Origin of the sequence: Gimesia aquarii (genome assembly GCF_007748175.1) — a bacterium.
Classification (GTDB): Bacteria; Planctomycetota; Planctomycetia; order Planctomycetales; family Planctomycetaceae; genus Gimesia; species Gimesia aquarii_A.
This window is the reverse complement of the sequence record NZ_CP037422.1, coordinates 2874631-2919919: the sequence shown is the minus strand read 5'-3', so window position 1 is coordinate 2919919 and position 45289 is coordinate 2874631. Positions and strand designations below refer to the sequence as shown.

35 protein-coding genes (1 of these 35 cut by a window edge) are annotated in these 45289 nt (G+C 45.3%); 22 read left to right on the top strand and 13 right to left on the bottom strand.

The features are described from left to right. Positions 1-355 precede the first annotated feature (355 nt). Both V202x_RS11475 and V202x_RS11470 read left to right on the top strand, forming a co-directional pair. On the top strand, positions 356-700 hold the full coding sequence (locus V202x_RS11475) for an ankyrin repeat domain-containing protein (protein ID WP_145174553.1): 345 nt from the start codon (positions 356-358) through the stop codon (positions 698-700). Between the two features lie 154 nt (positions 701-854). After that, on the top strand, positions 855-1205 hold the full coding sequence (locus tag V202x_RS11470) for a hypothetical protein (protein WP_145174550.1): 351 nt from the start codon (positions 855-857) through the stop codon (positions 1203-1205). A gap of 261 nt (positions 1206-1466) precedes the next feature. On the opposite strand, the gene V202x_RS11465 is transcribed toward V202x_RS11470, so the two are convergent. Both V202x_RS11465 and V202x_RS11460 read right to left on the bottom strand, forming a co-directional pair. Next, positions 1467-2507 (bottom strand): hypothetical protein, encoded by a 1041-nt coding sequence (locus V202x_RS11465; protein WP_145174547.1) that lies wholly within the window; start codon positions 2505-2507, stop codon positions 1467-1469. A gap of 211 nt (positions 2508-2718) precedes the next feature. Beyond that, the gene (locus tag V202x_RS11460) at positions 2719-4737 is read right to left on the bottom strand and encodes a C1 family peptidase (RefSeq protein WP_145174543.1); all 2019 of its coding nucleotides are present in this window, start codon (positions 4735-4737) and stop codon (positions 2719-2721) included. Between the two features lie 318 nt (positions 4738-5055). On the opposite strand from V202x_RS11460, the gene V202x_RS11455 reads away from it, so the two are divergent. Then, positions 5056-5646 carry a 3'-5' exonuclease gene (locus V202x_RS11455; RefSeq protein WP_145174541.1) on the top strand — a complete coding sequence of 197 codons (591 nt, stop codon included), beginning with the start codon at positions 5056-5058 and terminating at the stop codon, positions 5644-5646. 359 nt (positions 5647-6005) lie between these two features. Further along, positions 6006-7022 (top strand): DUF1559 domain-containing protein, encoded by a 1017-nt coding sequence (locus tag V202x_RS11450; RefSeq protein ID WP_197993344.1) that lies wholly within the window; start codon positions 6006-6008, stop codon positions 7020-7022. 67 nt (positions 7023-7089) lie between these two features. Here the strand turns inward: V202x_RS11450 and epmA are convergent, their stop codons facing one another. The 3 genes from epmA to V202x_RS11435 are packed head-to-tail and all read right to left on the bottom strand — an operon-like array spanning position 7090 to position 12613. Further along, positions 7090-8148 (bottom strand): EF-P lysine aminoacylase EpmA, encoded by a 1059-nt coding sequence (gene epmA, locus V202x_RS11445; protein ID WP_145174536.1) that lies wholly within the window; start codon positions 8146-8148, stop codon positions 7090-7092. Between the two features lie 50 nt (positions 8149-8198). After that, the gene (locus V202x_RS11440) at positions 8199-8657 is read right to left on the bottom strand and encodes a DUF1499 domain-containing protein (RefSeq protein ID WP_145174533.1); all 459 of its coding nucleotides are present in this window, start codon (positions 8655-8657) and stop codon (positions 8199-8201) included. 44 nt (positions 8658-8701) lie between these two features. Continuing rightward, on the bottom strand, positions 8702-12613 hold the full coding sequence (locus tag V202x_RS11435; protein ID WP_145174530.1) for an FHA domain-containing protein: 3912 nt from the start codon (positions 12611-12613) through the stop codon (positions 8702-8704). 425 nt (positions 12614-13038) lie between these two features. Between V202x_RS11435 and V202x_RS11430 the strand changes: the two genes are divergently transcribed. From V202x_RS11430 to V202x_RS11385, 10 genes are all read left to right on the top strand, one after another. Further along, positions 13039-14178 (top strand): hypothetical protein, encoded by a 1140-nt coding sequence (locus V202x_RS11430; RefSeq protein ID WP_145174527.1) that lies wholly within the window; start codon positions 13039-13041, stop codon positions 14176-14178. Next, positions 14175-15743, top strand: a complete 1569-nt coding sequence (locus V202x_RS11425) for a hypothetical protein (RefSeq protein ID WP_145174524.1) — start codon at positions 14175-14177, stop codon at positions 15741-15743. Before V202x_RS11430 ends, V202x_RS11425 begins: the two co-directional genes overlap by 4 nt. A 230-nt stretch (positions 15744-15973) precedes the next feature. Then, entirely contained in the window at positions 15974-17311 is a 1338-nt protein-coding gene (locus tag V202x_RS11420; protein WP_232099005.1) for an MFS transporter, read from the top strand. Between the two features lie 94 nt (positions 17312-17405). Further along, positions 17406-18017, top strand: a complete 612-nt coding sequence (locus V202x_RS11415; RefSeq protein ID WP_145174518.1) for a pyridoxamine 5'-phosphate oxidase family protein — start codon at positions 17406-17408, stop codon at positions 18015-18017. Positions 18018-18079: 62 nt separating this feature from the next. Further along, the gene (locus V202x_RS11410) at positions 18080-19138 is read left to right on the top strand and encodes a DUF1559 domain-containing protein (RefSeq protein ID WP_145174514.1); all 1059 of its coding nucleotides are present in this window, start codon (positions 18080-18082) and stop codon (positions 19136-19138) included. A gap of 159 nt (positions 19139-19297) precedes the next feature. Next, the gene (locus tag V202x_RS11405) at positions 19298-20323 is read left to right on the top strand and encodes a DUF1559 domain-containing protein (RefSeq protein ID WP_197993343.1); all 1026 of its coding nucleotides are present in this window, start codon (positions 19298-19300) and stop codon (positions 20321-20323) included. Positions 20324-20435: 112 nt separating this feature from the next. Next, the gene (locus V202x_RS11400) at positions 20436-21116 is read left to right on the top strand and encodes a DUF1559 domain-containing protein (RefSeq protein WP_197993342.1); all 681 of its coding nucleotides are present in this window, start codon (positions 20436-20438) and stop codon (positions 21114-21116) included. 508 nt (positions 21117-21624) lie between these two features. Then, the gene (locus tag V202x_RS11395) at positions 21625-22560 is read left to right on the top strand and encodes a tetratricopeptide repeat protein (RefSeq protein WP_145174505.1); all 936 of its coding nucleotides are present in this window, start codon (positions 21625-21627) and stop codon (positions 22558-22560) included. Beyond that, entirely contained in the window at positions 22557-23585 is a 1029-nt protein-coding gene (locus V202x_RS11390) for an RluA family pseudouridine synthase (protein WP_232098947.1), read from the top strand. The genes V202x_RS11395 and V202x_RS11390 overlap by 4 nt, the downstream gene beginning before the upstream one ends. A 2-nt stretch (positions 23586-23587) precedes the next feature. Continuing rightward, a complete protein-coding gene (locus V202x_RS11385; RefSeq protein ID WP_145174503.1) occupies positions 23588-24460 on the top strand; it encodes a fumarylacetoacetate hydrolase family protein in 873 nt (290 codons plus the stop codon). Here V202x_RS11385 and V202x_RS11380 read toward each other — a convergent pair. Continuing rightward, on the bottom strand, positions 24429-25349 hold the full coding sequence (locus V202x_RS11380) for a carbohydrate kinase family protein (protein WP_145174500.1): 921 nt from the start codon (positions 25347-25349) through the stop codon (positions 24429-24431). The two genes, V202x_RS11385 and V202x_RS11380, sit on opposite strands and share 32 nt — an antisense overlap. 39 nt (positions 25350-25388) lie before the next feature. Further along, on the bottom strand, positions 25389-25868 hold the full coding sequence (locus V202x_RS11375) for a GNAT family N-acetyltransferase (RefSeq protein WP_145174497.1): 480 nt from the start codon (positions 25866-25868) through the stop codon (positions 25389-25391). 181 nt (positions 25869-26049) lie between these two features. On the opposite strand from V202x_RS11375, the gene V202x_RS11370 reads away from it, so the two are divergent. After that, positions 26050-26793 carry a HisA/HisF-related TIM barrel protein gene (locus V202x_RS11370; protein ID WP_145174494.1) on the top strand — a complete coding sequence of 248 codons (744 nt, stop codon included), beginning with the start codon at positions 26050-26052 and terminating at the stop codon, positions 26791-26793. 7 nt (positions 26794-26800) lie between these two features. Here V202x_RS11370 and V202x_RS11365 read toward each other — a convergent pair whose 3' ends face one another. Together V202x_RS11365 and amrS are read right to left on the bottom strand one after the other, a co-directional pair. Further along, positions 26801-28714, bottom strand: coding sequence for a redoxin domain-containing protein (locus V202x_RS11365; protein ID WP_145174491.1), 1914 nt, complete (start codon positions 28712-28714; stop codon positions 26801-26803). 147 nt (positions 28715-28861) lie between these two features. Then, positions 28862-32044 (bottom strand): AmmeMemoRadiSam system radical SAM enzyme, encoded by a 3183-nt coding sequence (amrS, locus tag V202x_RS11360; RefSeq protein ID WP_145174488.1) that lies wholly within the window; start codon positions 32042-32044, stop codon positions 28862-28864. Positions 32045-32324: 280 nt separating this feature from the next. Between amrS and plsY the strand changes: the two genes are divergently transcribed. Next, positions 32325-33017 (top strand): glycerol-3-phosphate 1-O-acyltransferase PlsY, encoded by a 693-nt coding sequence (gene plsY, locus V202x_RS11355; protein ID WP_145174485.1) that lies wholly within the window; start codon positions 32325-32327, stop codon positions 33015-33017. Positions 33018-33180: 163 nt separating this feature from the next. Here plsY and V202x_RS11350 read toward each other — a convergent pair whose 3' ends face one another. Next, on the bottom strand, positions 33181-33414 hold the full coding sequence (locus V202x_RS11350) for a BON domain-containing protein (RefSeq protein ID WP_144989109.1): 234 nt from the start codon (positions 33412-33414) through the stop codon (positions 33181-33183). 393 nt (positions 33415-33807) lie between these two features. Beyond that, the gene (locus V202x_RS11345; RefSeq protein ID WP_145174482.1) at positions 33808-35139 is read right to left on the bottom strand and encodes an alpha/beta hydrolase; all 1332 of its coding nucleotides are present in this window, start codon (positions 35137-35139) and stop codon (positions 33808-33810) included. 258 nt (positions 35140-35397) lie between these two features. Here V202x_RS11345 and coaD point away from each other — a divergent pair, with 258 nt between their 5' ends. From coaD to V202x_RS11330, 3 genes are all read left to right on the top strand, one after another. After that, complete coding sequence (coaD, locus tag V202x_RS11340; protein WP_232099004.1) at positions 35398-35907, top strand: pantetheine-phosphate adenylyltransferase; 510 nt, start codon at positions 35398-35400, stop codon at positions 35905-35907. Positions 35908-35958: 51 nt separating this feature from the next. Continuing rightward, complete coding sequence (locus V202x_RS11335; RefSeq protein ID WP_145174476.1) at positions 35959-36552, top strand: thioredoxin family protein; 594 nt, start codon at positions 35959-35961, stop codon at positions 36550-36552. A 234-nt stretch (positions 36553-36786) separates the two neighbouring features. Then, positions 36787-39858, top strand: a complete 3072-nt coding sequence (locus V202x_RS11330; protein WP_145174473.1) for a PVC-type heme-binding CxxCH protein — start codon at positions 36787-36789, stop codon at positions 39856-39858. An 83-nt stretch (positions 39859-39941) separates the two neighbouring features. Here the strand turns inward: V202x_RS11330 and V202x_RS11325 are convergent, their stop codons facing one another. Both V202x_RS11325 and V202x_RS11320 read right to left on the bottom strand, forming a co-directional pair. After that, a complete protein-coding gene (locus tag V202x_RS11325; RefSeq protein WP_145174470.1) occupies positions 39942-40376 on the bottom strand; it encodes a carboxypeptidase regulatory-like domain-containing protein in 435 nt (144 codons plus the stop codon). Between the two features lie 200 nt (positions 40377-40576). Continuing rightward, the gene (locus V202x_RS11320; RefSeq protein WP_145174467.1) at positions 40577-41581 is read right to left on the bottom strand and encodes a DUF1559 domain-containing protein; all 1005 of its coding nucleotides are present in this window, start codon (positions 41579-41581) and stop codon (positions 40577-40579) included. Between the two features lie 376 nt (positions 41582-41957). On the opposite strand from V202x_RS11320, the gene V202x_RS11315 reads away from it, so the two are divergent. From V202x_RS11315 to V202x_RS11305, 3 genes are all read left to right on the top strand, one after another. Further along, entirely contained in the window at positions 41958-42515 is a 558-nt protein-coding gene (locus V202x_RS11315) for a sigma-70 family RNA polymerase sigma factor (RefSeq protein ID WP_145174465.1), read from the top strand. Continuing rightward, positions 42512-44209, top strand: a complete 1698-nt coding sequence (locus tag V202x_RS11310) for a FecR domain-containing protein (protein ID WP_145174462.1) — start codon at positions 42512-42514, stop codon at positions 44207-44209. The genes V202x_RS11315 and V202x_RS11310 overlap by 4 nt, the downstream gene beginning before the upstream one ends. 82 nt (positions 44210-44291) lie before the next feature. Next, on the top strand, positions 44292-45289 hold the 5' portion of the coding sequence (locus tag V202x_RS11305; RefSeq protein WP_145174459.1) for a DUF1549 domain-containing protein. 2233 nt of this gene lie beyond the right edge of the window; 998 of the gene's 3231 nt are visible here — the first part of the coding sequence; the start codon lies at positions 44292-44294; its stop codon lies beyond the right edge, outside the window.

The following is a 45289-nucleotide window of genomic DNA, read 5'->3' as shown; positions in this document are numbered from 1 at the left end:
CCTAAGATGAACTCCGTGATTGGGACTAAGTCGTAACAAGGTAGCCGTAGGGGAACCTGCGGCTGGATCACCTCCTTTCTAAGGATAATTGAGGGCTGTTTTCAATAGCAGCCTCTTCAACAACCTTTTAGGACCAAGCTCTTAAAAATTGACCACCAACCTTTTGCTATAACAAAAGCCTCACTCAGACGTAATGTTTGAGTGAGGCTTTTTTTGTGTATATTGTGATAGATCAAATCTTTCAAAATCATTCTTAGATAAAAGTAATCTCGTGAAATATGAGGACCTGTTATTTTCAATTGATGACAAGAATGGCGTCCATGAATTCCAACAGTATCTAGCCGAAGGAGGAAATGTGAATCGATCACAACCAGATTCATTATGGTCGTTGATGCACATTGCTTGTGAGAATCAAAATGAATCTTTAATTCGTGCTCTTTTTACAGCAGACAGCGGCTTGCTGAATACGAGAGCTGCCTGTGGTTATCCACCAATTTTTCAGGCGTTAGACATCGACATAGACGGTGCAATACAATCAGGGCATCCTATGACATTTGAAACAACTAGGCTAATGCTGGAATTGGGCGCTGATCCGAATTTAAAAGATCAGAAACAACGGACGCTGAGAGAATTGGCTCAAGTATATGGTGAGTTAGTCGTTAACGAATTCGATAACTGGATTGCATCACTTTTAGATTAAGAAAGATAAAGCTTTAGTGCTAGTGATAGTGGTCGATTATAAATTTGCTGCATAGGTTAGTTGTTTGATATATTTGAGCAGATTCAATGAGCGCTTAGAGGTTAGATCACGATACAAATTGAATCGATTGAATCCAAAGTGAAAAGAGTTCCAGATGGCATTGAGTAGGAAAAACAGCAGCCGGATCGTCGTTGATGGAGACACTTTCCGCTACAAAGTTTCTGCTACGAGCCCCGACGAAGACAGGAACTTTCGTCTGAATGTAACTTTGCAGAGAGAGGCTGGTGGTTCGCGACTGGAAGTCCTGGGGCTGGTAACTCGCGATTTCTGGCTGGATATTTCCAAACCGGGAGTCAAGGTAAGTAAAAAATATCCGACCATCACACCACGACACATTCGGACCATCATTGGCCGGGCGATAAACGCGGGTTGGCAGCCTCAGACGACGGGGCCTGCATTTGTGCTCGAACTCGGCAATGAGACGCTCTTTTCCAGTTCAGAATAAAATTTCTGTATTACTTTTTATCGGCATTGGTGCCTTGGCATGGTGATGCTCAATTTTGTTATCTCGCGTTAGCATCCTGTTTTCTCTTGAATCTGACGTTATTGAATACGCTGGTCGCGAGCTATCCGATTCGAAAACTCAATAAAAAGAGGACGCTACTGCTTTATTTTCTGCTTACGCCGGGTTCTCAATCTAACGGGCCAGTTGTGATTCTGCTTTACTACTTTTAGTGTCATGCGATTGGCGCGTTTCTTGTCAAAGTTAGAATTGTGTTGCAAAGTTTCTCAAATCCGAAATTGGTGCTGGCGTGCGTCTCATGCGAGGACGCGCACCGCCTTGTGAGGTGGGGATGTGATTGGCAGTGCCACTTTTAAATTTGACTACATTCACGCCGGCAGGGACCGCGAGATGAAACCGTTCCGGACTGATTTCAGGATTGACTTTGATCTGACTCAGAATAGTCAGATTTATCGAACTGATGGACGAGCTGCCTCGAGAAGAATTGGCTACGGCAATCAGACGCGGTATCGGAACTCCTGTTTTTGAGACAATTTCGTTTGTCTGAATTCGTTTCCGGATCAGCTTGTTTTTTCGAGAACGGACCTGGAAGTGTTTGATCATTCCAGATTGTTTGTCATACTCAATCAACATAGTGTTGAGTTTCAGTTGACATGTCTTATCGTCGCTACAACTGAGATCCCATTGATCGTTTTGAAATGTATGGTACGGCCGATAGAGATATTCTGAGACACGCAATGATTTAAGACCTGTAAAAGTTCCATACACATTTGCCTGTCTGGATGTTTCAAAATAGCTGAATTCCTGATCGTCAATACGCACCACCGAAAAGGTTTTTCCACCAATGGTATCGTCCAAACGAGTTGCATCTTTTGAGATAGTAAAGGTAAACGGTCGCCAATATCCCTTAAGGGAAGGCGAGGCATCCAGCGTTGCTTGCAGTTTTTTCTGTGTGATTTTGTCGCTTTCAATTAGGGGGATAATGTGGTCGTATATCCGTTTTTCAAAGTCAGTATAGGAGAACCAGTTCTGATCCTGGCTAAATGATTCATAACATCGAAATCCCTTGAGTTCCAGAGATGTCACTGATTTGTCCCAGGATTTCCAGAGGGATTGCAAACGCTTGATCTCTGCTTTTGTTGCAGGATTGATCGTTTTGTCTTCGGCAGCCAAAGTTGACTGCATTAGAACTACAGCCAGCAACATAAGTGGTACTGAGATCAATCTGAGATGCACACCTAACAGATTTTGGAATGAGATATGTTTTAGGCTATGACCATACATGCTGGAACTTCCTGCTGAGGATCAAAGAGAGTTTGTTTTATTTGAGTGTAAAACAAGATCTCTTTTTCTCGGGAATTGTATTTTGGTTTTCAGAAAGACTCGGATCATTTAGCTCTATCCATACATTTGTTTTAGCAGATCAAAACCGTTTTGCCAGAACAATTTTGATTCCTTGATTAATTTATCCAAACGGCTGAGAAAGTGAGTGTTATCAGACTTCCCACTTGGTAGACTCTATGCCCATGCGTGTGGCGCGGAGGGCGCTTTGTGAGGCCTGCATTGGCATTTCGGTTTTCGCCATCTGCTGGAATTTGGTCTGCAGGATACGGGCGAAGGTCGCGGCCAAGGTTGCTTCGTCGTCATCAAAGCCGCCGTGACTGCGGGACGTGGAAAACGATTTCGGGTCGGCGTCATCCGTATTGGGCGCGCGGACCCAATCTGCGGATTTTCGCTTGAAGAATTTTTGCAGGTCTGGATCGCGATCAATAAATTTCTGCATGCCGAGAATTGGGACACCGTCGCGGAGCAGGGGGACGCGGGCTTCGTCTTCAAACGCGTTCGAAACGAGATACAAGAGCGATTTATGATAGATGTTCGCGCAGTGATCGTCCTGCTCGGCTTTATCCGTTAGTGTAAATAGCGCGAATTGTGCCAGACTTCCGGCTTCGACCGCAGGTTGATAGGTGTCTTTAAAGAGATCGACGGTGCAGGCCGGCGCCCATAACGTGCAGGTTGAGACGGGTTGCCCCAGGCCGGTTTTATTCTTCATGGGGCCACTTTTAATTTTCCCTTTGGTGCAGAGCAGCTGCACCAGCGGTGCCATGAAGATGGAGCCGGCACTATGGCCGGCGATGTGCAGTTCAATGGAACTGTCGTCTTTGATCAGTTTTTGTAGATGACGCGACATTTTTCGCACACCCCCTTGCGCGCTGGTGGAAGCTGCCAGCGCATTTTCTTTCATTTCATCCCACTGTGCTTTGCCGGTGAGGAGCCGCGCCAAAGGTTCCAGCGCGTCATCCAGACGGTTCAGCATGAAATCTTTCGTTATATCCAGCAGACCTTCCGTGCGACGCTGTTTCAAGGCATCTTTCAGAATGTTGACCAGCGTGGTCCAGTAATCGGTTTTCCAGATGAAGGCCAGCGGATAAATTTCCGCATCAAGTAGTACCTGCCGATAGTCGGCGACGCGCTGAATCGCCGATTTTTCATCGGTCAAACCGCCGTGTGCGTAAAGCAGGATGCGTTTCTTTTTCCAGCCGGAGGTTACGCGGGGGATATCCTGCTCGAAGATATCCTTTACGGCGGCTTCAGAAGTTCCATACGTACCAGTATCGCGGAGTCGGCCGTCGTTGCCGATGCTGATAATATGCGGCCTGATGTCGTGGAATGTATAACCCACGCTCGAAGTGCCGACTTCCGCATTGGCGCGGGCAATGGCGCCGGCGGTCTGCAGTTCAATGGGCACACCAAGCCGCGCAACCCAGACGTCGGTGCCATTCTCCAGCCAGTCGGCATAGGTGATTTTGGCGAAGCCGCCCCGACCCCAGTTTGCTGACCAGGAGTTCTGAATCCAGAATCCCTCGCTATCGTAGGCGACGATGGCAAACGCATGTCCTCCCAGTGTTTTGGTTTTATGGGGGATGGTTCCATCAGCGCCGATCCTGTTCCAGCCTTCATGTACGATGGCAGTGGCATACAGAACTTCGGCTTCCTGAATCGCACAGTGCATGGCGACAAGGTCACGATGATTCACGCGAAAATACGCGCCAAGCGGACGGTGTTTGGAATCATCCGCGCGCTCGGGCGTCAGGTTTTCATCCGCGCGTCCTGCTTTGTAAGGCCAGAGTTCTTCCGTACAGACACCATGTTTGTGCCAGCCTTTCATAGCTCCGCGTGCGCTGGAACCGGAATATCCTTCGCCGGGCCATTCATCATAGCGTTTCGCCATTTCATACAACATGCGGGAGCTGACGGGAATGGCATCGGGAACGACCCTGCGTGACAGAAGCAGGTAGTTGACGACCGTGGCCAGGCCAAAACCGGTGCAAGCACCTTCGACACCTTGATCAAGCACGGGGACATTCCGTTGCTGATAGTCCTCCAACGGGCGATAAGTGGGAACTTCCGTCAGTGTGGGGACGAACATCTGGTCGCGAAAGTCAAGTGTGTCAGGCCGGGCATCCAGTGTTCGCTCTGAGAGAGTGACGGGCTTTGTTTTTTTTCGGGCCATGAGCGCGATTCCCTTTTCTACAGGAATAAGGCTTTGATTACATTTATTGAAATGAACCTGTCCAACTCAACGTACAGACATGCTGATCTGTAATCGTGTCGCCCAGTTGAATGTATGTCTATTTATGTTCGCTTTTATCTTACAAGATGGCAGGTACGGATCAAGCAGGATTTCTAAGAAATGTGATCTATGGTTCACGCGGGAGTGGACGAGGTGAACCAGGTCCCGTTTTACGTTGTCGTTACGGGAATTAACTAATAACGAGTATGAAATCATCTCAGAAGCGATGCAGGTCTTCTTAAACAGAAAGAGTCAAACATGAGTCAGGTCGAGGAAGAGTTTTGCAGGTACCCACATTTTTTGATTATCGATTTGGAAGCGACATGCTGTAATCAGAAAACAGTTCCCCGTCATGAGATGGAAATTATTGAAATTGGGGCGGTGATCATCGCTCAAGAATCACTTAACATCGTTGATGAATTTCAAACGTTTATTCAACCTGTCAGGCATCCTCAATTAACGCCGTTTTGTACGGAGCTAACGTCGATCAGGCAATCTGATCTCACTGACTCCCCCTGTTTTTCTGAAGCACTTTCCCTGTTGCAACAATGGCTGATGCCCTTTGATCAGTATCTCTTCTGTTCCTGGGGCGATTATGATAAAAGCCAGTTTGAGCAAGATTGCCGCTTCCATCAAATCGCTTATCCCTTTCGCTCGGGCCATCTGAATCTCAAAAAACAGTTCTCAAAGTCTCAAGGTTTGACAAAAAAACATGGCATGGCAGGAGCTTTAGAGCTGGCGAGTATCACATTAGAGGGAACGCATCATCGTGGAATTGATGATGCCAGAAACATGGCAAAGCTCATGCCTTATATTGTCGGGACAGAAAAAGTCGCTTCTGTAAAATAAAATCAAATTGAAGCGAATTTCATTCGATCAGATCTAAAAATATCCCGCAAATTACCGTTTTAAAGCGTAAGAAATAAGATTATCTGGAGCGTACGGTGATATTGTCTCTCATTAAAAAAACATTCAGTAATTCCGAATTGCTGTTTGCTTTGAAATTCTAAACCCACTATAATTGCCTGTTCATTAGTTCTAGATTAATCTGTCAGGTTCACAGGAACTATAGAATTGACTTCATTACGATTACGGTAGAAAATATATATTACGCAGTAGTAGTCTGCTAAACCATCACGTTACAGATATCAACTCATCATTAAAAGTATTAGTTTGGGGAAATGATGATCACTTCAAGGGAGTTATCGATGCGCAAATATGTACCAAGTTCAAAGCAATCTACTCGCCGTGGATTTACTCTCATTGAACTCTTGGTCGTGATGGCAATTATTGCCATTCTCGCTGCTCTACTTTTGCCAGCGATTCAAAGGGCTCGCGAAAGTGCACGACGCACTCAGTGTATTAACAACCTGAAGCAAATCAGTCTGGCAGCACATAATTACGAGAGTTCGTTTCGTAGTTTTCCCTCTGGTTGGATTGAAGCGATGCCCGTGGATCCGACCTCTGGTCAACAACTGGATGGCCCTGCGAATGCCAATGTTGCTTTCAGTGAAGACATTCTCATTCCATATGATGGAGTCGATAGTACTAACAACCGGGTTTCTCAATATCGCTTAGTCGAGTGGGAACTTTCTCCCTGGTGGGGTTGGCAGGCGCTGCTATTGGGTGAAATGAATCAGGCCAACGTGAATATCGACTATGATCTCCCCAAATTTTCCCCTGACAGTAAAGCTGCCAGCCTGGTGGCGATCGAAAGTTACATCTGCCCTAGCGCATCTTATCCTTCAGACCGCCCACGTGGTTTAGGACTCTCCAGCTATCGTGGAGTAGGGGGAGCCTTAACAGGCTATTCAAATTTAAGCCCTTATAGCGGTGTTTTCCAAGGCGGTATTTTTCGGGCCAACAGTGGAACTAAATTTCGTGATGTCCCAGATGGAGAATCAAATACACTCTTATTTGGTGAGTCTTCCTTTGGTTTCTGGGCAGATAGCCATAGTGCTGTTGCAGGTTGTGTGAGAGCTGCTGACGGTAGTTCGTCATTTCATGATGGCAATAATTTCGATGGTACACCGTATCATGATACGACCGTTTCACAACAAGGGGGAGCTCCTTATCATCTTACGTTCGGTTCCTGGCATGGTGACGTCATTCACTTTGCAGTCGCCGATGGTTCTGCAAAGGCAATGGCAAAAAATATCGACTTTAATCTCTTCCGCCAGTTATGTATCCGAAATGACGGAGAACGCATGACCGGCGAATGGTAAGCCTTGATGAGTCTCAGTTCTCCTGTCTTATCACGACTTCGCATTTTTGTTTTAGCAGTTACAGCTTTCAAGCGCGTTCAAAACTGAACGCCATGACTTCCTGTAGTGTCTGTTTTCCCAGTGCGAGCATGATTAATCGATCAATGCCCAGCGCGGTGCCCGCACAAGCGGGTAAACCGGCTTCCATTGCCTGCAGAAGATAGCTTTCCGCTGGTAATGCAGGTCGCTTTTCTTTTAACCTCAGTTCCGCTTGTTGTGCGATGCGCGTTTGTAGCTCATGCGCGTCAGTCAATTCATGATATCCGTTGCAGATCTCGATACCCTGTAAGTAAAGTTCAAATCGTTCTGCGACATGGTGACCACTCTTCTTTCTATCATCACGAATACGAGCCAGGGCCGCTTGCTGTTGTGGGTAGTCGTAGACGAACACAGCTCCTAACTGGCAGAGGGCAGGTTCTATCAATTCCACCAGCAATAAGTTCTGCCAACTCAAACGATCTGTCTCATCAAATCCGGACGGGACCGAAATTTGATGTTGTAAGGCTGCCTGTTGAAATTCCTCTACACTCGAATTTAATGCGGAGAGACCAGCATATTTTCGAAATACATCCTCAAAGCTAAAACGTTCAAATTGCTCAGCAGGCAGTGAATCTCTCGTATTCTGATCAAAAAATGACTCCGCTACCTGGTAGACATGTCGCACCAGCGACTCCACAAACGTCATTTGCTCATGATGAGATTCCCCCAGTCGATACCATTCCAACATCGTAAACTCGGGATTGTGTAGCGGGCCTTGCTCCGCCTGTCGAAAAGCGTGAGTGATCTGATAAATCTGGTCCGCGCCTGCCGCCAGTAGCCGTTTCATGGCGAATTCAGGTGAGGTCTGCAAAAAACGTGTTGCCTGTTCTGTATTTGCTTCAGGTTTTTCGAGTCCCTCGGCAGAATGCCATAAGGTGGTGAAGGGGTCGATAAAAGCGTCGACTACCGAATCACGGGAAAGAATGGGGGTTTCCACTTCCCAGTAACCAGAAGCTTCAAAGAACATGCGGACTGCGTGTAAGAGTTTGCTGCGGAATTTCAGCGTTTCGATTGATGCTGTGGGAAGGTATTCAAGTTTCTCTTGCATGTGCTGATTCATGGTCAGGGGAATTGTTGAAAGAAGAAAGTAGCCGGAAATTACTGGTCTCTGTTAGCGAATAACTGACGCAGCTTATCGATTCGTTTGCGATTGGTTCCCATGTCAGAATAACCGACACGAGAAGCCGATCGAACTTGAATCACATTCTCACTGGAATCAACCCAGAATTCAACATCATCCACAAAACGAAAAAAGAACGAGCAAAACTCGGCATAGAGATAGTCTCCTTCGTGGTTGATAATCCGACATCCTTGTTGCTGACTGAGAATCTCTGCTAATCGCTTTAAGGCCTTCTCACCTGAACCTGAAAATTTAATAGGTTCAATAAAATGTATTGGAGACTCACATTGTGAGCATACACAGTTCGGTGAATCAGGACAGGGGCTCAATCGCTGATTTTTCACTCCCAGGTCTGACGGGGGAGGCAGCAGGTAATTCGTAAGCACAATCACGCAATAAACAGTTAATAAAAAAGAGACGCACCAGAAAAGAATCATCTTCCTAATACGCCTCCCGTTCCATATTTTTTTTGAATGACTGGTTATTTCTCTTGATCCATTTCAAAATCTTGAACTCGGCTATCATTGTCTTCTTCAGACGACGGTGCAGAATGTTTTGCCTTTGCGCGGGCCGTTTTCAGTAGTTGTTCTTCAAGAGATTGTAGTTCTTCTTCATCTGAAAGCAACTGTTCTGGTTGTCCATAGATTTCGTCTGTGTCTTCCAAAGATTCATTGAGTGAATCTACTTTTTGGCCTAATTGCTCTTCAGAACGTTTTTGTTCATTAGGCTCAGGTAAATCTGATTCTGATTGTCCCTGATCGGGAAATAACTTTTTAACTGAACTATAAGCACGAACAAACAATGTCGTTGCTGCGATGCTAATTACTAATGCCGCCCATTTTGTCACGCCTAGACCATTTTGCCCCCAGATAGATTCGGCGAAAATAACAAGTGTCGTCACGACACAGACTAAAGCTAAAGCGCCTTTAAAGATCAGATCAGTTCGTTGGTTTTTCATGGAGTGTCGCGCAATTGCCATCCTTGCCGAATAGTTGGCAACATCACGGAATGAGTTCATAGCGTCTCGCACTGCATCCTTATCTTGTAAATGTGCGGGAGCCTCCTTCAATGCTTCCAGTTTTTCTTCCATTGAGAGTTGCTCTGATGTCAGTTGCGATTCCAGAAAACTACTCGTAGAAAGAGTTACTTGATTATCTACCTCAGACTCTGGTTCCTGATTCTCTTTTTCTTTTGGGGAAGTGATATTTTGAGTTTCTATGTTTGAAGAGTCTAAAGCGCCAGAACTATTCCCGCGTGAGCGGGCAAGCAATCTTTCCATATAGGCAGAAACAGAATTGGGATCTTCTGCATCATCGAGGACATAAGAATCTTCCTGATCTGCTGACTCTTCTGGTTTTTCTTCGGCAGCAGAGTTCTGCTCTGTGATCTGTTCTGAATCTGTTGTTTCAGCTTCTTCCTTTTTTGTGAATAAATTGAGTAAGCTCCCTGTCTTTGGCTGTACTTCTTCTGACGATAGATTTTCAGAATCTGGCTCTGCTGTTTCACTTGTTGAATCATTCATGAACGACTGTAGCAGAGAACCTGGCTCTTGTAGAATCTGTTTTGAAGGTTCATCAGAAGAGTCTACTTCTTCATGATTGAATATGGGAGTATCTTCAACTTCTGAGCCACCAGTGACATCCGCATCACAATCAACCGGTTTTAACCCGATTTCAGCAATAAATTGTTCCCGCTCATCCAATTGTTGTTCGCGGATCTGAACAATTCGCTCACGATCTTCCAATTCTCCCTGACTTTTTTGGATTTGTAATCGCTGTGATTCCAGATGCTCTCTTTGTCGATTGATCTCTTCCCGATCAATCAGCAGTTGATCATGATCCAGAGACAACTTCTCTTGTTCTCTAGTCAATTCATCAATCTTCTCTTGCTGATCTGCACCCGCTGGTGTTGCCTCAGTTAATTCTCGCTCGCGGATCGTTAGAGTTTCTTCGCGGTTTTTCAGGTCTGTTTCCTGTTGCTCCAACTCCGCTTTGAGCCGCTCCAGTGCTTCCCGTTCTCCAGATAAACCTGCTTGATCACTGTTTACCGAATCGTGATCAGTGTTTAACTCATCTGTCTCGCTCTCTCTGGCTGCCAATTGTTCTTCGCGTGCAGTAAGTGCTTGCTCGCGTTCTTCAAGTTTTTCGCGATCAGCCTCTAACAATGCATGAGCACGGTCAAGTTCTTCCTGTGCAGCCGCATTGGATGTCTGATCTGTTTGAGACTGTGCCTGTTGTTCTTTGAATTCTTCGCGTAACGATTCCAATTCTTGTTCGCATGCAGTAAATGCTTGCTCGCGTTCTTCAAGTTTTTCGCGATCTGCTTCTAACGATTCAAGAGCACGGTCAAGTTCTTCTTGTGCAGCTGCATTGGATGTCTGATCCGTTTGAGACTTTACCTGTTGTTCTTCCAATTCTTCGAGTAGTGTTTCCAGTTCTTGTTCGCGTGCAGTAAGAGCATGCTCGCGTTCTTCAAGTTTTTCGTGATCAGCCTCTAACAATGCATGAGCACGGTCAAGTTCTTCCTGTGCAGCCGCATTGGATGTCTGATCTGTCTGAGACTGTGCCTGTTGTTCTTTGAATTCTTCGAGCGATGTTTCCAGTTCTTGTTCACGTGCAGTAAGTGCTTGTTCGCGTTCTTCGAGTTTTTCACGATCAGCCTCTAATAATGCATGAGCGCGGTCAAGCTCGTTTTGTTCGTCATTTAAAGTAGACGGTTCGGCTTGAGTGGCAGTTTCTCGTTCGTTCAACTCCTGTTCTTTGGTTGTCAGTTGCTCTTCGCGTTCTAAAAGCGATTTCTGCCGTTCTTCGATCTCCTGTTTCTGCCGATCTAATTCAATTTGATCTTGTTCGAAAGTGGTGCGTGAAAGGTTCCACTCTGACTTCTCTGTTTCGAAAGCACTTTTTTGTTCTTCGAGTTGAGCAATTTGGGCCACATACTCTTCACGTTTTGTTTCGAGTGTCTGGTGCTCTGCTTTCAGATTAGATTGTTTTATTTCAAGATTTTCTTGCTGTTCATCGAGAATGGTCTGCTGTTTTTCCAGCTTATCTTGCCGTTGAGAGAGTTCATTTTCCAGGCCGATCAAAGTGGAGTTTTTTTGATCGAAATCTGCTTTTAGGGCTTCGGCTTCTCGTTGCTGTCGATTTAGTTCATCAGTTTGATCTTGTAATTGCGACTGTTGTTCTTCCAACTGCTGACGTGTGGTTTCTAGCTGCTCATGTTCTTGTTGCAGCTGTTCTCTTTGTTGTTGCAACTCTTGTTTTAAGTCTTCCTGGTCTGCTTTAGATTCTAAGTTTGATTGAAGTGTTTGCTCTCGTTCTGCTAGAGTAGCCTGCTGATCCCGCAGTGAATTCTGTTGTTTTTCCAAATCTTCTGACCAGGATTCCAGGTGACTGCGTTCTTCGCTCAAATCACGTTCATAGTCTACTAATGATTGTTCTAACAAAGAGTCGGCGGTTTGACGCGTTTCATGTTCTGACTTGAGTGCTTCCAGAAATGCACGTTCGGTCTCTCGATCTGTCTGTTGAATTGCCTGATGTTCTTCCAGGTCGAGCCAGCCATGTATCAAATTTCGTTGCTGCTCTGTCAGTAGATTCTGTTCTTGTTTGAGAGACGTCTCGAATTGAGCCAACTTTTGTTTCTGCGTTCTTACCTCATTCTGTTGAGCGAGTATTTGTTCTTGTTCATTTGAAACTTCCTGTTGAAGTAAATCTAACTGATTCAGCTTATGATCCAATTCGAGAATCGCTTCATCGAAGGTTCGTTGTTGGCTTTGTGACTCTAGAACTTGGTTTTGTTCAACTGCGGTCGTACTTTGTGCTGTTGGGTCAAGTTGAAAACGTTGGTGCAATTTAGCGAGTTCAGCTTCCTGTTGTTGCATCTCCTTTTGTAGCTCGACTTGCTCCGCTTCGATTTTTGTCAGCATCTGCTGACGTTCCTCAAGCATTTTCAGGTACTTTACCACTTCCTGCGACTCGCCAGGGTTCTCAATTTGTTGATCTGTTGCCAGAGTATCTTTGAGTTGGTTGGGGTCATCATTTGATTCAACTGCAACTTGTGTGACAGACTCTACCATGATACCTATGGGGCCTACGAAAAATTTCATTCCTGGTATTAACGAAATTTGTCTGACAGGCCGATCATTCACCCAGACGCGAGGGTCGACCGCTTTAACTGAAGCCTCTTGTTCACCAACAATAATGATACAATGTAATTCTGCGATTCCCGGAACTTCAATCCGAATTGGACAATTGGGAGAAGACCCGACTTGATACTCTCCTGTCGTTAATTCGACAGGCGTGATTGTGTGTGTCAAAGGCAGGAGAGAAACCTGGAGTTGAAATTCCCCGGATTTCTGTGCCGTCTCTGAATGAAGGGATGATGTGGTTAACATCCTGATACTCCCAAAATCGCGATGATGAATTTTAATTCAGTAGTAAAATGTCTGTTGTGGTTCAAAACGATGTGTTCTCAAACTTGATGATTACGGAAATCAACATGCTATTTCCTACCTGCATATAGCTTTGAAAGTACCACTGGTCAAACTATTGGTCTTGCAGGTGTGGAGGGTTTTATCTTAAAAAAAAAGTTTTGGTTATTGATCGGGGAAATAATGATTGTAATGATTAAAAGTCTGTTGTTTTTACTCGTTTTGAGTCAAATTCAGACAAAAATGCTCATGGAAACCCTCCAGAAAGGAGAGCTCAATGACATCAGCGGCCGGGATGCCTATAATGTAAAAGGTCACTTTTTGTTCAATCATCTGGTCGATTTACTCTCAATCTCAAGCTGACTTTGCTCGAAAACGGTACTGACTTTATGGCTCGCTGGCTGAAAATTCCGTCGAAACAAAAACGTCAAACAGAGGACGTTCCCGAGCCGTACGAAATTGTGTGCGTCTGCGGCGTGGGGCTTTCAGGTTATCGGCGAAAAACTCCTTATCGTCACGCCTGCCAACAATGCGATGAGATCTATTTCATTCTCCCACGGAACAGTTATCCCGCGCCAAAAGCCAAAAAAAAGAAGAAGCAACTACCTACACAAAAACAGATCTCGGAATACTTTCTGAACACTTCTTTTGTGACGCAACTGAGAGAAAAAAGAAAGCAGAAGCAAGTGTCCCGAAAACAACAGGAGGTACGACCTGAAGTCGCTGCCAGTCCGAAACTTTCGCCGTTTGAGCTACCTGCTCCAAGCTCCAGACTGATTACCCCCTTTAGAGCTGTTCTGTCAGGCATCGTATTGATCATTGGCCTCACTGGGTACGGAATCATTCATAGCCGAAATTTAGAGCGTGCAACTGATACATTGAAAACTGCAACAGAGGCTGGCGAAACGTTTTTAAAACAGGGTGATTTGATTGCCGCTAATTCGGCTTACCTGGAAGCGTTCGAAGCACTCGAAATTTTAGGACGCACTGATCACCGCGCCAACGAAATTCGTCAAACATCCCGCGAACTGCAATCGATTACTTCTCAAGCTGTTTCACCTGTGTTTGAAATTGCCGAGGAAGCTGCTTCCCAGATCAAACAAAGTGATGTCGATAGCTGGGCCGCTCTCTTCGATGTCCGTTATGCAGATACATGGATGATCTTTGAAACGACCTTGACTCCCGTTGCGGTCGAAAGTGAAGCAGAACCTCCTCGCTTTCGTCTCAATTTACCAATCATTCTCGACGAATATCAACTTTATCTTGAACTGACTGCACCGAGTTTCAGCGAGTATCTCAAACAGCATCCTGGGCAGCCCCTCATCTTTGCTGCTCAAATCGATAGTTTCCATCAGGCTGCCGAGCAGCCTGGTACTGGAATTATTCTGCTCAATGGTGAAACTGCTTTTCTATGGTCACATCTAAACTTGTATGAACAGCTTGGAATTGAGTTTGATGAGTTCCATAACCGGGATCAGATTGAAGGAATTCTCAATCAACAAACCCAATATCTGGGAATGGTGAAATGAATAAACAGAATCGCCACTGCAAATGGTTGTTCTCATTGATGGCATTGGTTCTCTGTCAGAATGTGGTTTCTGCCGCTGATCGGAGTATCCAACACTTTGTCAGCGAGCGCGAACAATGGAAACGGTTGATTGGCGTCCCCCAAACTTTAGAAGGGCGTCTTTCTACATTCAGTTCAAAATCGCTTCGCTTCCGAAACTGTCCCATTCCGTTTCATTTTGTCGGTAACATTCCCAAGCTTGATTCGAGCTTTAAAAATGTAGAAGTCACGGGAGAATTGGCGCGAGAAAATGGACGTTTGTTATTTAACGTCAAGTCGCTGAAAAAATTACCTTCTGACATAGAGCATTTTGTCATAGAGGAAACAAAAATTGACCGCTCAAAGCCACGAGAATGGTATGCCCTGGCTGACTGGGCTAAGCAGCGAGCGACTTTTTATGATGATAAGGAACTGACGCAAAAAGCACTCTCTGCGTATAAAATGGGAATCAATACCGAGTACCGTCAACTTTTGGTCAAACAACCAGAGGCACTACTGAAACTGGCTGATCGCGCACAACAATACCAACTCGATCCGCTTTTGTATGATACTTTCCGGCATGAAGCACTCGTGCTTGAGAGGCAAAACCTGAGTAAACAGAAAGACTCAGATTTAAAACCGTTGCTCACTTCTATTCTGAAGTATTTTCCCACAGTTAAAACGCCACAAAAAAAAGATGTTCCTAAAGAGCGAAATCAGTACCTAAAAAATCAAGTTGAAGTTTTTCAGCAAGCTGATCAACAGACACGACTGCGGCTGATTCGCTGGTTCTATTCCCAGTTGATTTTGGAAGGCATCCTGAAGAATCTGGAGGCAGGGGGTAGCAACGGTTTTGAGATTTCAGATCAAATTGCAAAGAAGTTACCCGAACGCACCGATCTGGTGACCCAATATCAGAATGAGCAACTCGAATTTGACTTTAATCGAATTGACGAATTGCCGCGCCAATATGTGCTTGATCTTTCAGAGGAATTTCTGAGACGCAAAAATAAAGTCAAAGCAGAACAAACCCTGACAAATTGGATTGATTTTCGTCGGAAAAAACTAGATGTCAGCGATGCAGACGGGCGCGTTCGTCTGGCCCGCGATATGATTGATCTGACCAATGACAAGGCGGGGGCAACCAAAGTACTGTTGGAAGCGTGGGAACTCAATCCCAAGTCTTCAGAAGCAGCTAATTTGCTCGGCCGTCTTGGTTTTATGTTACAAGGGAAGAAATGGCTGAATCCGAAAGAAGTCATGGAATTTCGAAATGATCCGATTCGAAAGGCAATTCGAAACGGGACGGTGACCATTGGCATGAATCGTAACCAAATAAAAAAGGTTTTAGGAGCGCCGAATCAAATCAGCCGTAGTATATCTGGAGGAGAAATCAACGAATTATGGATTTACGGTGAAACAGGAAACCAGGACTTAATCATTGCATTAGCGCGCAAAAAGCGTGCGCAGGAGTTCAAAGTCATTCGAATCAAGAACGCGCGAGTACCTCAGGAATCAATCAAAGAGGCGGCAAAACCTGCTGAATAAAGGTTTGGTTACTCAAACGTCTCACATTCAGTGCTTTTCAAATGAACTTCGGTTCATAATCAGAGGATTGATGCAATCGACATTGTAAGAATGGCAGTCAGTGACTATGGTTTATCTGCTCATGAGGCGTCTGTGGAATTGAACTTCTAGAACTGCATGAGAGAACTTTCTGATCGGAATCAAGGCCGAATCGATGACCCCTCTACAAGGATTGTACCGCAGTGACGGAAATGGAATTGACTCCGAAAAAAGAACTCCCTCCTCTCTATCATGATTCCTCATTCTGGGGCATGACAGTCACACAATTCTGGGGTGCGTTCAATGATAATCTCTATAAACAACTTGTATTGTTAGTTTGTGCGCAACAGGTTTTGCTGGAACAAACGAATGATAAACAACCAATTGCTTTAGCCGTTTTTGCGCTACCGTTTGTGTTCTTCTCCGGGCTGGCGGGTTGGTTCTCTGATCGAAACAGCAAGCGTACCATTATCATTGGCTGTAAAGTGGCCGAAATTGTCATCGCCTTATTGGCGATGGCCGCATTTTTTACAGGTCACTTATTGCCATTGCTCGTGGTGCTGGGATTATTAAGCACACAAAGCGCTATCTTCGGGCCGGCGAAGTATGGGATTCTTCCCGAAATGCTCCGCGATGATGATTTACCCCAGGCGAACGGTGTCATTCAAATGACGACGTTTGTCGCGATTATTTTTGGAATGGCATCAGCCGGTTTTGTCAAACAGGCCTTCCCGGGAGAGCTCTGGAAAACCAGCTACTTTTGTATTGCGATTGCCGTGATCGGGACGATAGCTTCCTTGTGGGTACGAAAGACACCCGTTGCACAACCGGGACTCTCGTTTCGCTGGTCGACGATGGGAATTGATTCTGAAACGAGATCCCTGCTACTGAAAGATCGGCAGTTATTAAATGTGCTGCTCGTCTCTTCAGTGTTCTGGTTTGTAGGGGGAATTATTCAGCCCTTAGTAAATATCTTTGGGATCGGGCAACTGCATTTAAGTGAAAGCCGCACCAGTCTGATGGCGGCTTGTATGGGGGTTGGTATCTCGTTCGGCTGCATTTTAGCAGGACGCATTTCACGGAAGCGAGTCAATTTTACATTGGTTACGGTGGGGGCATGGGGCATTGTGATTACCTTATTTGCTATGTTCGGTTTTGGCTGGTGGGGGCCTGCTGAGAGCTTGGAAAGCCTGAAAGAGACTGACACCTCGCTCTGGAAATCATTTATTCCCGAAAGTGCGCTTGAATGGGCCGCACGCTCGGTTCTCACATTGATGGGTTTTTTCGCCGGTCTCTTTGTGGTTCCACTTCAGGTCGAATTACAGACTAGACCACCCAAGTCACAAAAAGGGCGGATGATCGGTGCGATGAATTTAATCAACTGGATTGGCATCGTCATTTCCGCTTTGTTCTTCCAAATTTTTACGGTCATTTGCAACCTGTTTCACTGGCCAATGAGCCAGGTCTTTCTGGCACTGGCACTCGTGATTCTTCCCATCGCATTATTTTATCACCCTAAGGATGAAGCATTAGCACACGAGAGTCCCTGAAGTTTTAAACTTTTGCTTGACCGTCGGCTGAGATCGAACAGAATGAATATAGAGTTAAATAACTAGTCCCATTGAAATTGAGTACTGAGTCGCAATGAGTAGAGAATTTCAGTTTAATCCCACAAATGTCAACACGATTTTAGATGAGTCCTGGCGACAACTGAAAGAGGCCGCAGAGAGCGAGACACATCCCTGGCGGCTGGGTAATTTAGCGACCCTATCAGAAGATCGGCCACGGGTTCGCTCTGTGGTTCTGCGTGACGTTCAGACGGAAGCACGGGAACTAATTTGTTATACCGATCAACGGTCTGATAAAGTGAACGAGATCAAAGCGTCTCCCCGGGTCGAGTGGATGGCATACGACTCGGTGACGCGCGTGCAAATCCGGTTAAGAGGCGTCGCTTCAATTCATACCAATGATGCCCGCTCTGAACAACATTGGCGTGAGAGCAGCCCTGAGCATCGTCGTGGATATATTACAATTTCCGCACCAGGAACGAAAGTGGAAAGTGCCGTTCCTAACCTTCCCGATTATCTCTTCGACAGGTTGCCGAACGACGAAGAAGCGCAACTGGGATATGAAAATTTTGCGGTCATCGTTTGCCGGATTGATTATCTTGACTGGTTACAACTAAGACGAAACGGCCATCTCGCGGCACAGTTTTTATGGACTGACAAATGGGAAGGTCATTGGAAATATGCTTGAACGCTGATAGCCTGAAGTGAGCTCAATTTGATTTTCCAACGTATTCGGCGAAAGGAGTTTTGATGATGGCATGGCAACGCTGGGTTACTGTCGGAATCATCTTGTGCATTTTACTTTTGGTGTTCGCCTTACTCATGCCGGCCATTTATCATGGCAGAGAAGCTGCCCGTAGGTCGACTTCAAAAAATAATTTGAAGCAAATTGGATTAGCACTCCATAACTACCAGGAGGCATATCGATGTCTGCCAATGGGTGGAGGGATTCGTGAGGACGATGTTGCGATGAATGGCTGGCTTACGATGATCATGCCGTTTACGGATGCCAGCCCTGATTATAATAGTCTGGATTTAGATGAACCTTGGGATAGTCCAGCTAATGTTGAAGTCTTTCAAAGAGTTCGCCCTGTTTTTCTGAACCCAAGCGTGCCAGAACTTTTCACAAGCACTGGCTTTGGATTAACTCATTATTTGGGAAATCCAAATTTGTTCTATCAAAACAGTTCTGTTCAATTTGACCAAATGCAGAATGGTCTCGCTCACACTTGGATGGCAGGAGAAGTCGCAGGAAACTATCAGCCCTGGAGCTACCCTTTTAATTGGCGTGCACTAGGTGCCAAACTCTGCGATGGCCCTGACAGTTATGGCTGTCTTCCCTGGAGTGGAGGGCATTTACTATTTGCTGATGGCAGTGTTTCTTTTTTTTCAAACAAAACATCTTCCAAAATTTTGAAACGCTTTGCGGATGCACCACCTATCGCGACAAAGGAACAAATTGAAGCGCCCTCAAAAATCTTTCAAACAGGTCTGTACCATTGGAGTCGCATTGATTTGCAGACAAATCCTCAAAGCAGAATCAAATATTTTGTAAATGTGCTACGAAATGAAGCCGGTGCAGCGTTGGTAATACGTATTTTTACTTATGAAAAATTCGAATTGACTGAAGCAGAAAAAAAGGAGCCTAGAGCGTTGGAATTTAGTCTTCCTGAATTATTATTACAAATCGATTCCACCACAGACATTCGCAAAGCATTAGAATCAACTTCGCTGTTCAAAACAGCTTCTCCTGAACAATTTCAAGCGAATGTCAAAACGCTTAAAGCACTTCAGAAACAGTTACAGTAAGACTGCCCTTCTGAAAAAAAGGAAATAAGAATCTCAGCAATCGACAATTCTGTTACAATGCAGGGTGACACATCTGCATAGAAACGAACACTGAACTAGTTCCAGGGTGTAGTAATCGTTTTCAAATCGTCACTTCTGACTGTAGGCGGGGGGATGGACATGAAATGGCAACGTTGGATTACGATTGGAATCATCTTAGGTATTTTACTTTTGATGTTTGGCTTACTCATGCCGGCGGTTTATCGGGCTAGAGTAGATGCACGCAAGATGACCTCAAAAAATAATCTGAAGCAAATTTGGCTGGCTCTCTCTAACTACCATGATACACATAGGTGTTTGCCACCTGGAGGCGTCATACGCGAGGATGGCACCGCTATGAATGGTTGGTTTATGATGCTGATGCCTTATCTTGATTCTAATCCCTTCTCTACTTGGATTAATTATAACAAATCTTGGAACAGTCCAGACAATTTACCAGTCTATGAAATTTCAACTTATATATTTAGGATTCCTGGTGAGGAACTGAGTCTTACCAATTCAGGTTATGGTTTGACAAATTATTTGGGCAATCCTAATTTGTTCAATCGAAATAGTTGCGTTTCCTTGAAACAGATGAAGAACGGAACTACTCATACTTGGATGGCGGGAGAAGTTGCAGGAAATTATCAGCCATGGGGTTATCCATTTAACTGGCGGCCCTTGGGAACTAAACTCTGTACGGGACCGGATGCTTTCGGATACCCAGCTTGGAACGGTGGTCATCTACTCATGGCTGATGGCAGAGTTTCTTTCTTTTCACAGGATACTTCTCCTGAAATCTTCAAACGTTTTTCCGAAGCACCTCCTGTCGCCACGGAAGAACAAACTGCGCGACCCTCGAAAGTATTTCAGATAGGTGATTTTCATTGGGAACGTGTTGATCTGCAAGCTGATGCCAAAGGTAAGAATAAATATCTCGTAGAAATCTTACGCAGCTCTGTAGGAACACCGCTGGCTATCTATTTGTACTACGCTGAAAATCGCACATCTCGGTATGCTGATACTCTCCATTATTTGTTACAGATTGATGCCACAACAGACATTGCAAAAGCATTAGAGTCAACAACTCTGTCCAAAGCAGCAACGCCTGAACAATTTCAAGCGAATGTGAAAACACTGCAAGCGATTCAGAAACAATTACAGTAAAAGTTTTCTACTCGAAATATCGCAAATTAAAACGGGTATGCTTATGAGATGGCAAAGTTTGTTTAGGTTCTCAATTATTCCGTGTTTGTTACTTTTATCAGTTGCTTTACTCATGCCATATGTTAATCAAGCCAGACTAGCTGCCCGCAAATCTACATCAAAAAATAACATGAAACAAATCGGGCTCGCACTCCATAACTACCATGAAACACATGGATTTTTGCCGCCCGGAGGTGTTATACGTGAGGATGGCACCGCCATGAATGGTTGGCTCACGATGATCAGGCCCTATATGGATGCGAGTCCTGATTACAACAGGCTCGATTTGAATGAATCGTGGGAGAGTCCTCGTAATGTTGATATCTTTGAAATAGCCCTGCCTTATTACTTGAATCCAAATGTAAGAGAAAATTATACAACGACTGGTTATGGACTAACCCATTATTTGGGGAACCCTAATTTGTTATACCGAAATAGTTCTGTTCAATTTGAACAAATGCAGAATGGTCTTGCCCATACCTGGATGTCGGGTGAGATCGGAGGAAATTATCATCCTTGGAGCTATCCTTTTAATTGGCGATCACTAGGCGTAAAGCTATGTGTGGGACCAGAGAGTTTTGGAGAACCTGACTGGAAGGGCGGGCAACTACTCATGGCGGATGGTCGTGTTTCTTTCTTTTCAGAAGAAACATCGCCTGAAATATTAAGACGCCTCGCTAACGCCCCACCAGTTGCTACGAAAACGCAAACAGCGGCACCTCAAATAATCTTTGAAACATGCGTTTCTTACTAGAGACATATCGATATGAAGTCTGATCCACATAGTAAGTAACGCCAGTTTGCGAATGTTCTAAGAAGGCGCAGCACTAGATGTGCTTGTTTTTGCTTTTGAAGCAAACGAAAGAAGAGAAAGTAATGGATCATACAATTCCGTGTATGATTTTAAAAATAGATTCTACCACAGACTTCGCAAAGCATTCGAATCAACTTCGATGTTCAAAACAGCCTCTGCTGAACGATTTCAAGCGAACGTCAAAACGCTAGAAGCGATTCAGGGGCAACTGGAGTAACGCTTATCACTTACATGTGAGATTGTCAGTACAGTGTTATTTTTGATAAATTTCGCTCGATTTTCTACTTCTTGAATCGAAAATCGGAATTTCTTTATACTGAACCATGTCCCAGCCGGGGGATCAGCTTGACGCATAAATACAGGGGCAATATACTCGCGCTTGGACTTATTTATCTCGTTGTGAGTGAATAAGTTTTGAACGATTTCATATTAACTGCGAGAGACTCTCATGAAGAGCGAACATAGACACGAACTGCAAACGAACGACCTCGGTAAATTAATGGCTCAGGCAGAGCCATTTATGGAAAAGTATGGAATGAAAATCGCCGTGGCTGTGGGTGCTGTTCTCGTGTTGATCATCGGATACTTTGCCTGGTCTGCCAGTGCGACTTCCCAAAATGCAGAAGGTTGGACCCGTTTAGCCGCCTGTGCATCAACGGCAGATTATGAAAACGTGGCCGAAGATTTTGCCGGAACAGAAGTCGCAGAATGGGCTCTGGTTAATGCGGCTGAAAGTCACCTGCAATCCGGGATTCGAAATATGTTTACGGACCGAAAGGCCGGTAACCGAGAGTTGGAAGATGCAAAAGAGCAATTTCAGCAACTGTTGGACTCGTCTTCCACAATACCCGCCATTCGTGAAAGGGCTCTCTTTGGACTGGCCAGGACGGAGGAATCTACGTCGGACGGTGACCTCAAAAATGCAACCGAACTTTATAAAAAGTTGATCCAGGAATTTCCTGATTCCATCTTCCGAAAATTGGCTGAGCAACGCGTCAAGCCGGTTAAAGGTGAAAAAGTAGCCGTGTTGGAGAATGAGAATACTCAGAAATTTTATAAATGGTTTCATGCACAAGATCCTAAACCCGGAGATCGACAGAGACCCGGCTTTAATTTGCCGATGCCTGGTACGAATCCTGGAAGTGGCGGGAATGCCAAGAAGGATTCTTCCGGATTGCCGAAGCTACCTCCTCTGAATATTCCCGGGCTGCCTGAGCCTCTGACTTCAGGATCGGATGATAAAAAATCACCGGACTCAACGACGCCTGCGAAAGAAGAACCTGAGTCTGCTGACAAACCGGCTACTCCTAAGGACACTGACAAACCAGCAGAGTCTTCACAAGAGAAGCCGAAGTCGGAACCAGCGACTGAAAAGAAACCATGATGTCTGACGAAGTTTCGTCACCTCCTGAACTCTCGAGTGAGCCGATTGAAATTACAGTTGAGGCACGCGCTCATGGTTGGCGGATAGACCACTATCTAAGTCGCCTGTATCCGAATTACACACGCGTCTTATTTCAGAAAGCTATCAAACAGGAGGCCGTTCTCGTCAATGGCTTACCTGTGAAAGCAGCCCGGCGGATGCGCGTCAATGATCGTGTTTCAATCCGCTTGCCAGAAATGCCCGATAATCAGTTGCCACCGGAAGATATTCCTCTCGACATCATCTATGAAGATGAAGCGATTGCCGTCATCAATAAACCGTCTGATATGATTGTGCATCCGGGAAAAGGGAATTATGCGGGGACGTTGGCGGGAGCACTGCAACACCATTTCGATCAGTTAAGTGATGTTGCCGGTCAGTTTCGTCCAGGAATTGTCCATCGGCTGGATCGGAATACCAGTGGTTTGCTGGTGGTTGCGAAAGACAATCAGGTACATGCACGATTGAGTGCACAATTTGAGAAACGCGAAGTACAGAAGGAATACCGGGCAATCGTCTGGGGGCGCCTCGAATTTGACAGCGATTTCATTGAGACCTTTATGTGTGTGCATCCACGTCACCGGGAAAAGATGATTGTTTGTGACGAGGGTGGTAATGCCCGTGATGCGTTTACGTATTATGAAACCATCAGGCGTTACAAAGCGTTTTCTCATGTCCGGCTGAAACCACGTACTGGCCGCACGCATCAATTGCGAGTTCATATGCAACATATTGGCCACTCAATTGTTGCCGACCGTGTCTATGGAGGCCGCACTGCTTTAAAAATCAATGACCTGAATGTCCATGCTGAAATTGATGCAGAAGCAGGTGAAAACGATCTATTAATCAGCCGCCAGGCGCTGCATGCATTTTGTTTGGAATTTAACCACCCTCAGAGTGGAAAACCAATGACGTTTGAGGCACCATTACCTGAAGACATGGAACTTACACTCGCTGCGTTAGACCAATACCAGAAGGACGAATGAAGATGAAACTCGCTAAAGTTTTATTGTCAAGCGGAGAACGGCACGTTGCCATCGTGGAAGAGAATCAGGTTCGACTTCTGGATCTCACTCAGGTTGAAAACTGCCATCGACTATCGGACATTTTGTATGCTCCTGATCCTGCAGGGCTCGCAAATTTTCTGATCGACACCGAGTTACCTCCAGTGCCATTTAACCAACTGGAATTTCTGGCTCCCCTTGATCATCAGGAAGTCTGGGCCGCTGGGGTGACGTATAAACGCAGTCAGGTAGCACGAATGGAAGAATCGGAAGCTGCTGCTTCACACTACGATCAGGTTTACACAGCAGATCGCCCCGAACTCTTTTTCAAAGCGACTCCCAGCCGCGTCTGCGGACCGAATCAACCGGTGCGTGTGCGTTATGATAGCCAATGGTCCGTACCAGAACCCGAGTTAGCTTTGGTGGTCTCACCCGATTTAAGGCTGGTGGGCTATACCATCGGCAACGACATGTCTGCCAGAGATATCGAAGGAGAAAACCCGCTTTATCTTCCCCAGGCAAAACTCTACAAACAGTGTTGCGGGCTTGGTCCATGTATCTTGTTGCATGAGAAGCCTTTACCACGCGAGGAAACCAAAATCACACTCGTCATTGAACGCGGTGGGGAAGAAGTGTTTCAGGGTACTACTTCCATTGAGGAAATGGCCCGGGGACTTGAAGATTTGATTGAATGGCTAGGCAAAGAAAATGAGTTTCCTCTAGGTGCGATTTTATTAACTGGGACCGGGATTGTACCCCCAGATGAATTCACTCTTGAAGACCGTGACATTGTTTCTATCGAAATCAACGGGATTGGAACCCTCATCAATCCCATCGTGAAAGAGGCAAGTCCCTAGTTTGCAAAACGGCTTCAATTTCAGCTAGCTTGGGTAGTGCATCTCGATTTCCCAGCCGCTCGCATTTGAGTGCCGCCGTGATACAGGCAAACTTCAAGGTACGATCCAGGGGCCATGCTTCCAAGATGCCATAGATCAAAGCACCGGAGAATACATCTCCCGCACCGGTTGTATCGAGTGAGAGAACCGGCAGTGCTGCACTGTGTAAGCATACTTCGTTTGTGAAGAGCCACGCACCTTGAGTACCATCGGTAATGGTGACTAGTTCTGGTCCCTGTTCGAGAAGTGCTCTCCCCCCTGTGTGAATATCATCGGTTTGCAGATACTCAGTCAGAAATCGCCGGGGGCAATTCATAACGTTCAAATAAGGAATCAGCTGTTCCATGCCTGGCTTTAAAGAACCTGCATCCAGACAAACTTTGACGCCTGCCTGCCTTGCTATCTTCGCGGCAGCGAAGCAGGTTTTTTCTGGCCAACCATCCAGATGGATTGCTTTGGCCCGTTGGATGAGCTTTAGATCCAGCTCATCTGGTTGTAGACAGGACTGGGGGCGATAGCAGGCAATTGTGCGTGTTCCCGCCTGTTCGTCAATCCAGACTTGTGCATAACCCGAGCGGGTTCCTGCTAACATCCGACTGGCTTCCAAATTGAGATTTTCCGTGGCCAGATCTTGCTCGATGAGAGGGCCATATTGATCATCACCCCAACTGCCTATGAAGGCACACGCTTTTCCGAAGCGTGATAACAGAACCTGTGCCGTTGGTACAGGACCACCTATCTGATAGGCGTCGCTGATAATATTTGTTTTGGCATCCTGCTCGGGATGTTGAGATAAAAGAACCAGGTGATCGACGACAACGGTACCCACCCCGACAACATCATGCTTCATAAAATCGACTCTTAATTTCGAGTAATACCAGGGATTACTTTAGAGCTTCTTTTCCCAGAACAGTGCCCGCCCCATTTGAGGGTCGAGTTCGTAGCCAGAGAATCCGAATTTCGAATAAGCGGCTTGAGCAACCTGATTTCCTTCTAAAACTTCCAAAGTCAGTTTACAGCATCCGCGCGCTTTGGCAATGTCTTCGACTCGTTCAAATAGTCGTCTTGATACACCTTGTCCTCGGAATGTCGCTGCCACAAAAACATCATGGATATTCATGAGCGGTTTACAGGAAAATGTCGAAAAGCCTTCCATACAAATTACCAGTCCAACAGGCTCTTCGTCTTCAAATGCTAATACCACGACCGCTTCAGGCCGTTTTTGCAATGCGTTGGCAAGATTTTCCTGTACCTCATCGGGTAGTGGTTTGCCGCCTCCTTCAGGACTACTGGCATAACTGTTTAACAAAAAAACGACCGCATGGGCATGTTGTGCGTTTGTCAGATCTGCTTCGAATAGTTCCATCAGCTTGTCTTTATGCTTGAATCAGGGAAATTTGTGTGTGTGAGATCAAAATTCTGGTCTGAAAGTGTTATTTTAGTCAGAGAATTAGAAATAAGGGAGTCACTCGTTCCAAAGACAGTCAAAGTCGCTTTTATTTCTGCACGCACACATAAATTAAATTTGAGTTTAAACTGAAAATCGATCAATGAAAATTCTGCCTGTCCTGGACATTCTCAATCAAACGGTTGTTCGCGGGGTTGCTGGCCAACGTGATAATTATCAGTCGATTCAAAGTCGTTTGACAGAGTCCAATCAGCCCCTTGATATCGCTCGCGCCTTACGAGACGAATTCCAAATCTCAGAGTTCTATGTTGCTGACCTGGATGCAATCGTTCATGGTAAACTCAATTTGGATCTTTATCAGAATTTGCTTGATAATGAGTTCACATTTCTGCTGGACTGCGGCCTGCGATATGCCGCTGATAGCCAACCGCTCACTTCTCTACCGGGAATTTCGGTTGTGGCTGGTTTGGAAACTTTGGCCGGGCCTCAAGAGTTGGGACAATTGGTCGAGCAGTGGGGTTCGCAGCAGACTGCCTTTAGTCTCGATCTCAAACAGGGACAGCCCCTTGTTAGCGATGTGCCTCATAACGAATATGCATTGATCAAAGATCCGTTGAAAATCGCAGAGTTGAGTCTCAGTCAGGGAATTCAGCAGATGATCTTGTTGGATCTGGCACAAGTTGGCACGGGGAAGGGGACGGGAACAGAAGAGCTCTGCTACACAGTACGCAGTCGCTACCCGGAATTGCGATTGATTACCGGTGGGGGGATTCAAAACTGTAACGATCTCATGGCGCAGGCCAAACTTGGCGCGGATGCGGTTCTGGTTGCGTCTGCGCTACACGATGGTCGAATCGACAGAGAAGCAGTTCTTTCACTGATTTAATGAATCCCTATTTCAGTAAATCAGGGAGTGCTTTTTTGAGATCAGATACTGTCGCACTTCGGTTAACAACCTTACCAGATTTATCGACCAGGAACATTGTTGGCAGGGAGATGACTCCAAAGTCACGCGCGGGAGCACTTTCCAGTCCCCCCTGTTCATGAATCTGAGCCCAGGTAATTTTGTGCTGTTTGATGTAGGCTTCCGCCAGATCTGACGTCGCATCGAGATTAATTCCCAATACATCAAAGCCCTGGCTATGGTATTTTTTATAAAGTTCTTGAATCTGTGGCAGATCTTCTGTGCATGGTTTACACCAACTCGACCAGAAGATGACCAGCAGTGCTTTGCCTCGATATTGCTTGGCATTAATGCTACCGCCTGCCAGAGAGGTTCCCGCTAATTCGAGTTCTTTGCCAGCCAGGTTCATTCGACGCAGTGCTCCTGCGCCCCGTGTACCTGCCTCCGAACTGCCATGATTTTCTACCAGTTTGGTATACCACTTTTTAGATTCAGCGACTTTCCCACTGAATTCCTGTGTGACTGCCAATTGTAGCATGGCTTCTGCTGAATCATCCGAGTTCGGATACTTCTTGATAAAGTTTTCTAACTGAGTCAGCCACCAACCTTGCACATCGCGGAGTTTGTCACTTTGTGTTGATTGCAATTGCGAACTGTAATCAGCCAGCAAAGTACGGTATGTAACATAAGCGACCAGATCCTGGTCCTGTGAATTTTTCTGTAGCTCGTCTCTGATTTTCTGTAACTGTTTTAAACCATCTCGATAACCAACGGTCTGGACGGCTGCCGCTAATCCATCGACCATCTGCCGGATCCATTGTGCTCGTTCGTCCTCATTTTTGGCAGCGGCAATCAGCTTCTCAATGATTACAACTCGATCCGCGTTGTATTTTGCAATTGCTTTGGGACCTTTGTCTGGTGTGGGACTGTTTTGGTCCAGTTTCTGTAGTTGATCCAATAAGGATTGCATTTCTTTGGAGAGACCGACTGTTGTATTGGTGGGCAGAGCAGCATTCCCGGCGACAGGTTGCATCAAGACTCCCCCTTCGGTGACCTGCATCGATTCCCCTTCGATTGGCAGGGGAACCTGAGTCAGTCTCCAGTTGTTTCCGACCCGGATCAGCTCGCCAAATTGAATCAAGCCACTTTTTCCCTTGGTATCTACGATGGCCATTACATTTTCAAAGACATGTAAATCTTTATCCGTTTTGATATCGTCGGCAGGGACCAGTCCGGGCATGGAACCATCAAAGCGAACCCAAACCGTATCAGGAGTAATCATTTTGGTTTTGGAAAGCATCGTGGAAAGGCCTTGTTTGGCCCCCTTCACGGATTCACGAATCTTATCTGAAAAAGGGTTTTTAATTCCTGATTGGGCAAGCTCTTCATCAGTAATCATCAGCGTCTGGAATGCACGCGCGTCATTTTTTGCTAAAGCTGCCACTGCGACTCTGGTCACTTCTTCGGCAGAGATCATTTTCCATTCATCAATCTCACCATTTTCATCACTGTCGATGCCCCAGCGAGTTCCTGCCAGATTCATCCAGCGCGAGCTATCTACTTTATTATTAAAGTTCGAATCGATATCGCGGTATACTTCCAGGCCGCGATTAAAATATCGCCATTGATCGACAACATTGTCGCCGTTTGTATCAACGAAACGTCTTAATATCTGCCCGTTCGGACCATAGACAACCCATCCCGAACTCTTTTTGCCTTGCTCGACTTCGACCTTACAACGGCTATAATCCGACTTTGCCGGGATTTCAATTTCGACGTCTTTCTGAATCGGCTTGAATGTTAATGCCAATTCTACAGAAGGGGCATCTGCTGCCGACAACGAGTCGGAAATTGAAATAAGAAGCGCGAACACTGTTAAAAATGAGATTCGACCAATAGACATATCACGAGGCTCCGATTCCGCTGGCACGCATACTTTAAATAACTAAAAACTGACAGAGTCGGGATTTTAGTAGAAAACATAGGAATTGGTCATCATCAATTTTCATGAATCACATGAAACGAATCTGACGTTCAACAATGTCGTCAATTAGTTCATCAAAAGGCCTGCATAACCGACGACACGGGATCGATCTCCTGTAATATCGCCAGATGTAGCATACCCAACTCGCTCTATCTGGTTTAAATTGCCCATTTTTTGCAATGTTTTCATCACGATCACCGCAGGCAGGACTCCACACATAGAAATATGTTGCTCATTCACTATTTTGAGTAGTCCATCAGGATCGAGAGCAACCATCTTCTCTAAGGCCAGTTCATCTAATCGGCGGTTTTCTGCATCCGTTGCAAAGTGGTTCATATCGCTGGAAATCAATAAGAGAGGTGGCTCCTCTAATTCCTGAATGACATCGGCTAAACCTTCAGCAAACTGTTCGCAGCGTTTCAAGTTGCCACCACCAATGGCGATTCCCACAACATGAGCGTCGGGGGCCAGTCGTTTAATCAGTGGTAATTCGACCTCAATCGCATGTTCTTTTTGATGCGCGGCTGCATCCAGTTCCAGACCGGGAATCTTTTCAACCAGCTTTTTAGCCAGATCGGCGTCTGATTTCAGGTTTCCATTCGGCAGTTCCCACACCTGATGTGGGGCTACCGCCCATTCGACTCCTGCACGGGTATGTTTCGGACCAATCACAATAATTGTGGATGGTAATTGAATTCGTTTTAATACATCGGCTGCGATTTTTCCGGAATACATCCAACCCGCGTGCGGGACCATTGCTGCCGTCCAATGTTCTGGCGATTCTGCTTCATGGAACAAATCATTCAGTTGTGCTTCGACAGTACCTGGATCCGCTGGATAAAATGTACCGGCGACGCCGGGTGGCCTGACCTCCGGTCCTAATTCCGCGCGAGGCTGATTGACGACTTGAAAACGAGTTGCAGCCGTCTGCACCGCCAGGCTAAAGACCTGGGTAGATTCCGGTTGAATCAATCCCATCGCCTGCTGTGCTTGTGCTACTGTGAGTGACGCTTCCAATTCGCGATCGAAGAACCAGCCCGTTTTCTGCCCTTCTATCAGCAACAGACTACGATTCTTTGAATCGAAATTCGAGTGATCCATTTTTTCAACATTTCCATGCATCGCCGGATCTGTGGCTAGAACCAGTTTGACCTGAAATTCACCCAGACGCAGATTTTGTTGTGCCACAATTTGAGCCAGTTGTTGGCAGAGTGAGAAGACCGTTGATTGCATCGGAAACGATTGTTTTAGGGTCCATTTCGATAAAACGAGTTCCTCTTCAGAATCCGTTCTTGTGATTAACAGTGCAACTCCCTGAATATTCGCATCGGAAACGGCGGCACAGTAGTAGGAGGGAACCTGGCCCTTCATCAAGGCCTCGATAGTCGATTGTACATATTGAAGATATTGAGCAAATTCGCGAGGGCCTAGAATTTGTTGTGTCGTCGTTTCAACTGGTTCCGGAGCAATTTCTGCTAACTTTGCAGAGCAGGATACTCCTTGATACCGAAATAATCTGGTTCCCTCTTCTTTCCATGAGGTAGGGGGGAGACCCGCTTTAATACAGGTCTGACTCAGGAATTCTTCTGCTTCCCATCCATGATCGATGGGAACACCAGGCAGTAATAAACCACTACGCCCCTGCGCATGAATCTGCAAGCCATGCAGACCAACAGTGACCGCGTCGATACGGTCTGACCCTTGTTCCTGCACTTCTTCCAGTTCGGATAACAGCCAGACTTCCACATCAAGTTGAGATAATTCAGTTGCGGAAATCGGAGGAAAACGGGGGTCATCCTTGGCAGCACGTTCTGCCGCTTGTTGCAACGCCTGTCCCAGTGGTGTTGGTTGTCCAAAATTTCCACAACAGGAACGCAGTTGTCCTTGTCGCTTTAAGCTTACAAAAGCACCGTTGACAACTGTCTGTTCTAATTCACCCAGGAAGATCTCTTCAGACCTGCCGTTCGTTGCAGTGCTCACCACAACGGAAGTTGCTTTCTGTAGCAGTTTCTGCTCATGCTCAGGTGTGAGTTCAATATTCTGGGACGATCTAGGAGCTGACATCGTGGAAGAACCTTTCTGAAGATTCACTTTTTGAGAGTGAGTGTGGGAATTCTTTTTCAAAACCGCTTGGATGTTAACGGGCAGTCGCTTTTGTCCCCAGGTCCCTGGTTGGTCATCAAAGTGACCGGCGATCTGAGTACCACAATAACCACAACGACCTTGATTAATGGCATATTTTCCTAACTGGTACCAGTTGCGTTCGATTAAGGTTTGTTGGCAGTTTGGACAATAGGTGCTCTGTCGGGTGACATCGTTGACATTTCCAGTATAGACATATTTGAGGCCTGTTTTCAGCGCGATCTCTCTGGCACGGACCAGCGTTTCGGGAGGAGTCGATCCTCGATCGAGCATGCGGAAATCGGGATGGAAGGCTGAAAAGTGAAGGGGGACGTCATCGCCAATTTCCTTGAGAATCCAATCACACATTTGTTGAAATTCGTTGTCACCATCGTTGGCCTGGGGAATGACCAGATTCGTAATTTCGAACCAGACATCAGTTTCCTGTTTAAGCCAGCGCAATGTATCCAATACAGGTTGAAGATGAGAAAGGGTGATACGATAGTAAAACTCTTCTGTGAATGCTTTCAAATCGATGTTGGCAGCATCGATATGCTCAAAAAAATCTGCGCGGGCTGTTTCCGTTATATAGCCGGCTGTCACGGCAACGGTTTTAATACCTTTAGCATGACAGGCTTTGGAAGTCTCAATTGCATATTCAGCCCAAATGATGGGGTCGTTGTACGTGAAGGCGACACTCTGGCATCCCAATTCTGATGCCACCTCAGCAATTTCTTCTGGCATAGCGCGGGCACTCAGGCGTTCGATTTCACGCGATTTGGAAATGTCCCAATTCTGGCAGAATTTACAACCCAGATTACAACCAGCTGTCCCAAAGGAAAGTACGCTTGAACCAGGATAAAAATGATTCAGCGGTTTTTTTTCGATCGGGTCGACACAGAACCCGGTACTACGACCATAGGTGGTCAAAGCCATCTTGCCACCAACATTCTGGCGGACGAAACAAAAGCCTCGATCGCCTTCCGCTAACGAACAAGCACGGGGGCATAAATCACAGAGAATTTTCTCACCTGTCTGATGCCACCAGCGCGCAGGATAAAGCCCTTCTTCCATGTCAGGATGTTGTGGTTGAGTCGTTGGGAGAACGGGAAGTTTTTTTTCTGTCATCGCTAAAGCAAAACATAAAACAGGGATAAAAAGAGGGTATTGTGCCCTCAGAGATCAAGATAACCCATCTCCTATGGCGAGGGGCATCAGTTAGTCGAAACATTCTAACTTTGCAGAAATAGAGTTTCAGAATCGGTGATGCATAGTATTGATTCAGTCTACTGAATCTTTCATGGCTATCTTAGCTGATTACTGTGTTTTTCAGCCACAGTCGAGTATCATCAAAGTCGTTTTCTCAACTGGAATGGCTTACATTAGATTATACGAAATTGTCTAAGCGATGTTTACAGACTTTTTTTGGATTTTTATTGCTTTCACCTCTTATCTGGCAGGTTCCATACCCTTCGGTCTGTTAGTAGCGAAATTAGTAACAGACACGGATATTCGCAAAGTGGGTAGCGGCAATATCGGTGCCACTAATGTGGCGCGGACTCTGGGAGCCAAATGGGGAATTTTGGTTCTCGTGTTGGATGCATTAAAGGGGTTATTGCCCGTTTTATTCATTCCATCACTCTTTGTGGCAACAGATTCCTCCGACTTTGACCATGTACGTGTATTAAGCGGAGTCGCTACAATTCTCGGTCATATGTTTCCAGTCTGGCTTGGTTTCCGAGGTGGAAAAGGAGTGGCTACCAGTTTGGGCGTGATCTTGGTGTTAGGACCCTGGTCTACGTTGATTGCTGTGGCTGCTTTTATTTTGACTTTTCTAATTTCGCGGATTGTCGCTCTGAGTTCCCTGATTGCTGCGACCGCATTTGGAATTGCTCAATTCGTTCAACTGGGATCACTTGCGTTTTCATCAGAGAAATGGAGTCTTGCCGTATTCAGTATAGCCGTTCCGGTATTAATTATCGTACGTCACTGGAGCAATCTGAGGCGGATCATGCGGGGCGAAGAAAAGAAGTTTCAATTCGGCAACCAAAAACAGGTAGAAACAAATCTGTCTGATCATGAACCAGGTCAAACAGAATAACGCTTCGTAACCTTATCCAGGATTCTGAACAAGCATCTCGTCCAGTTTCTGCTCTTTTAAGCCAGCCTGATGAGATCATCATGATCAAATCGCTGGCTATGAATTAAATATAATAAGTTTTTGCTTTCGAGATTCCTGCTTCGTACAGGAAGAGTGATTCAAATTAAGATTCGACTCGAATGTTATTCGTAAGTGCGTACTGGTCAATTTCACTTAAAGCAGCATGGGTTGCCAATTGCTTATGGTAAAAAGAGTCTGTGCGTCCAGAAAGTACAACGATTTCCCCAAAAATATCCACTTTTAATGCCTGGACCTGACTTCCAGTTCGTGTGGCAATTGTGTTTTCAATCTTTTGAGAAAGTTTCTTTGCCTTTTGGGCATAGGTCTCTACAGTCATAAGCGATCCTCCTTGAAATTGGTAAATGTACCGACAGACAATCACTTGTGTTCCGGCCAGCGTTAGCAATCTGACTCGTCGTAGTATTCAAGGCGGGTAAATCTGAAGTTGTAGACTCTTGATCAACAAACGACTAACATCGTTCCGCTAGACGCAGAACACAAATCCATTTCATGTTATTCTAATTTTTTAGTGAGAGAGCTTTAAAACTCTTACTCCCGTCACGAAGCAAATCACTTAATTGAGGTTCCTGTCGCTCAAAGAAGAAATTCCTATCTGCTCATTCTATTTTTAATAATGTAAATTTATCGACCAACACCGCGATCGTCAAATAAAAATCACAATGAATGTTTCATTTCGCAAGAAAAACCTAGTTTGTGAACGAGTCTCCTATTACTTGCTCTGTTTTGAATTCCAGATCCAGACCAGCGCATCAGGAAGTACAGCTTTGCCATGTCTACTACTGTGGATACCATGCCCGGTTACAAACCAGTAGTCATATCCACTATATGCGAGCGCCGCGGCCATCCGTTCGTTATTCAGGAACCAGTTACCTAGTTTATTATCGAGATCATTATCCCCGTCTTGTAAAAATACTTTAATGGGCTTGGGAGGGTCTTGTTTGCGAATGAGCCCAGGATAATCATGGGCTGTTTTCCAGGGACCAAATTGATCGAGGGGAACCACGTTCTTCTTACGGGAGGGATAATCTTCAATTCGTCGGAAATCACAGAAGCTTCCCACAAAAGAAATGACCTTCTGAAACAAATCGGTCCGATGCCAGGCAGCGGTGAAGGCGCAGCTTCCGCCCGAAGAAGCACCACAAATTACATGATCTTCTGGTTTTTTGGAGATTTCGTACTGTTTGCGAATCAGAGGTAGCATTTCCTCGTCGAGAAACGTCGCATATTGAGCGGTGCAGGTATCATATTCATTACTTCGGTTCCGAGATTCCTGTTTTCCATTCGGTTGAGCAGGAAAAACTCCGGGATTAATAAATACCGCGATCGAAACCGGAATTTTTTTCGCATGAATTAGGTTATCGAGTACAATTGTCGCATTTCCATCGCCATAACAGTACCCGCGGCCATCTGTGAAAATGATCAATTTGGCAACGTCATTTGATTTTGCATACTGAGCAGGCACATAGACCCACCAGTCCCTGACTGTTCCCGGATAATGTTTGGTGCTTTTGAAAGCTGGCATTTGAATCAGCTTGCCCTGTGGAACTCCTGGCTGGCGGAGGCTTTCGGGTTTCCATTCGTAACTTTCAAAGCCAAATCGATTATACCTTCCCGCAGGTAAGCGGCGGCCGTTAACGCTATATCGGTAATGGGCGGCAGAAAAATTCGGAAATCGTTCCACACGGGCAAAATAACCTGAATCTCCCAAAGCAATCATGGGCCATTGGCGGTGATTTTCCGCATAGATAATCACCTCGGCACTCGGATCTGCTTTCAAAAACCAACCGGCAAATCCACCGCCGTCACTGGTTCGTTGGATTAAGTGGCGATGAGTCCCCTTGGTGAGATCTTTTTCCTTTTGGTAGCGTTTCTGAAAGAAGTCGAGAACCTGTTTCTGATTTTTTTTATTTTTCGGTTCTTTCAGGAGCTTGGAAATCTCTTCGAGATTTTTGGGGGCCGCCAGGGTGAGATTGGCAGTTAAAACTAGCATCAAGCCCCACGATGCGATGTGAATGATTGAGCGACAAGAAGAGAAACACATTTTATAATGCTCCTGAAATAGGGTTTCACTTGGTGGAATGAGTAATCTGAATCAAATAGAGCACCCATGTAGGGAGACTCTTAATGATCCATTACACTTCGATTAAGGTAGATTTGCAATTGACTGTATGCATCTCTCTCAAATCTTTCGATTCATATAAGAAATTCGATTCTGTCCGTTTGGATCGACCATAAATCCAGTTACAATAAATTCAGAATCTGGCAGGAATTATGAGAGAAAGGCCGTTTTGTGACGAACATGCTCGATCCACATCATGCTGTGTATGTTGGCAGTTTTGATCCGCCCACATTGGGGCATCTCGATATTCTTGAGCGCGGTGCCCGAATTTACACAAAAGTCACTGTAGGCATTGGAATCAACCCAGGCAAGAAACCCTTATTCTCACCTGAAGAACGTCAACAGATGCTGAACGAACTTCTTGCGCCTTTACCCAATGTTGAAGTCAAATATTTTCAGGGTTTGGCTGTCAACTTTGTAGAAGAATGCGGCGGTGGGGTGATGCTCAGAGGATTCCGAACTCTGACCGATGTGGAAGCAGAATTTACGATGTCACTGGCGAACCGGACTTTAGCACCGGAAATTGAAACCGTCTTTTTGATGGCTAGTGAAAAATATACTCATATTTCTAGCTCTTTGATCAAACAGATCGCACAACTGGGCGGAGATGTTGCTGAAGAAAAATTAAACGACTTCGTTCCCAAGCTGGTAGTCAGTCCGTTACTGGAAAAATTTAATTCAAACACTTAGAATAAAAATCTGCATCTGCTTTGTTTGTAGATTGAATAAGGAGAACTATCCATGGTAAAAACTGCTTCGACGATGTTGCCATTAGGAACTGAAGCCCCTGAGTTTTCATTGAAAAACGTTGATGGGCAAACTGTGTCCCTCAACGATTATCAGGATTCCAAAGGTTTACTGGTTATTTTTATGTGTAATCATTGCCCTTTTGTCGTTCATCTTCGAGAAGCATTGGCTTCATTTGCTGATGAATATATGACGAAGGGGTTGGGAGTTGTGGGTATCAGCTCCAATGATGTTTCTACGCATCCAGATGATAGCCCGGAAAAAATGGTTGAAGAGGCCGCAGCAGCTGGCTACCACTTCGCCTATTTATATGATCCCACTCAAGAAGTGGCAAAAGCGTACAAAGCTGCTTGTACTCCTGACTTCTTTCTGTTCGATCAGGAGAAAAAACTCGTCTATCGAGGACAGTTTGATGATAGCCGTCCTGGAAATGAGAAACCAATTAGCGGGGCAGATTTACGTGCGGCCTGCGATGCTGTTCTCGCCGGTGCCCCTGTTACTACGGACCAAAAACCCAGTATTGGCTGTAATATTAAATGGCAGGAAGGCAAAGAGCCAGAATATTTTACCGGCCAGCCTGCTGTCTGATTACTGATTTGAATCACGTGACTCAACTCTCTTCATTATTGTGGTGAAGAGAGTTTTTTTATGTCTTGCGCAAACTCCGATCTTTCTGTATTTCTGGATTCTCGCTTGTGATGTGTTTGTCACCTCGTTTACAATTATTTAACATTCTTACTTAAAGTGGCAGATAGCACTGAGCTAATTGGTAGTCGCATTTTCTGCAAAAGTCTTAAATAAAAAATACTGAGGAGTTTTCTTATGAGAAATCTGGTTGTCAGACAGACAAGATTCATTTTGGCTGTGGTTGCTCTCGGATTTCTTGTTTCTTCCTCAACACGACTCAACTCCGCTGAAAAAAAGAATGCGAAACCGCAATCTCTGGCTGATGAACTACCGCGTTTAGAGCCCACGACTGCTAAAAATGCCTTGAAAACTTTTCGATTACAAAATGGTTTTAAAATGGAGTTGCTGGCGGCAGAACCATTGGTGACTGATCCGGTGGCGATGCAGTATGACGAAAATGGTTTGGCATACGTCATCGAGATGAATGATTATCCTTATACGGATAAGTCCAAAGATGAAGCGTGGGCCGAACAGAAATCAGCGGCCATTGGCAAAGTACGCGTGTTGGAAGATGTTGATGGCGACGGCAAATTTGATCGCTCGACGATTTTTGCCGACCAATTATCATGGCCTACCGGACTGGCGTTCTGGAAAGGGGGAGTCTACGTTTCAGCGACTCCTGATATCTGGTACTTCAAAGACACAGACGGTGACCATAAAGCGGATATCAAACGCAAAGTCTTTACCGGATTTCGCAAGTTTAATGTGCAGGCTGTGATGAATAACCTGAAATGGGGCCTGGACCATCAGATCTATGGTGCAGGCGGCAGCAACGGGGGAAGTATTCAAGCCAGTGGGCTGGCGAAAACAAACCCGATTAATATGGGACGGCGTGATTTTCGATTTGATGCCGAAACTGAGACATTTGAAGTCATTTCCGGGGGAGCGCGTTTTGGAAATACATTTGATGACTGGGGAAATCGTTTCATCTGTAACATTCGAAATCCCTTGATGCATATTGTGCTACCCACAAAATATCTGGTTCGTAATCGGTACTTACCGGTGGCTTCTGCTATCAATGACGTTGCCCAAGCCGGCGATACCCTTTCTGTTTTTCGCGTGAGCCCTGCCGAACCCTGGAGAGTCATCAATGCACAACGTCTGGCCTCTGATCCCAATTCACGCTCTCCACGAAGTGAAAAAAATGCGACAGGCTTTGTCACTTCTTCCGCAGGCGCGACGATCTATCGAGGGACCGCATATCCTCAAGAATATTATGGTAACGCATTCATTGGCGAAGTCGCTGGGAATTTAGTAATGCGTTATCGGGTGACACCAGATGGCGTCACATTCAAAGCCAGCCGGGCGCACGACGACGTGGAATTTCTTGCTTCCACTGATAACTGGTTTCGTCCCGTTAACTTTCTGAATGCACCTGATGGTACACTGTATGTGTTAGATATGTATCGAGAAAATATCGAACATCCCTGGTCGATTCCCGATGATATCAAGGCGCATTTAGATTTAACCAGTGGTCGTGATCGAGGTCGCATCTATCGTCTGGTTCCTCCAGAATATCCTGGAAACTATCAAAAACCTCGGCTACCACGCCTTGGTTCGGCAGATATTGAAACACTCGTTACCGAGTTAGAGAATCTGAACGTATGGTGGCGCGACACTGCGCATCGGCTGATTTTTGAACGACAGGATCAGTCGGCCGTACCACCACTCAGAAAGTTGCTGAAGCATAGTTCATCTGCTCTGGCGAGACTCCACGCTCTCTGGTCCCTGCAAGGTTTAAACGCTTTAACTGAGGAAAACTTGCAGAGAGCTTTGAATGACAAAGAACCAGAAATTAGACATGCTGCCATTCGTCTTGCCGAACCAATGTTAAATCAGAATACAAAACTGCGAGACCGTGTCCTGGCCTTGGCTTCAGATAAAGATCCACGAGTTCGCTTTCAAACTGCTTTTACCCTTGGAGAAGTTGATCATCCTCAAGCGGCAAAATCCTTGTATCAAATCGTGCGCCGTGATCATAGTGACTTTTGGATTCGGACCGCTGTGCTGAGTTCTTTGTCTGATTCAACTGCGCCTTTCTTAAAGAATCTATTGGCCGATATAGAGTTTGCTGCCAGCCCTGAAGCACAACCACTCTTAAATCAATTGTCAAATGTCATTGGCACTAGACAGCTGGTACCGGAAGTAAATATGATTCTTGGAATCGTTGCCAGTTATCAATATCCAAATCAAATTCAGCTTACAGAAGAAGTTCAAACGCAAGCCGTCCTGGCGATTGGCCAGGGGTTAAAACGTGGTGGGAAAACACTTCTCAAATTTACTGAAGATGAAAAATCAGATTCAGCGCGACTCATTCGCCATTTGATCGGACAGTCGAAACAGAGAGCCGCTGATCGTGACAAAACTGTTGAGGTACGTCAACAGGCGATTGATTTATTGAGTTGTACCGATTTGACAATGGCAGAAACAACGCTCTTACCACTACTGGATGCACGAGAGCCACAAGCGATTCAAGTCTCTGTTGTCGAAGCGTTAACCAGCTTTACCGATACAAAAGTTGCTGAGCTGTTACTCAAGCGATATCCTTCTCTCACTCCCAATGTGAGAACAGAGATCGTCAATCGGTTATTAAGGAGACAGAACTGGATTTTAAGACTATTTGCTGCAATTTCAGAAAGAACGGTCGCCATCAGTCAGATACCACAGGTGAGACGGACTATTCTTATGAAAAGTACGAATCCCGAGATCAAAAAGCAGGCGGCTCAATTTTTTGCCGGAGACACTCTCAGTCCTCGCAAAGAAATTATTGCACAATATCAACCAGCCCTCTCTTTGCAAAGCGATCTGAACCGAGGAAAAATTGTCTTCAACCGGGATTGTCTCACCTGCCACAAATTGGGGAACGAAGGTTACGAAGTCGGTCCCAATCTGGCCACGATCAAAAACAGGACGGCTCCAGAAATTCTGGTACATGTGCTGGATCCTAACAAAGAAGTTTCACCGAACTATCTCGAATATGTAGTAGTGACCGATTCCGGCTTGATTGAAACCGGTATTATTGTGAATGAGACCCCTTCCAGTATTACGCTCAAAAAAGCAGAAAACAAAAAGATTACGATTTTGCGAAAGAATATCGAAGAGATCAAAAGCTCGGGAAAATCGCTGATGCCAGAGGGATTTGAAAAGAAAATCAAAACGCAGGAAATGGCAGACCTAATTGCATATTTGATGGCGTTGGAAAAATGAGAGTAGGCACTATAGAAAAACGGCTCTGAAGAATGTAAGCAGATTCCTTAGAGCCTGATATTGATGACGTTATTCAGTTTTGATTATTTTGATGTCAGTTCGAAATCAAAGACGTTATCACCTTCTTTAACAATTTCTGTCAGTGTTGTTTTGGTATTGTATTTTGCCGGAATGGTTTCTTTGAATGTGGTGGCTGTCTCTTCTCCTGATTCCTCAGAGTTACCCTCTTGCACAGTCGTGATGCTGATTTTGTGGTTGCCTAATTTGGCTCCTTTAGTGTCACCTACATAAATCATTTCGTATTTGCCTTCGCTATCAGTAGTTCCCATAGAAGAACGCCCTTTCTCCGGACTAAAAATGACCATAGCACCTGGGAGTGCCGTCCCATCCATCGTCACCGTACCAGTTACGGTGCCCAGGTCTGGTTGATCACTTACCTGGCTTCCACCACATCCGGAGCCGACAATACAGATGAGTGTCAAAAGAAAAATCACTCTCATAGTTTCTAATAATTTCATGAAAGTCTCCCTGATGCTTATTTTTTGCTATAAATAAAAAATGATTTCTATTGGCGAATGATGATAAAGACGCAGGAGCGGAAACACAAGTTAGGCTCCCAATTTCGCATATTTTGTTGTAATGAAAACGAAAACGGGACAAGCAGCTAACATAACTGCTTGCCCCATCGAATTGTGTTTAGCTGAGCAAAGAGATAGCCTTAAAACTCACCAACTACATTTCCATCGTCAACGCCGATCAGATATTCGAGGGTACTATCAGCGGGAATTGTTGAGGCATTATGGTCGATATTTTCGCTGAGAAATCGAATGCGTCCATCACCAAACAAGAAGTGTGCACCGCCGACATGTTTACTGCTAAAGGCAATGCGTCCTTGTCCGGTTGAAGCATTGGCATTGATAGGAGCCGCACCCCCTCCAAAAATGGAGATCAACCCCTGATTGGAAGCGGATCCATCCGAGCTGATGGCCGGGCCTGTGGCGTTGAAGTCACGCGCTGCATACATGGCTCCTGCAAACGCTTTTACTGAACCGAGTTTATAGGCTCTTTCTCCAACAAGAATCACGTTGCTGCTACCATCTGTTAAATCACGCAGGCGAACGTCACTGTTCCGAAAAAATGCACCATTGGCTGTATTCGTTGGATTTGTTCCTCGATCTTTCTTCAGACCAAAAGAGTTATTAGATGCAATATAATTCGTTACTGCCAAGCCATATACCGAACCACCTGTTGCCATGATCTGGCGTCCGAGTTCTTCATGAATTCTTGGCCCAGAATCAGAGGGACAACGGAACAGAGGCAGTGTTTGTTGCATGGTGTCACGGATACTGGCCGTATTCAGAACAGTTGAAACGGGTACAGTGCCAACATTGAGTTGATTATAGAGTGGAGTCTGATCAACATACGGTAAGATCATGGCGTTCCAGGCCCAATGCCCTTCATTATCGACAATGACACCGCCATTAGAGGGGAGAATCTCTTCAATATATCCGGGAGGAAACATGCGAAAGGTTTCGTGGTAGTTGTGCAACGCGAGGCCAATTTGTTTTAAATTATTTTTACAGGTGCTTCTGCGGGCGGCTTCTCGTGCTTGTTGAACGGCAGGTAACAATAAGGCAATTAAAATGGCTATGATGGCAATGACTACCAACAGTTCGATCAGGGTAAACCCCCGCCGATCAGCCGAGCGACTTTGGTTCTTCATGGAGTCGTTCCTGTCTTTCTAATTCGAGTTGATTTAAGAAATTTCAAAAAAGGAGGAAATGAGGAAAAAGTTCTCCTAAATAAGCTGTCGTATGCAGAATCAGAGATTTACCTGTTTTTTTTCAGGAAAGTGAAATCTTCTGGAACAGACTGGATGCGAGTGTTCATGTGTTATTGTCTTGTAGAGCTTATTTTCAGACTGTTGAATCCAGGTTGTGAGGTTTTACCTGACTGTCTTAGGTGGATTTGTGAGTGGATTTCACGGATCGAGGGAGTAAGTCGGCAAGATTTTGTACGATAGTTTAATAGTGGCTTTAATTGTTGTGATTAAAGTCAAAATCTAGCTTCATTTTGAACAATATGAATTCCTTTGTTTTATGCCCAATCATCAAGAAGATGCCTCCCTGCCCGACGATCTCCATGTCAAATTCCTGAATGTATTTACACAGCATCGGAATCAGCTTTACTCGTACATTTATTCATTGCTACCCAATCGGGACGATGCAGAGGATGTCTTTCAGCGAACCAGCCTGATTTTGTGGAGAAAATTCCCAGAGTATGACGACTCCAGCAGTTTCTTTTCCTGGGCTTGTGGCGTGGCATTCTATGAAGTGAAAAACTTTATTCGAGTTGCGCAACGAAAGCGGTTACAATTTCGGGATGATGTGATTCAACAGCTGGCTGATGAAAAGGCAGGTGTCTCCCAGAATAAGTTGAATCAAAGAGCTACTGCTTTGCAGGACTGTATTCAGAAATTAAGAGACAAAGATCGAGATTTAGTCGATCAGGTGTATCGCAATCAGACAGCGATCAAAGATGTGGCAGAAGCAGCCGGTTCTGCTATTCAAACATTATACAACAGGCTCAACCAGATTCGGCGACAATTAACTCAATGTATTGAACGTACCTTGTCCTATACAGGAGAGGGAAAATGAACCAGAAAAACAATCAAAATGAGATATTGTTTGATCTTTTAGGAGCACTATGTAATCAAACGATTACAGCAGAACAACATCAAACATTGGAAAACCTTCTGGCAGAAGATGCGGAGGCAAGGCAGCATTATTTTAACTATCTGGAACTGCACTTGAATCTTGAACGACTGCACGACGAACGACCTGAAGCAGAAATCGATTTTCAAATACCAACGCACGCAATCCAAAGTTCGCAAACGAAGCCATTTACAAACAATGCGTTCAAATCATCCCAGGCATTATGGGGATTAGTCTCAATCGTTTGTGTTTCTATCGTAATGGGGATGCTGTTTCTAGTTCAAAAGCCAATTGAACCGCCACAGCTCAGTCAGCCTGATCGACCGACTACAGTCAATAAAACGCAAGTCGCCGAAGTCACTCAGACTGCAGCAATTCGTTTTGCGGAAGGTGCACCGTTTCTTGAGGTGGGGTCCCCAATAGAAATTGCTCAGGAATACGCAATTTCTCAAGGGCAAATCCAATTCAAATTTAATAACGGTGCTGAAGTGATTCTGGTCGGCCCTGCTGTATTTGAAAGTCAAGGGGCGGAACATCTGGCAGTCCGTTATGGTTCCTGTTCGGTCTTTGCCCCCGAAGGAGCGGAAGGTTTTACGGTAGAAACACCACTCTCTAATGTCGTCGATTTCGGGACTCGATTTTCTGTGAATGTGACTGAAACAGGCAATACTGACGTTCAAGTCATCGAAGGTGAAACGGACGTTCGACCAATCGAGGTTGGTGCGACTTCCAAAGGCAAAACAAAGCGTTTGACAAAAGGGATGGCACAGCGATTCACAACCAATAATGGGGTTGTCGTCGATGAAATTCCGTTTGACGGTCAACAATATGTTTCACAATTACCTGATCGAATTATTTCATATACAACGACTTTAGGCCCAAATCAGGGGGCAGAAGACTTAACGAGTGTGACTGTTCAAAGAGGTGGGAACGCATATCAATACCCGGTCGAAGATTTGATTGGTATTGAGCTGACTCACTACAAAGGGAAATCTTTCATCGCCAGAAACGATGGCATTGATCCTGCCACTGATGGAGACCCTGCGACCTTGCGCAGGCATCTGCTGGAACAGGACCGAAGTTTAGTGACGGGGGTTGTTAACCCGTTTGGTTCAACGAAGCCATTAACCAGGCCTCCCGTGATGAACGAGTCTGAAGACCCCGATCAGCCTAATACTCCAGGGATGGCAATTCGGTTCCGAGAGCCTGTTGTCAATGATCACGGTCCCGATATTGTCCTGTTTGACCTGCATGTCATCGTACATCCCACAGGCGGTGATACTTTTTTTGTCACTCCTCTACCGTTTACTTCAAATCGGAAAACATATCAAATTAAGCAATTTGATATCGATCTGGCATCTCCTGAAGCAAAACTGTTAGAGAAGTTCTGGTTACATGTTTTTAATCAAAAAACAGGAGTTCGTTCTCTAACCGAGTTAGAATCTGCGAAAGGAAACGGTGGTAAGTGGCATGTTGTGGGAGCCAAAGCATTAGCTTTGGGGATCGACCTGTCCGATCTGGGTGTGCCGGAAGGTGAAACGGTTGAAGGATTATTTATTCAGGATCTCGATGGAGATAGAGATTCGGTAGATCCTGTTTTTATAGGCGGATTCCCTCCTTTAGAGCATTCCAAGTAATTATTTGATAATTTAATTTGATATAATCAGAATATTGAAACCTGTTGAGATTCAGTATTTCTTTACGAAAGTGGCCTGTTTGATGAGATTCTTTGTCGGAAGTCTGTTCTTTTTGATTTCTACTTGCATGGTAAATGCGGCAGAAAACACAAAGTCAGTAAATTCTCCAGCGAACAAGAAACAGAATCATTTTTTTGAAAAAGAGATTCGTCCTCTCTTGATTAAACATTGTCTGGAGTGTCACAGCGAGAAAAAGCAGAAAGGCGAATTGCGTCTTGATTCCCTGAAGGCGATGCTGCAAGGAGGAGAAAGCGGTCCGACAATTGTTCCCGGCAAAGCAAATGAAAGTTTGCTTGTAGAAGCAATCAATTACGAATCTTTTGAGATGCCGCCAGAAAAAAAATTATCTGATAAAGAAATTTCTGCGCTGACTCATTGGATTAATACAGGCGCTTATTGGCCTGAAGGTCCCAATTATGTGATCAAACAGCGCGGCACGGAGACATTTTTTACTGAAGAAGATCGTAACTTTTGGGTATTTCAACCTGTCAAGAAAGCTCAGGTTCCACAAGTCGATCAACGGCGATGGTCAAAAAATCCCATTGATGCGTTTGTTATTGAGCGTTTGCAAAAAGAAGGACTGACTCCCGCTGGTGAAGCCAACCGTACTACATTGATCCGACGCGCATACTACGATTTAATCGGCCTGCCTCCCACTGTTGAGCAAATCAATGCTTTTGTAAATGACTCCTCGCCGGATGCCTGGTCGCGATTGATTGAGGAACTTTTGAAGAATCCTCATTATGGTGAAAAATGGGCTCGCCACTGGTTTGATGTTGTGCGTTATGCCGAGTCGGACGGGTTCAATCAGGATGCGTTTCGTCCGGAAATCTGGCGTTATCGTGACTACGTGATTCGAGCTTTCAATGATGATAAGCCTTATTCACGTTTTGTGAGAGAACAACTGGCCGGAGATGAAATTGCTCCCGAAGATCCCGAAGCATTAGCGGCAACCGGTTTTCTCAGGCATTATCTCTATGAATATAACCAGCGTGATGCGCGCACGCAGTGGAATGACAT

What these genes read in the sequence shown, in the direction of transcription:
- V202x_RS11325 (WP_145174470.1), bottom strand. Translation starts at nt 40,376, where the DNA reads ATGAAATTATTAGAAACTATGAGAGTGATTTTTCTTTTGACACTCATC.
- V202x_RS11365 (WP_145174491.1), bottom strand. Translation starts at nt 28,714, where the DNA reads ATGTCTATTGGTCGAATCTCATTTTTAACAGTGTTCGCGCTTCTTATT.
- V202x_RS11405 (WP_197993343.1), top strand. Translation starts at nt 19,298, where the DNA reads ATGAAATGGCAACGTTGGATTACGATTGGAATCATCTTAGGTATTTTA.
- V202x_RS11330 (WP_145174473.1), top strand. Translation starts at nt 36,787, where the DNA reads ATGAGAAATCTGGTTGTCAGACAGACAAGATTCATTTTGGCTGTGGTT.
- V202x_RS11350 (WP_144989109.1), bottom strand. Translation starts at nt 33,414, where the DNA reads ATGACTGTAGAGACCTATGCCCAAAAGGCAAAGAAACTTTCTCAAAAG.
- V202x_RS11430 (WP_145174527.1), top strand. Translation starts at nt 13,039, where the DNA reads ATGGCTCGCTGGCTGAAAATTCCGTCGAAACAAAAACGTCAAACAGAG.
- V202x_RS11465 (WP_145174547.1), bottom strand. Translation starts at nt 2,507, where the DNA reads ATGTATGGTCATAGCCTAAAACATATCTCATTCCAAAATCTGTTAGGT.
- V202x_RS11470 (WP_145174550.1), top strand. Translation starts at nt 855, where the DNA reads ATGGCATTGAGTAGGAAAAACAGCAGCCGGATCGTCGTTGATGGAGAC.
- V202x_RS11400 (WP_197993342.1), top strand. Translation starts at nt 20,436, where the DNA reads ATGCCATATGTTAATCAAGCCAGACTAGCTGCCCGCAAATCTACATCA.
- V202x_RS11345 (WP_145174482.1), bottom strand. Translation starts at nt 35,139, where the DNA reads ATGTGTTTCTCTTCTTGTCGCTCAATCATTCACATCGCATCGTGGGGC.
- V202x_RS11420 (WP_232099005.1), top strand. Translation starts at nt 15,974, where the DNA reads ATGGAATTGACTCCGAAAAAAGAACTCCCTCCTCTCTATCATGATTCC.
- V202x_RS11370 (WP_145174494.1), top strand. Translation starts at nt 26,050, where the DNA reads ATGAAAATTCTGCCTGTCCTGGACATTCTCAATCAAACGGTTGTTCGC.
- V202x_RS11315 (WP_145174465.1), top strand. Translation starts at nt 41,958, where the DNA reads ATGCCCAATCATCAAGAAGATGCCTCCCTGCCCGACGATCTCCATGTC.
- V202x_RS11310 (WP_145174462.1), top strand. Translation starts at nt 42,512, where the DNA reads ATGAACCAGAAAAACAATCAAAATGAGATATTGTTTGATCTTTTAGGA.
- epmA (WP_145174536.1), bottom strand. Translation starts at nt 8,148, where the DNA reads ATGCAAGAGAAACTTGAATACCTTCCCACAGCATCAATCGAAACGCTG.
- V202x_RS11320 (WP_145174467.1), bottom strand. Translation starts at nt 41,581, where the DNA reads ATGAAGAACCAAAGTCGCTCGGCTGATCGGCGGGGGTTTACCCTGATC.
- V202x_RS11390 (WP_232098947.1), top strand. Translation starts at nt 22,557, where the DNA reads ATGATGTCTGACGAAGTTTCGTCACCTCCTGAACTCTCGAGTGAGCCG.
- V202x_RS11415 (WP_145174518.1), top strand. Translation starts at nt 17,406, where the DNA reads ATGAGTAGAGAATTTCAGTTTAATCCCACAAATGTCAACACGATTTTA.
- V202x_RS11395 (WP_145174505.1), top strand. Translation starts at nt 21,625, where the DNA reads ATGAAGAGCGAACATAGACACGAACTGCAAACGAACGACCTCGGTAAA.
- V202x_RS11410 (WP_145174514.1), top strand. Translation starts at nt 18,080, where the DNA reads ATGATGGCATGGCAACGCTGGGTTACTGTCGGAATCATCTTGTGCATT.
- amrS (WP_145174488.1), bottom strand. Translation starts at nt 32,044, where the DNA reads ATGACAGAAAAAAAACTTCCCGTTCTCCCAACGACTCAACCACAACAT.
- V202x_RS11440 (WP_145174533.1), bottom strand. Translation starts at nt 8,657, where the DNA reads ATGATTCTTTTCTGGTGCGTCTCTTTTTTATTAACTGTTTATTGCGTG.
- V202x_RS11380 (WP_145174500.1), bottom strand. Translation starts at nt 25,349, where the DNA reads ATGAAGCATGATGTTGTCGGGGTGGGTACCGTTGTCGTCGATCACCTG.
- V202x_RS11435 (WP_145174530.1), bottom strand. Translation starts at nt 12,613, where the DNA reads ATGTTAACCACATCATCCCTTCATTCAGAGACGGCACAGAAATCCGGG.
- V202x_RS11450 (WP_197993344.1), top strand. Translation starts at nt 6,006, where the DNA reads ATGCGCAAATATGTACCAAGTTCAAAGCAATCTACTCGCCGTGGATTT.
- V202x_RS11385 (WP_145174503.1), top strand. Translation starts at nt 23,588, where the DNA reads ATGAAACTCGCTAAAGTTTTATTGTCAAGCGGAGAACGGCACGTTGCC.
- plsY (WP_145174485.1), top strand. Translation starts at nt 32,325, where the DNA reads ATGTTTACAGACTTTTTTTGGATTTTTATTGCTTTCACCTCTTATCTG.
- coaD (WP_232099004.1), top strand. Translation starts at nt 35,398, where the DNA reads ATGCTCGATCCACATCATGCTGTGTATGTTGGCAGTTTTGATCCGCCC.
- V202x_RS11460 (WP_145174543.1), bottom strand. Translation starts at nt 4,737, where the DNA reads ATGGCCCGAAAAAAAACAAAGCCCGTCACTCTCTCAGAGCGAACACTG.
- V202x_RS11425 (WP_145174524.1), top strand. Translation starts at nt 14,175, where the DNA reads ATGAATAAACAGAATCGCCACTGCAAATGGTTGTTCTCATTGATGGCA.
- V202x_RS11335 (WP_145174476.1), top strand. Translation starts at nt 35,959, where the DNA reads ATGGTAAAAACTGCTTCGACGATGTTGCCATTAGGAACTGAAGCCCCT.
- V202x_RS11455 (WP_145174541.1), top strand. Translation starts at nt 5,056, where the DNA reads ATGAGTCAGGTCGAGGAAGAGTTTTGCAGGTACCCACATTTTTTGATT.